Source organism: Metabacillus lacus, from assembly GCF_009674805.1.
GTDB classification, from domain to species: domain Bacteria; phylum Bacillota; class Bacilli; order Bacillales; family Bacillaceae; genus Metabacillus_C; species Metabacillus_C lacus.
In genome coordinates this window covers 1-43,630 of record NZ_WKKI01000034.1, presented here as the reverse complement: position 1 = coordinate 43,630, position 43,630 = coordinate 1, and the positions used below count along the sequence as shown (strand labels likewise).

The 43,630-nt window shown below is 41.4% G+C and carries 41 protein-coding genes, 4 tRNA genes and 3 riboswitches; of the genes, 9 read left to right on the top strand and 36 right to left on the bottom strand.

Annotated elements, in window-relative coordinates:
• Positions 1-918 precede the first annotated feature (918 nt).
• Entirely contained in the window at positions 919-2,364 is a 1,446-nt protein-coding gene (locus GJU40_RS15050; protein WP_154308889.1) for a DEAD/DEAH box helicase, read from the top strand.
• Between the two features lie 239 nt (positions 2,365-2,603).
• On the opposite strand, the gene GJU40_RS15045 is transcribed toward GJU40_RS15050, so the two are convergent.
• The gene (locus GJU40_RS15045) at positions 2,604-3,287 is read right to left on the bottom strand and encodes a VanZ family protein (RefSeq protein WP_170289426.1); all 684 of its coding nucleotides are present in this window, start codon (positions 3,285-3,287) and stop codon (positions 2,604-2,606) included.
• Between the two features lie 435 nt (positions 3,288-3,722).
• Positions 3,723-4,370, bottom strand: a complete 648-nt coding sequence (locus tag GJU40_RS15040) for an RNA polymerase sigma factor (RefSeq protein WP_154308887.1) — start codon at positions 4,368-4,370, stop codon at positions 3,723-3,725.
• Between the two features lie 98 nt (positions 4,371-4,468).
• On the opposite strand from GJU40_RS15040, the gene GJU40_RS15035 reads away from it, so the two are divergent.
• The 5 genes from GJU40_RS15035 to GJU40_RS15015 all read left to right on the top strand — a co-directional run bounded on the left by GJU40_RS15035 (position 4,469) and on the right by GJU40_RS15015 (position 9,849).
• A complete protein-coding gene (locus GJU40_RS15035; RefSeq protein ID WP_154308886.1) occupies positions 4,469-4,897 on the top strand; it encodes a VOC family protein in 429 nt (142 codons plus the stop codon).
• A gap of 297 nt (positions 4,898-5,194) precedes the next feature.
• Positions 5,195-6,223 (top strand): zinc-binding alcohol dehydrogenase family protein, encoded by a 1,029-nt coding sequence (locus tag GJU40_RS15030; RefSeq protein ID WP_170289425.1) that lies wholly within the window; start codon positions 5,195-5,197, stop codon positions 6,221-6,223.
• Positions 6,224-6,890: 667 nt separating this feature from the next.
• Entirely contained in the window at positions 6,891-8,675 is a 1,785-nt protein-coding gene (locus GJU40_RS15025; protein WP_154308884.1) for a hypothetical protein, read from the top strand.
• 12 nt (positions 8,676-8,687) lie between these two features.
• Positions 8,688-9,401 (top strand): ATP-binding cassette domain-containing protein, encoded by a 714-nt coding sequence (locus GJU40_RS15020; RefSeq protein WP_343031573.1) that lies wholly within the window; start codon positions 8,688-8,690, stop codon positions 9,399-9,401.
• A 208-nt stretch (positions 9,402-9,609) separates the two neighbouring features.
• Positions 9,610-9,849 carry a DUF5348 domain-containing protein gene (locus GJU40_RS15015; protein WP_154308883.1) on the top strand — a complete coding sequence of 80 codons (240 nt, stop codon included), beginning with the start codon at positions 9,610-9,612 and terminating at the stop codon, positions 9,847-9,849.
• Between the two features lie 384 nt (positions 9,850-10,233).
• On the opposite strand, the gene GJU40_RS15010 is transcribed toward GJU40_RS15015, so the two are convergent.
• The 7 genes from GJU40_RS15010 to GJU40_RS14980 all read right to left on the bottom strand — a co-directional run bounded on the left by GJU40_RS15010 (position 10,234) and on the right by GJU40_RS14980 (position 17,412).
• Complete coding sequence (locus tag GJU40_RS15010) at positions 10,234-10,671, bottom strand: CBS domain-containing protein (RefSeq protein WP_154308882.1); 438 nt, start codon at positions 10,669-10,671, stop codon at positions 10,234-10,236.
• Positions 10,672-10,688: 17 nt separating this feature from the next.
• The gene (gene kdpDN / locus GJU40_RS15005; RefSeq protein ID WP_425481228.1) at positions 10,689-11,843 is read right to left on the bottom strand and encodes a KdpD-like non-kinase potassium sensor; all 1,155 of its coding nucleotides are present in this window, start codon (positions 11,841-11,843) and stop codon (positions 10,689-10,691) included.
• Positions 11,844-12,326: 483 nt separating this feature from the next.
• Entirely contained in the window at positions 12,327-12,905 is a 579-nt protein-coding gene (gene kdpC / locus GJU40_RS15000; protein ID WP_154308880.1) for a potassium-transporting ATPase subunit KdpC, read from the bottom strand.
• Between the two features lie 39 nt (positions 12,906-12,944).
• Positions 12,945-14,957, bottom strand: a complete 2,013-nt coding sequence (gene kdpB, locus GJU40_RS14995) for a potassium-transporting ATPase subunit KdpB (RefSeq protein WP_246188383.1) — start codon at positions 14,955-14,957, stop codon at positions 12,945-12,947.
• 150 nt (positions 14,958-15,107) lie between these two features.
• Positions 15,108-16,781, bottom strand: coding sequence for a potassium-transporting ATPase subunit KdpA (gene kdpA, locus GJU40_RS14990; protein WP_343031572.1), 1,674 nt, complete (start codon positions 16,779-16,781; stop codon positions 15,108-15,110).
• An 18-nt stretch (positions 16,782-16,799) separates the two neighbouring features.
• Positions 16,800-16,877 carry a potassium-transporting ATPase subunit F gene (locus tag GJU40_RS21565; RefSeq protein WP_425481229.1) on the bottom strand — a complete coding sequence of 26 codons (78 nt, stop codon included), beginning with the start codon at positions 16,875-16,877 and terminating at the stop codon, positions 16,800-16,802.
• Between the two features lie 136 nt (positions 16,878-17,013).
• The gene (locus GJU40_RS14980) at positions 17,014-17,412 is read right to left on the bottom strand and encodes a hypothetical protein (protein WP_154308878.1); all 399 of its coding nucleotides are present in this window, start codon (positions 17,410-17,412) and stop codon (positions 17,014-17,016) included.
• A gap of 480 nt (positions 17,413-17,892) precedes the next feature.
• Positions 17,893-18,033: riboswitch (cyclic di-AMP (ydaO/yuaA leader) on the bottom strand.
• A 225-nt stretch (positions 18,034-18,258) separates the two neighbouring features.
• On the opposite strand from GJU40_RS14980, the gene GJU40_RS14975 reads away from it, so the two are divergent.
• A complete protein-coding gene (locus GJU40_RS14975; RefSeq protein ID WP_154308877.1) occupies positions 18,259-18,633 on the top strand; it encodes a Na-translocating system protein MpsC family protein in 375 nt (124 codons plus the stop codon).
• Between the two features lie 136 nt (positions 18,634-18,769).
• Positions 18,770-18,912: riboswitch (cyclic di-AMP (ydaO/yuaA leader) on the top strand.
• Between the two features lie 42 nt (positions 18,913-18,954).
• A riboswitch (cyclic di-AMP (ydaO/yuaA leader) is annotated at positions 18,955-19,094 on the top strand.
• A gap of 131 nt (positions 19,095-19,225) precedes the next feature.
• A complete protein-coding gene (gene glnA, locus GJU40_RS14970; RefSeq protein ID WP_154308876.1) occupies positions 19,226-20,569 on the top strand; it encodes a type I glutamate--ammonia ligase in 1,344 nt (447 codons plus the stop codon).
• 103 nt (positions 20,570-20,672) lie between these two features.
• On the opposite strand, the gene GJU40_RS21275 is transcribed toward glnA, so the two are convergent.
• From GJU40_RS21275 to GJU40_RS14855, 24 genes are all read right to left on the bottom strand, one after another.
• Positions 20,673-20,801, bottom strand: a complete 129-nt coding sequence (locus GJU40_RS21275) for a hypothetical protein (protein WP_281350720.1) — start codon at positions 20,799-20,801, stop codon at positions 20,673-20,675.
• A 257-nt stretch (positions 20,802-21,058) separates the two neighbouring features.
• Positions 21,059-21,538 carry a 23S rRNA (pseudouridine(1915)-N(3))-methyltransferase RlmH gene (gene rlmH / locus GJU40_RS14965; RefSeq protein WP_343031571.1) on the bottom strand — a complete coding sequence of 160 codons (480 nt, stop codon included), beginning with the start codon at positions 21,536-21,538 and terminating at the stop codon, positions 21,059-21,061.
• A gap of 81 nt (positions 21,539-21,619) precedes the next feature.
• Positions 21,620-21,775: a CxxH/CxxC protein gene (locus GJU40_RS14960; RefSeq protein ID WP_154308874.1), complete on the bottom strand. Its 156-nt coding sequence runs from the start codon at positions 21,773-21,775 to the stop codon at positions 21,620-21,622.
• Positions 21,776-21,876: 101 nt separating this feature from the next.
• A complete protein-coding gene (locus GJU40_RS14955; protein WP_154308892.1) occupies positions 21,877-23,097 on the bottom strand; it encodes a S1C family serine protease in 1,221 nt (406 codons plus the stop codon).
• Between the two features lie 102 nt (positions 23,098-23,199).
• Positions 23,200-23,994: an MBL fold metallo-hydrolase gene (locus tag GJU40_RS14950; RefSeq protein WP_154308873.1), complete on the bottom strand. Its 795-nt coding sequence runs from the start codon at positions 23,992-23,994 to the stop codon at positions 23,200-23,202.
• 31 nt (positions 23,995-24,025) lie between these two features.
• Positions 24,026-24,814 carry a two-component system regulatory protein YycI gene (locus tag GJU40_RS14945; protein WP_170289424.1) on the bottom strand — a complete coding sequence of 263 codons (789 nt, stop codon included), beginning with the start codon at positions 24,812-24,814 and terminating at the stop codon, positions 24,026-24,028.
• On the bottom strand, positions 24,801-26,153 hold the full coding sequence (locus tag GJU40_RS14940) for a YycH family regulatory protein (protein WP_154308871.1): 1,353 nt from the start codon (positions 26,151-26,153) through the stop codon (positions 24,801-24,803). Before GJU40_RS14940 ends, GJU40_RS14945 begins: the two co-directional genes overlap by 14 nt.
• Complete coding sequence (walK, locus tag GJU40_RS14935; protein ID WP_154308870.1) at positions 26,150-27,988, bottom strand: cell wall metabolism sensor histidine kinase WalK; 1,839 nt, start codon at positions 27,986-27,988, stop codon at positions 26,150-26,152. The genes GJU40_RS14940 and walK overlap by 4 nt, the downstream gene beginning before the upstream one ends.
• An 8-nt stretch (positions 27,989-27,996) precedes the next feature.
• Positions 27,997-28,707, bottom strand: a complete 711-nt coding sequence (yycF, locus tag GJU40_RS14930) for a response regulator YycF (RefSeq protein WP_154308869.1) — start codon at positions 28,705-28,707, stop codon at positions 27,997-27,999.
• 299 nt (positions 28,708-29,006) lie between these two features.
• Positions 29,007-29,079: transfer RNA gene (locus tag GJU40_RS14925), tRNA-Phe, on the bottom strand.
• 78 nt (positions 29,080-29,157) lie between these two features.
• Positions 29,158-29,233, bottom strand: a tRNA-Asp gene (locus GJU40_RS14920).
• A 40-nt stretch (positions 29,234-29,273) separates the two neighbouring features.
• Positions 29,274-29,345 (bottom strand) — tRNA-Glu (locus GJU40_RS14915).
• A 13-nt stretch (positions 29,346-29,358) separates the two neighbouring features.
• A tRNA-Lys gene (locus GJU40_RS14910) sits at positions 29,359-29,431 on the bottom strand.
• 352 nt (positions 29,432-29,783) lie between these two features.
• Entirely contained in the window at positions 29,784-31,070 is a 1,287-nt protein-coding gene (locus GJU40_RS14905; protein WP_154308868.1) for an adenylosuccinate synthase, read from the bottom strand.
• A 223-nt stretch (positions 31,071-31,293) separates the two neighbouring features.
• Complete coding sequence (gene dnaB, locus GJU40_RS14900; RefSeq protein ID WP_154308867.1) at positions 31,294-32,658, bottom strand: replicative DNA helicase; 1,365 nt, start codon at positions 32,656-32,658, stop codon at positions 31,294-31,296.
• Between the two features lie 110 nt (positions 32,659-32,768).
• A complete protein-coding gene (gene rplI, locus GJU40_RS14895; protein ID WP_154308866.1) occupies positions 32,769-33,215 on the bottom strand; it encodes a 50S ribosomal protein L9 in 447 nt (148 codons plus the stop codon).
• Positions 33,212-35,194 carry a DHH family phosphoesterase gene (locus GJU40_RS14890; protein WP_154308865.1) on the bottom strand — a complete coding sequence of 661 codons (1,983 nt, stop codon included), beginning with the start codon at positions 35,192-35,194 and terminating at the stop codon, positions 33,212-33,214. Before GJU40_RS14890 ends, rplI begins: the two co-directional genes overlap by 4 nt.
• 42 nt (positions 35,195-35,236) lie before the next feature.
• Positions 35,237-36,154 carry a YybS family protein gene (locus GJU40_RS14885; RefSeq protein WP_154308864.1) on the bottom strand — a complete coding sequence of 306 codons (918 nt, stop codon included), beginning with the start codon at positions 36,152-36,154 and terminating at the stop codon, positions 35,237-35,239.
• Positions 36,155-36,433: 279 nt separating this feature from the next.
• Positions 36,434-36,670, bottom strand: coding sequence for a 30S ribosomal protein S18 (gene rpsR / locus GJU40_RS14880; RefSeq protein ID WP_154308863.1), 237 nt, complete (start codon positions 36,668-36,670; stop codon positions 36,434-36,436).
• 44 nt (positions 36,671-36,714) lie between these two features.
• On the bottom strand, positions 36,715-37,248 hold the full coding sequence (gene ssb / locus GJU40_RS14875; RefSeq protein ID WP_154308891.1) for a single-stranded DNA-binding protein: 534 nt from the start codon (positions 37,246-37,248) through the stop codon (positions 36,715-36,717).
• 79 nt (positions 37,249-37,327) lie between these two features.
• Positions 37,328-37,618, bottom strand: a complete 291-nt coding sequence (rpsF, locus tag GJU40_RS14870) for a 30S ribosomal protein S6 (protein WP_154308890.1) — start codon at positions 37,616-37,618, stop codon at positions 37,328-37,330.
• A 160-nt stretch (positions 37,619-37,778) separates the two neighbouring features.
• Positions 37,779-38,879, bottom strand: a complete 1,101-nt coding sequence (gene ychF / locus GJU40_RS14865) for a redox-regulated ATPase YchF (protein ID WP_154308862.1) — start codon at positions 38,877-38,879, stop codon at positions 37,779-37,781.
• Positions 38,880-39,038: 159 nt separating this feature from the next.
• A complete protein-coding gene (locus tag GJU40_RS14860; protein ID WP_154308861.1) occupies positions 39,039-39,245 on the bottom strand; it encodes a DUF951 domain-containing protein in 207 nt (68 codons plus the stop codon).
• A 5-nt stretch (positions 39,246-39,250) separates the two neighbouring features.
• Positions 39,251-40,123 carry a mechanosensitive ion channel family protein gene (locus tag GJU40_RS14855; RefSeq protein WP_154308860.1) on the bottom strand — a complete coding sequence of 291 codons (873 nt, stop codon included), beginning with the start codon at positions 40,121-40,123 and terminating at the stop codon, positions 39,251-39,253.
• A gap of 225 nt (positions 40,124-40,348) precedes the next feature.
• Between GJU40_RS14855 and yyaC the strand changes: the two genes are divergently transcribed.
• Positions 40,349-40,999: a spore protease YyaC gene (gene yyaC / locus GJU40_RS14850; protein ID WP_154308859.1), complete on the top strand. Its 651-nt coding sequence runs from the start codon at positions 40,349-40,351 to the stop codon at positions 40,997-40,999.
• Here the strand turns inward: yyaC and GJU40_RS14845 are convergent.
• Genes GJU40_RS14845 through GJU40_RS14835 form a run of 3 tightly spaced genes read right to left on the bottom strand, consistent with a single transcriptional unit; the run spans position 40,962 to position 43,340 of the window.
• Positions 40,962-41,672, bottom strand: a complete 711-nt coding sequence (locus GJU40_RS14845) for a DUF554 domain-containing protein (protein ID WP_343031570.1) — start codon at positions 41,670-41,672, stop codon at positions 40,962-40,964. The two genes, yyaC and GJU40_RS14845, sit on opposite strands and share 38 nt — an antisense overlap.
• Before the next feature lie 56 nt (positions 41,673-41,728).
• Complete coding sequence (locus GJU40_RS14840) at positions 41,729-42,586, bottom strand: ParB/RepB/Spo0J family partition protein (RefSeq protein WP_154308858.1); 858 nt, start codon at positions 42,584-42,586, stop codon at positions 41,729-41,731.
• The gene (locus GJU40_RS14835) at positions 42,579-43,340 is read right to left on the bottom strand and encodes a ParA family protein (protein ID WP_154308857.1); all 762 of its coding nucleotides are present in this window, start codon (positions 43,338-43,340) and stop codon (positions 42,579-42,581) included. The genes GJU40_RS14840 and GJU40_RS14835 overlap by 8 nt, the downstream gene beginning before the upstream one ends.
• Positions 43,341-43,630 lie beyond the last annotated feature (290 nt).

Below are 43,630 nucleotides of genomic sequence, written 5' to 3'. Positions count from 1 at the left end.
TGTTTCACCCAGTTTTGTCCTTCATCACCCCTATGAAGGACATTTTGACTGCTGTTTCACCCAGTTTTGTCCTTCATCACCCCTATGAAGGACATTTCGCTTGCTCTTTCACCCGGTTTTGTCCTTCATCAACCTCATGAAGGACATTTCGACTGCTGTTCCGCCGAGTTTTGTCCTTCATCAACCTTATGAAGGACATTTCGACTGCTGTTCCGCCGAGTTTTGTCCTTCATCACCCTTATGAAGGACATTTCAATTGCTGTTTCACCCAGTTTTGTCCTTCATCACCCCTATGAAGGACATTTTGACTGCTGTTTCACCCAGTTTTGTCCTTCATCACCCCTATGAAGGACATTTCGCTTGCTCTTTCACCCGGTTTTGTCCTTCATCAACCTCATGAAGGACATTTCTACTGCTGTTCCACTCGTTTTTGTCCTTCATCACCCCTATGAAGGACATTTCGACTGCTGTTTAATTGCGATTTGTCCTTCATCACCCCTATGAAGGACATTTCGCTTGCTCTTTCACCCGGTTTTGTCCCTCATCAACCTCATGAAGGACATTTCGACTGCTGTTCAATTGCGATTTGTCCTTCATCACCCCTATGAAGGACATTTCGACTGCTGTTTAATTGCGATTTGTCCTTCATCACCCCTATGAAGGACATTTCGACTGCTGTTTCACTCGTTTTTGTCCTTCATCGCTACTATGAAGGACATTTCGACTGCTGTTCCGCCGAGTTTTGTCCTTCATCACCTTTAATAAGAGCTAATATCACTACAGGAATTATAATGTTGGGTTAAAAGCTCGTTTATCACGCATTTTCAAGTATAATAAACCTTATTACGATCATGCATATAATGATTCTTGGTGTGAATTCTATTTATATGACGAAAAAACAAAAAACGAGGTAAAAAAATGAGTAAAAGAAGTTTTGCGGACTATCATGTAAGCGAAGAAATAAAAAGGGCACTAGCTGTGTTAAAATACGAAACTCCAACAGAAGTTCAAAGAAAAGTCATACCATTAGCAATGGAACATCAAGACCTTGTCGTAAAAGCCCAAACAGGAAGTGGAAAGACTGCCTCCTTTGGTATTCCTGTTACTGATATGATTCTATGGGAAGAAAAAAAACCCCAGGCCTTAATTCTTACGCCAACCAGGGAGCTTGCAGTTCAAGTGCGCGAAGATATTACGAATATCGGAAGGTTTAAACGCATTAAAGCAGCGGCCGTTTATGGGAAAGAACCTTTTTCGAAACAAAAGGATGAATTGAAACAAAAAACTCATGTAGTCGTTGGTACCCCTGGAAGGGTCATGGACCATATTGAGCGAGAAACCTTAGTTTTGGATCAAATCAAGTACCTTATCATAGATGAGGCTGATGAGATGCTTAACAGAGGGTTCATAGATCAAGTGGAAGCAATCATCAAAGAGCTGCCTTCAGACCGGGTAACAATGGTTTTTTCCGCGACTCTGCCAAAAGACGTTGAAAACCTTTGCCATAAATATATGAAGAATCCTACTCAGATTGTGATAGAATCGACCAGCGTGACAGCCGATACCATTGAACATTCTTTAATTGAAGTAAGAGAGGCAGAAAAAATGTCACTCCTGAAAGACGTCACGGTTGTAGAAAACCCAGATAGCTGCCTGATTTTCTGCAAAACGAAAGAACACGTTGATACTGTGTATAGCGAACTAGATAGAGCTGGATATTCCTGTGAAAGACTTCATGGGGGACTAGAACAAGAAGACCGGTTCTCTGTTATGGATGGTTTTAAAATGGGGAACTTTCGCTACCTCATTGCCACTGATGTAGCTGCAAGAGGGATTGATATTGATAATGTCACACTTGTCATCAACTATGACGTTCCCTTGGAAAAAGAGAGCTATGTACACCGAACTGGAAGAACAGGCCGTGCTGGAAATAAAGGAAAGGCCATCACGTTTTCGACACCTTTTGAAGGAAAATTCATCAAAGCCATAGAAAGATACATCGGCTTTGAGATACCTGTTATAGAAGCACCCAGCCATCTGGAAGTGGCTGATGGAAAGTCTGCTTTTGAAGAAAAACTTAGCGGCAGGCGGGTTGTAAGAAACAATAAAACAGCCCGAATCAATCAAGATATCATGAAACTCCATTTCAACGGTGGTAAAAAGAAGAAAATTCGTGCTGTAGACTTTGTTGGAACGATCGCAAAAATTCCTGGAGTCACAGCAGAGGATATCGGCATTATCACCATCCATGATTCAATGTCCTTTGTTGATATTTTGAATGGCAAGGGCTCACTAGTTCTCCAAGCTATGGAACATGCAACGATCAAAGGAAAGAAATTAAAAGTGAGTAAAGCCATAAAATAAAAAAGGCACTGCTCCCCGCTTAGCGGCATAGGAACTGTCCGGCCCCGCTCGAGATAAGAAATCACGAAGATGATGGACTTATTGCAAGGAGGGTATGGGCAGTGCGCGGCCGCTGGGGTGCTGGAGCTGGATTCAAAACCCGTTAGGATTTAGGTAAACAGAATCCTCGTAACCCTATTTTTGAGTTTTAAATAAACCTCAACTACCTCTGGTACGATTTTCCGCAAAATAAATATAAGTTAATTAGATGCGACGTCCTTTTTGTTTACAGTATTATTTGAAATTGTTTTATTATATAGGATGAACACCAAAACCCCAATTAAACCACCAAGTGTATTTAATAATATATCGTCAATATCAATGGCACGATGTCCTCCTTCAGAATACAAATATCCCGAAACGCTGAAGTTTTGGATAAATTGAAATATCTCTATAAACAATGTTGTAAGAATAATCGTGAAAATTACCTTATTCTTGTTAGTTAGAATTTTAAGAGATAATAATGCAAATGCCAAAGGTGCTAACAGAATTATATTTCCTATGGTTTGAATGACTGTTACAGGTGCAACTACTATCAATAAGTCATTATAAATTGTTTTAAAAGGAATTAAATTTATTCTTTCAATGTTTACAAATGGATTGCCGACATAATCTTGATTAAAATAGTAAGAAATATCAACATAAGTCACATAAGAATGTAGTATGAACAAATATAAAATAAATCCACACAAAATAATAAAATCTAGTGTATTTTCTATTACTGATTTGCTAATCAGCCAACTAGATATTAGTAAGATTGCTCCAAAGTTTGCCAATACGTTCAAATACTCCAGTAAACTTGCTCCCTCAAATATATGAGTATTATAAATATAAATAAAATAAATGAAGGAAACTAACAAACTATACCACTTATTTAGTTTCATACCCAAGCTCCTCTTTCTGTTTCCCATCATTTAAGATAAGCTCACCGTTATTTCCCTAAGTGCATCTTTTTTATATATTCTTTATAATAAAAGAAAAGACAATAATTTACAACTATGCCCATTTTGGAGTTACTTTTCTAAATCGTTTTGTGAGACCTTTTAACATCTTAATCGGTTTCTCGGCAATGCAGACAATTACAGTTCGCAGATTTTCTTTTAGTCAAATGGAAAGTATTATGTCTAGAAGGTTTTGAGGAGGTCGTCATCTGGGTCAATTTTAGCAAGCGACGGAAGTATGACGTTTACACTCTCTGTTTATCAACCTTTGCAAGCAGAATGGCTGAAATCTATTCTTCTGAGCTTCGTTATTGGTGTGAATTCTTAGAACATAGCGTCAATAAAACTCTCATTTATTTTATGTTATGTTTTAAGTTACTAAGAAATAATTTCTAGAATATTCCCATCTGGATCTATAACATGGAATACAGAGTTTACAGAACTTCTTCTTACCTGAAAATTTTGCGATTCTAATAGTCGATAAAAATAAAATATTGGCATCGGCTTAGATTCCCGTATTGCTTTTGAGAGTTCTATAATCATTTCGTGATTAGAGGTTAGGGTTTTGATATCTATATTATTATTTTTAAATTTCAGTTTCTTTCTAGAGCGATGAAGTGCTGTTTTAATGGACTCATTACTTACTCTTAACATGGATGCTATTTCTTTTGAAGTGTATCCAAATACATCCTTCAAGGTAATTAGCATAGACTGTTTCAATGGCAAAGTGCTTAGTAAGATTTCTACTAGACCATAGTAATCTACAGAATCATACTCTTCTCCAAATAAGTCTTCACTAAAACAAATAATTTCTTTATATTTCCTTTTCTCATCGATAAAATGATTTCTAGCCACAGTACATAAATATGAAAATGTAAACTCCTTTTTTGGTTGGGAATTTTTAATTTTATAAACCTTTAGCAGCGTTTCTTGTACTAGATCCTCGGCTGTCCAAGGTGACCCTGACAACTTTAAGCAATATTTATAAAGTTTAGTAATCTCGAACTCCAAATCTTCTAAAATCATGTTTGTTTTAACACCTTCTTATTTAAATTAAATGTAAGTGTAACTTTTACACTATTATTTTCGTTATAAGTAAGAATTTCATTTCAAGGAGGAAAATTATGTTTAAAGTAGGTAGTATATTTATTCCAGTAACTGACATCGAAAAATCCACAGAATGGTATGTAAAGTTTCTTGGTGCAAAAGTAATTGACAATTGGGGAGATGGGATTGGATTTTATTTACCATCTGGGTCAACACAATTAGCCTTGGTAAAAGTTGAATCCCCTCAGCCCACTGAGTTTATTACCAAGGGGGATCAAAAAAATGGCTATTTTAATTTTGTTGTTGATGATATTGAGGCGGCCCATCAACATTTTAAAAGCAATGCTATAGTTACTAGCGAGATTGATGATTTTGGTGGAATGAAATTTTTTGACTTCTTTGACTTGGACGGAAATCCATTTAGTGTAGTTAATGAAGTTGATGCTTCTCCTTACCACTCGGATCATGTTAGAAAAATGCAAGAAAGAGATAAAAAGAATAAATAAGTATTTATAAAAAAGAATTACCGTTCTGATGAATTGGTAATTCTTTGTATCCGCTTACTTAGCCTAGGTTCAATTACTTTGTATCTTTTTGTAGAGGAACCGGGATTATCAATCTCTGTAATTAGTCCCCTATGATTCACCTGTTTTTGTTTTTGCAATTGTCCCAACCTATTAACACTCATTTACATCTATATTAACACTAAATTTCACTTACGCTTACAGACTAGAGGCTAATAGTAATCATTTTAAGCTGTTACTCATAACGGGTATACTAATGAGGAAAGGATGTGGTTCATCATGAATACTATGAGGGCGGTAGGCTTAACTTCTTACCTTCCAATTGACAATCCCCAAAGCCTGGTGGACTTAGTTGTAGAAAAACCAACAGCAACGGGTCGTGACATTTTGGTCAAAGTAGCGGCCATATCGGTCAACCCTGTTGATACAAAGGTAAGAGCTCCTAAGGAAAGAGTTGAGGAAGCCCCTAAAATTTTAGGTTGGGATGTAGCAGGAGTTGTCGAAGAGACAGGACCGGACTGTTCATTGTTTCGTCCGGGAGATGAAGTTTTTTATGCTGGCAGTATTGCACGACAAGGCGGAAACAGTGAATACCATTTGGTCGATGAACGAATCGTGGGGCACAAACCTGTTTCCTTAAGTTTTGCGGAAGCTGCAGCTCTTCCCTTAACCTCCATTACAGCTTGGGAAGCATTATTTACCCGAATGTCTATTTCCCAAGATTCGGGTCCTAACAAAGGAAAGGCTCTGCTGATCATTGGTGCGGCCGGGGGTGTAGGTTCCATTGCCACTCAGCTTGCAAAACAAGCAGGGCTTACTGTAATCGGTACTGCTTCCCGATCAGAAACTGTTAGCTGGGTTAAATCAATGGGCGCGGACTATACCATTAATCATCATGACCCGCTCCTTCCACAACTTCAAGCAATTGGATTTACAAACGTTCCGTATATTTTCTGCCTGAATGCTTTGGAAGAACACTGGACCGGTATTAGCGAAGCTATTTCTCCTCAGGGAGTTGTGTGCGCAATTGATGATCCAACCTCTCCGCTGGACCTCAAATTGCTTAAGCAAAAAAGCATCACCTTCGTGTGGGAATTCATGTTCACTCGCCCTGTATACGAAACAGATGATATGATTGAGCAGCATCTATTGCTTAATCGCATTGCTGATGCTGTGGACCATCAAAAATTAAAAACAACACTGACCGAAGTCCTTGGACCGATCTCAGCAGAAAATCTCCGTCAAGCACACAAGCTTTTGGAGAGCAATAGGACGATCGGTAAGATAGTACTGGAAGGTTTTGTTTAAAAATCTGTCCTCAGAGAGTGTAAGACACAATGAGGCACCCTGATATAAAATTAAAGCCGACTGCTGATCGCAGCCGGCTTTATATACACAAAGAAACTTTCTTTAACTTATGATAAGACTCACCGTTCGTCATTCACTGGGAAAATATCATCTAAAAAAATGGGTGGTGGAGAAGGGGTATCGTCGTCCCCTTCTTCAAACCACAGTGTAATTGAATTGATGGATTTCCTATCTTTACTTAATTCACTCTTTTTAATAATTGAACGTAGCAGTACCTTTCGAGTTTTATAATCGGCTATTTCATATATCTTTTGAGAATTTATTCATGACGACTCTTCAAGAACATGCAGTAAAAACCTTGATTTTAAGAGTTTAGGGTCTATTACCCCCTAAGTTTATAATTTACAAATATTTGTCTGAAACTATTCTACCAACAATAGAAATAGAAAGGAACCTAAATTTGAACATTCTACAATATCTTAACAATCTTATTGCAATGATTTATTTATGGGTTTGTATTAAGAAAATTCATTTTAGGAACGTAATAAACACATTTTTACCCTTCTTACGCACGAGACATAGAATTATATTCAGGAATGCTATAAGTTAAAAGGATCTTTTTCATTAATGTATCTTGTAATGCAAGATACCGTGAAAGGATGGAAATATGGTACAAACTTGGATTAAGTGGAAACTTGTTATGCGTTGGAAAAACCAGTGGAATTACCTAAAGTTTCTCAAATATATTCCTTCTGGGAATAAATTATGGATAATAGCTTTTGGTATAAGCCTATTTAATTTCGGAGCAATCTTTTTTAGTACCTATTTTTTGTTTAAAGTTAGCTTGTTCAATAAAAACTTTTTAGACAGTGAGTTTAACGGAATCATATTGAATCTAATCGGTAAGATGCTACTGTATGCAAGCAGTAACTATTCCATACTATGGTCGTTAACCTTTTGTATCATACTTATCTTTTCCTTTGTTACAGGAATTAGTTCATCGAAATGGCAACTACATTCAATCGATAAAGAATGGCTGTTAACAAATTTAAAAATCAGTCCAGCCAAAGCAAAGGTTTATTTGTATTTAGAATCTACAGTATGGTATTCAAAGGATTTTTTATTAAGCTATGTCCCAGTTCTATTGGCTCTCGGTCTACTAACAGAAATTTATTGGCTTCAAATGGTCTTAGTTATAACGCTAACCTTCGTTCTTTTTATCTTTACCAGCCTGGCAACATCAGTTTTTCACAACCGTTATTGGACCCTTCAAAAGCATAAACATAATTTTCTGTTTAGAGTGATGTTTGCATTGTCAATTAGATTAACAGTCGGTTTTCTATCCTTTGGTTGTGGAAAAACGTTATCTTCCTGGATGAGTGATTTTCCAATCACTTCTAACGATTTAGACTTGGTTGTCTACCAAAATTGGATAAATGATGGAACAAACGCCTTAATGAATTTGTTATCACCTGTTGGCATTTTCTTAGAGAATCCTTATTTGCCCCACAACCTATTGGCCATGCTCGTATCTGGCAATATAAAGCCTTTGGCAATCCTTTCAATCTCAGGTACGTTTCTTGCATTCCTCTTAGCAGCATATTTCCTATCAAAGTATGAATCAGATGCTAATAAGCAGAAATACTATCCTTTTATACTAGTAGAAAAAGGATTGACTGTTTTGACAAAGCCTCTAGGCAAGCATTATTCCAACGTTTTGTTTTATCATCATATTCGCACAGATTACTTTTTTCACAGATTTCCTGTTTTATTAGGGTCTTTGCCTTTTTGGCTTCAATTGGGTTTATTTTCTGGATTGTTAAGTGATATTTCACCAAAGGAAAACATCTTTTTTCTTATATTATCCTTTTATTTAATGTTTTTCGTTTTTTTCTATGTAGATTCAGTTTATACCAATTTACAGGGGGTTTTTTCGTTAGACAGCGAAGGAAAAAAGATCTTAATTCACTTCATGGCAAAGAAAAATTTATGGGATGTATTTAAGTATAAGTTCAGGTTTTTCATCATTCTGACTTTTCCATTGATGCTACTGGGTGACGTTATATTTATTAGCTTTAATCAAATGGATATAAGGATAGGAATCTTGACCATTCTCATGCATGCTGTAGCTTATCTCCTATTTTCATTACTGGTCTTTTTACCTTCAGTAGTGAGCCCGCATTTTAACTTTATAAATATTGAGCAACTGGATGAATACCCTGACAAAAAAACACTACAGGATATGGTGAAATTTATTATACTCGGCTGTGTTATACCGTGCTCTATGCTGCCTACTGCTTTATTGATTACCGATATGATCTCATTTACATCGTTTATTTTTTTTCAGTGGATGGGTGTTTCATTAATGTTTTTACTTACTGTAATGAGCATTATTTTGTGGATAAGAAAAAAACTAATAAAAATATCCGGTATTGACAGTATTTATCTATGAGGAGGAGAACATGTGTCGTCATTAATGAAGTTTGAGGAAGTGTGTAAGAATTTTGAACAGAAAAGAATATTGAATAAAATATCCTTTGAGATACCTAAGGGTAAAATAGTCGCTTTCCTTGGCCAAAATGGGGCTGGAAAGACCACCACATTAAAAATTGCTTCAGGGTTGATAACTGCAGATTCTGGAAGGATAACAATCGATAACGTTCCTCTTGTTTCATCAAAGGAGAATGTAACCTTTATACCTGATTATCCATTTCTGTATGAGGAACTAACAGGGCTTGAATACATAACATTCACCCTGGATATCTTCAATTTAACCTACAGTAAAGAACAGATAGTAGAATTAATTGAAAAGTATGATTTGAAGTCTGAAATAGGAAAGAAAATCAGTAGCTTATCACTAGGCAATAAAAAAAAGCTTTCTCTTTTGACTACTTTGCTAAATAGCCCTAAGTTGCTGCTTCTAGATGAATTCATATCCGGAATAGATCCGATTAATATGATAAAGGTAAAAACCATATTAAAAGAGTATGTAAGACAAGGTAATTCCATCCTTTTATCTACTCATCAGCTTGAGGTTGCACAAGCGTTCTGTGACTCGATCATATTAATTAACAATGGAGAAATAATGAGAAAAGACATTGAGGTATCATCTATTCTTGAAGCATCGAATTTAGAAGAATACTTTATACTGACATTAACAGGAGGTGATGATAAATAGTGAGTAGAAAATTGTTCTTTTCAGTATCATTAATTTTCACTTTATTTGTAATACCTCCTTTTATTATTTCCATACTCAATAATAACTACAAAGATACATTTATTATCTCAATTATTTTCTTACTAGTTTTTTCAGTAACATTTTTTGAATACAGTAAACAAAAGAAAAATAATCATCAATAACAGAAGGTGATTGAAGGAGAACTTGCATGAAGAGTAGCCGTTGGAAGAGTATGTACTTTGATGAGAAACTTGATTGTTGGATTGTTGATTGGGGAAATCAAAGAGATTACAAACTGGGGTGTGGAGAATGTTTCAATCTAAACCTTGGTTATGGCAAGGTGCTGTCATGCCGCCTTGAGCTTGGTAGAGACTGGTACATAATCACCGGCAGTCATGAAGTCCAATTTTATTTGAAGCAAAATGAAACCTATGAAGTAGATTTATAGATGTTTTGGGGAGGACTGAAAAGCCTCCCTTCTTACCTTTAAGCGGCAATAAATCCGTCAAGTTTAGGACAAAATGAGCCGTCAGTTTTAGGACATTATAGAGCGTCATTAACACAATAGATAATATACAAATAACAGCAGCAAAAAATGAAGGGTGCAAATCATTCCAATGTAATAACTTAATTTCAGATCTGTTTACATGATTTAGGTACAAGAAAATCCTCGAAAAAAAACATGCCTAGAAACAAACCGACTGCACTTTGCGGAGCTATCTCCCTAAACCTCATCAATATTCCTCCTACTAACCATAATAAACAGAGTTATTTTAACCGGCTCTGATTCCAAGAAGGTGCTATCCATCCAAGCTTAGGGAAAGAGCAGTTCTTATTTGCTCTTCCTCTTTTTATTTTTGAGAGAGAGATGAATGATATGCTCAGCACAATATTCGATAATCTCTCTTCTTCTGATGATACCTATAAAAACAGAATTGTCATCAACTACAGGGACAAAGTTCTGTTCCATTGCAACTGAGATGATGTCTTCCATTTCTGCACTTACAGAAATTGATTCATAGCTTCTCCGGAGAGGGACATCCTTAAGCTGGACCCTAGATGTATCTTGAAAACTAAGATTGGGTGTGTTTTTCATCTTCCATAAAAGGTCCCCTTCGGTCAAGGTGCCTGCATATTTCCCTTCTCTTGTAAGAAGGGGGACCGCAGTGTAGTGGTGGTATTCCATCTTCTCCAGTGCCTGACGCATGGTTGATTCTTTTTGGATAAATGCTACTTCCTTTTTTGGAATCAGAAAAAATGCGATATTCAATTTTTGTTCTTCCCTTTCTACCTGCCATCTGCAACGATGTGGATATCAATGTTGGAGGTGTCCCTCATAATCATATTTACAATTGAACCCTTGCGAATTTCATCCCATCGGGTTCTTGCCGACTGCCCTAACAAAATTTGTGTAATATTATATCTTTTTGCTACTTCAACAATCACAGTTGCAGGTTTTCTGTGCTTTTTTTCTTCTATTATAAACGTTGCATTAAATTGTTCCGCAAGTTTTGTCCATTCCTTCATTTTTTGTTCTTTCTGCGGATCGTTCTTACCTGCCTCATCAACGACCGTCAAAATATACATATTTGCCTTCAAGCGGTTGGCCATGCGCCATCCCCTCCTTATCAGCTTCTCAGCCGTTGGGCCATAGTGGATGCAAACAAGAATTTTCTCATTTACACCAATTGGCCCATTTACTACTTCCCTGCTGATTTGCTCTATCCTTTCATCTACATCATCAGCTACCTCCCTTAATGCTAACTCCCGTAAAGCGGAAAGATTGGCTGTGGTGAAAAAATGGGTTAGGCTTCGTTCGATTTTATCACGAGTATAAATTTTCCCCTCTGACAGCCTTTTTCTTAAAGTCTCGGGTGTCACATCAATCAGCTGGATTTCATTGGCTTTTGAAAGAAAGGTATCTGGAATGCGTTCCCGGACCTTTACTCCCGTGATTTGCTGGACAATATCATTCACGCTTTCCAAATGCTGAATATTGACCGCAGACAGGACATTTATGCCGGCCTGGAGAATTTCTTCTACATCCATATACCTTTTTAAGTGTTTGGAGCCAGTAATATTGCTATGTGCCAATTCATCAATGACAATGAATTCAGGATTCCTTTCTATGATTGCTTTTACATTCACTTCATAAAAGGTCCTGTCTTTATAGGAAATCGGCAGTAAAGGAACAAACTCCAGATCTTTTATTTGCTCTTCGGTATCTTTTCTTCCATGTGTTTCAATAAGACCGATGACAATATCTTTGCCTTCCTTTCGCAAGTCAAGAGCATCCTGCAGCATTTTATATGTTTTCCCGACTCCTGGTGCCGCTCCGACATACAGCTTAAGTTTTCCCCGATTGGACAAAGCAATTTCATCTAAAAGTTCCTCAGGGGTCTTTCTCTTGAAATAAGGATGGCTTTCCTTCAAAGAGATCACCTCATCTTCACGATTTGGGCTTTTATCATTATAGGGTATCGCTTAATCACAACCCGGGAATCGGAAAAGGCGATACAAACTCTTATCACAAAATTACGGTTTTCAACGTCTGGCAACTTTCCATTCGAAATTGCCAGAACAAAAGGCAGGACTTCAATATTACCCGATGTGCTTGGATGGGAACACAAAACAGATCTTCGTCTTAACAATTCCTTTCGATAGCTCCTGTTCTTGATGATGATCAATTCGATATCGTAACCCCCCTTATTTTGCAGTCGAGCTCTCTGCCTGAAACCTCCACATGCCCGGTTATAATATCTGACGGTGTATAGACAGGTTGGTTTACATGCAATTGAATTTTGGGTGACCGTAATTTAAGTTTTTTTAGATAAGACCTAAACATGTTGTACCCCCCATCTTCTTATTTAACGTCAATTGGCACTCGCAAATGAAAAACTTTGCGAGTGCCGTGTCATTCAACTGTTATAGTTGTTTTTTTAGATCTAAATTCAATTTAAGGACATTGACTCGTTTCTCGCCAAACAGCCCTAGTTCCCTGCCTTGTGTATTTTCCTCAATTAGTTCCTTTAATTTTTCCTGGTTAATGCCTGTTTGTTCGGAAACCCGATTGACTTGTGCAAGGGCTGCTTCAGGGCTGATGTGCGGGTCGAGACCGGAACCAGAGTTGGTGATCAAATCAATCGGCACTTCACTAACAGGAGTGTTCGGATTGTCTTTTCTCCATAGTTCGACAGCCTGTTTCGTCCGCTCAATCATATCGGCATTTGATGGTGCAAAGTTGTTGGATCCTGAACCGGCAGCATCATATTCAATACTTGAGGTCCGGCCATGGAAAAATCCTGGGTCTGTAAAGGACTGGCCGATTAATTCAGAGCCTATTACTTTATTGTTCTCGTCATATATTAGGCTTCCATCTGCTTTATCCTTCATTACAGCCTGGGCAATACCTGTTGAGACTAATGGATAGCCCAATCCGCAAAGAAGCATGATGACAAAACTCATCCTGATGATTGGGCCGAACATACCCTGGGTTTCTTTCATTTTAAAATCCCTGCTTTCTTCAATAAAGTTTTGACGTGCTTATATGAACAGTGAGATCGCGATATCAATCAATTTGATGCCGATGAATGGAACAAGAACGCCACCGAGTCCATAAATAGTCAAGTTCCTCTTCAATAGCGCATTGGAACTCATCGGCTTATAGGAAACACCCTTCATCGCCAATGGTATCAGGAGCGGTATGATGACCGCGTTAAAAATCAGCGCCGATAGTATGGCTGACATAGGTGAATCAAGCCTCATGACATTCAATGCATCCATTTCCGGAATGGCAAGCAAGAACATCGCCGGGATAATCGCAAAATACTTTGCTACATCATTTGCGATACTGAAGGTTGTCAAGGCACCGCGGGTCATCAGCAGCTGTTTTCCAATGGAAACGACTTCGATGATCTTAGTCGGGTTTGAATCCAGGTCGACCATGTTGGCTGCTTCTTTTGCAGCCGTTGTCCCGCTATTCATAGCCAGGCCTACGTCGGCTTGGGCAAGTGCTGGAGCATCATTGGTGCCATCACCTGTCATCGCAACGAGTTTGCCCTGATTTTGTTCATATTTAATGACGTCAATTTTATCTTCAGGTTTGCACTCTGCAATGAATTCATCCACTCCGGCTTCTTTGGCAATGGTTGCAGCTGTTAGCGGATTGTCACCTGTACACATGACCGTCTTAATGCCCATTTTCCTAAGCTGGTCAAATCGTTCACGCATACCGGGCTTTACTGTATCCTTCAAATAAATCAACCCGTAGATTTGATTGTCAACTGCCACAGCAAGAGGCGTGCCTCCTTCTCTAGCTATCTCTTCTGTCTTCTGGTCCAAATCTTCCGGTATCCGGCCGCCCTGGGATTTCACCCAATTTTTCACGGCATCCACCGCTCCTTTTCTTACTTTCCGGCCATCTGGCAGATCAACACCGCTCATTCTTGTTTCGGCTTTGAATTCAATGATATTTCCGCCATTTACTGCAGATTTATCAATTCGAAACCCTTTCTGGTTCAGCAATTCGATAACCGACCGGCCTTCGGGAGTTTCATCCTGAAGTGAGCTTAGTGCTGTCCAATGTGACAACTTATCCTTTGTAACTTCTCCTGTTGTAATAAAATCACTGGCCATTCTGTTTCCAAAAGTGATCGTTCCGGTTTTATCCAAGATGATGGTATTAATGTCACCAGCTGCTTCCACTGCTTTACCAGACATCGCCAGAACGTTGAACTGGGTAACCCGGTCCATACCGGCAATACCAATAGCTGAAAGCAACCCGCCGATGGTCGTTGGAATCAAGCAGACGAGCAGTGCGATCAAGACCGGAATTTCAAGCTGGAACCCAAGATAATTGGTAAAGAACGGCATTGCCACAACAACAATCATGAAGATCAGGGTCAAACTAGTCAAAACGGTGTTCAAAGCAATTTCATTCGGTGTTTTTTGGCGTTCGGCCCCTTCAACGAGAGAAATCATCCGATCGAGGAAGGATTCTCCTGGATCGCTTGTGATGCGAACCTTAATCTGGTCACTGATCACCTTCGTTCCGCCTGTAACGGAGTTAAAGTCACCGCCTGCCTCTTTGATCACTGGTGCAGATTCACCTGTAATCGTTGATTCATCCACCGAAGCGAGCCCAGCAATTACCTCTCCGTCACCAGGAATCATTTCCCCCTGGGATACGATGACAATATCGCCTTTGCGAAGGGTCAGGGAAGCCACATTTTCAGTTTTGCCATTCGGCTTCAATTTGTTTGCCATAATATCCTGTTTCGATTTTTTTAAGGAATCTGCCTGAGCTTTTCCGCGGCCTTCTGCCAGTGCTTCGGCAAAATTGGCAAATAGCACAGTGAAGAGCAGGATCAGGGAAACAGTAATATTAAACCAGGGTTCAACCGCACTGCTTCCAAATAGATCGGGAGCAAACGAAAGGATCAGTGTGATAAAGAACCCAAATTCCACCACAAACATAATCGGATTTTTCACCATTTTTCTCGGATCCAGCTTTACAAAAGATTCTTTTATAGCCTGCATAATCAATTCTTTATCCATCGCTTTTTTATTTTCATCCCTTTTATATTCCGGATTGGGAGATCCAGGATTTGGCCTCTTGCCGGAATTCGATTCAATCCCCTGAACCGGGAATTTTGTCACAGTTGATTTTTCCTTGACTGCATAATTACCCATCGTGAATCCTCCAATCTACAATGTCAAATATTCGGCAACTGGTCCCAATACGATTGTTGGGAAGAATGTAAGTGCACCGACGATAAAAATGGTTCCAATTAAAATGACACCAAACAATGGAGTGTCAGTACGGAAGGTGCCAACTGTTTCCGGTACCAGTTTCTTTGAAGCAAGCGAGCCGGCAACAGCAAGCATCGTTACTAGTCCAAAGAATCTTCCGATATACATCACCAATCCGGTTGATATGTTCCAGAACGGAGTGTTATCCCCTAACCCCTCAAAGCCAGAACCGTTATTGGCTGCAGAGGATGTGTACTCATATACAACCTGGCTGATACCATGGAAACCTGGATTGGAAATCGCTTCAGCTCCAACTGTAGTAAACAAGGCAACAGCAGATGCTCCAAGAATCAGGAGCGGATGAATCAAAAGGGTTACGGCAATCAATTTCATTTCTCTGCCTTCAATCTTTTTCCCCAAGAACTCTGGAGTCCGGCCTACCATCAGGCCTGAAAGGAATACGGCGATCATCGCATACATGATCACATTGATGAAGCCAGCTCCTACTCCGCCAAAGATTGTATTTAATAACATCGCAGACAGAGGCATCAGTCCTCCGAGCGGGGTCATTGTATCGTGCATATTGTTGACTGCGCCTGTTTCAGAAGCTGTTGTTACTACAGCATACAAGGCTGAAAGGCCTGAACCAAAACGGACTTCCTTGCCTTCCAGGCTTCCCTGGGTGTGTTCTACACCAAGAGCATTCAGGACTGGATTTCCCTGGTACTCAGAAGTAACAGCAATTCCGACAAACAGAACAAACATCATTAGCATGGAAACAAACAGCACCCTGCCTTGCTTAGGATTGCCAACCATCCGGCCATAGGCAAAAGGAGTAGCTGTCGGCAACAGGAGCATCAATAAGATTTGTATGAAGTTGCTGATTGCATTTGGATTTTCAAAAGGATGGGCCGAGTTGACTCCGAAGAATCCTCCACCGTTATTCCCCAATTCTTTAATTGATAGGAAAGCCCCTACTGGACCGCGAGCAATATTCTGGTCGCCTCCTTCAACTGTCTGGGCTGTTATGGTCGGATCCAGAGTTTGCGGAACACCCAGTGCAACAAGAACCAAGCCGGATACAAAAGCAATTGGAAGCAAGACTCTTGTAATCGCTCTAATCAAGTCTGTATAAAAGTTGCCGATTTCCTTTCCAGCTAGACCTCTCATGAAGGCCATCACAACTGCCAGGGCTGTACCAGGAGCTGCAAACATCATGAACAGGATCCCGATCATCTGGGCCAAATAGGAAAGCCCGCTTTCCCCGCTATAGTGCTGAAGATTCGTATTGGTCATGAAGCTGATTGCTGTATTGAACGCTAGTGTCGGTTCCATTCCTACAATCTTGCTTGGATTAAGCGGCAGGACCCCTTGAAGGCGGAAAACCAGGTATACAAGGACAATCATGAATCCATTGGCTAGAACTAATGCCAATGCGTATTGTTTCCAGGTTTGATTTATTCTTTTAATGCCGCTGAGCTTGAACAGGAAGTTTTCAAACGGCCCATATAGTTTATTTAGGGCGGTATTTTCATCACTAAATGCTTTTGCCATATATACACCTGTCGGCTTAGCAAGCAAGATGACCGCCAGTATGGTTATTACAATAGAAAGAATGGTCGTGAACACGTTATTTACCTCCGTGAATTAAAATTTTTCAGGATTGAGTAAAACATAAAGCAAGTAGACTGACATCAACGCGACTGCCCCAAGCAGAACTGCCATCATGATTGATCATCTCCTTGAGTTACAACTGATGCAGACCATTTCGCAAGACCCACCATCAATAAGGGAAGGCCAAAAAATAAAACTGTCATTAGTGCGTCTAACATGGTAAAACCCCCACTTTCATATCGTTTAGTTAATGGATTAAAAATGTAATATCATTGCAATTGGTGTAGACAACATGCCTTGCTCCAAGGCATTCATAAAGTCTCTTCGGGTACTTTTTGTTTTTAGTCACCACAATCAGTGGAGCGATTATGCTGGCTTTTATCACTTCAGCAAGCGTACATGTATCAGCCAGGCTGTCTTCAAGAAAGACCACTTTATGAAAATGCTTGTCGAAGTGGATTACCTTTTGCCCCTTTTCTAAAAGGAAGATTTCTTTGCAGCCTTTTCCTTCTAGAACATGAAGGACGTCCTGGTCCTTCGTGAGATACACAAAGGAATCTTCCAAGTCCAACTGCTCACAGACATCCATAAGCGCTTTAATTGTTGGAATGCAGATAAGAATATTTCCTTCAGTGAACGATTCCACTGTTCTTCCCCCTTGTTTTAGTGGTAATTAAAACAGCCAACACCTCCAACATATATCGATCACCTAGAGGCCAACATTTTCATGCCTTTTGCTCAGGACGGAAGCGGAAAGCTGGCGAAAATTTATTTTCCCTCATGCCCTTTCTTTGTTCAAAGAGAAGAGATCAGGAATAAAAAATAGACCAATGTTTACTTTTTCCCCATGGCTGAAGACAAGGCAATGACCAGCTGTGCATCCTCCCATAGATAGAAAGAATGTACAGATCATGCTTGTTCAACAACTTTAATTGGAGAAAAAGTACCCATTGGTCTACTTAACGCCCAGCAAACAGCAAGAGCTGCTTCCTTTGCATTCTGTCTCCCATGCACTTTTTCTAATAAATAGGCACAATAAAAAGACCTACTTGATCAGTCAAGCTGCCTTTTTGCCACATGATTTTTTGTGCAACAAAAAAAGCCCCCTGAGTAAGGCGGTCTTTATGACCTCCTTCGCTTTAGCCGACGAAGTTAGCTGACGGGTAGGATGGCGAAAGAGAAAATCTCATCCCTCCTGCAAAAGCAGGATTAACCCCAAGTAATTGGGTCCTCCGTTCTCATTTAAGAGATTAGGCCGAAATATTAATTTTTGATTTCGAAGTCATTCTACTCCCACTTTTTGCATTTGTAAACTCTCAAAAACACCGAAAATCCAACCTGAAATTAGCATTTAACCTTAAAATCTTTAATTTTCATGGCATTTACTAACTATTTCTCTAGTTTTCTTGCTTTTACACTTTTTCTTTTTACAGATAGAATAGCTAAAATGTAAAAAAGTAATAAACTAACTTTCTATTGGAGGAAAAATTACATGAAATGTTCTAAACGGAAATTGGAAGCAGAGCTAAGTGAATCTTTTATCAAACTGCAGAGGGAACTCATGGGAAGGGGTCCCCAGGAAACGAAAACATATATCATCCAGGACATGGTGATCCTCAGGTTTAAAGGAGTGTTAACAGTAGAGGAGAAACACCTCGTCACAAATGAATCCGGCAGAAAGCTCGTTAAAAAACTGCGTCAGGTCCTTCGGGAAATGTATAGCAAAAATTTCGAGGAGATTGTAGAACAATGCACAGGGTGCAAGGTTCTCTCCAGTCACAGCGATATCAGCACTAAAATTGGCGAGCGGATTGAAGTATTCATTATGGATAAGGATCTGGAGAAAGCTCTTGAGCAAAAAGATTAAGTGTAAGATTTATGAAAAATTAAGAAATCCGTCAAAAATCAAAGGTTTTTATTGGTAAATAGCTGAAATTGAATGTTTTTTGACTATTTTCCGAGTTTACAAAGAAAAACCACGACAGTAATATAAAAATCAATTTTAACCACATACGCTGAATTCTATTGAAACGGGGGAACCACTTTTCGGAAAGCAGAAAGCTTCCTGGGGTGAATCCTTTTGGAAGGGCGACTCTTACCGCCCTAACCCGACAGCTAACCCCGTAAGCGTTGTAGGAGAAGGGAAGGTGGCCTTTATATAAATTAGCAAGTTAATATTAAAAATTTTTCCACTAAAACGCTGAATCTATCAAGAGCGGGGGAACCATTTTCGATAGCATTTGCTATCTTGGGGTGAATCCTTATGGTAGGGCGACTCTTACCGCCCGAATCCGACAGCTAACCTCGCAAGCGTTGATAAGAGAGTGATCTTTGCATAATAGGCATGGTGTATTTCCCCTGCCTTAAAAAGGCTGCGCAAAGGTTCTCTTTGCGCAGTCTTTTTTATTCGATTTTTTGCTGTTCATGACAAATTAACTTAATCAGGGAGTGACATCTGGATGGCCATTTCATTGGAAAATGAACAATTAGAAAATATAAAAAAGCAGATTGCCGAGAAGAAGGTTGAATTGCTCCATATGCAATTCGTAGATATAGAAGGAATATTGAAGCATGTCACCATTACAATTGATCAGCTGGAAAGCGCAGTTGAAGGAAAAATAATGTTTGATGGCTCTTCCATCAAAGGTTTCTGCCCTGTCAATAATTCAGATTTGTACTTAAGGTCAGATTTAAATACCTTCTCCATTCTTCCATGGTCAATAGAAGACGGATATGCGGAGGCAAGGTTGCTTTGCAGTGTCTATAATCCAGACAATACTCCATACGAAGGGGATCCACGTCATGTTTTGAAACGGACCATCGAAAAGGCCGGCAGGCTGGGCTACACAATCAGCATAGGCCCTGAATTGGAATTCTTTTTATTTCAAATGGATGATAAGGGAGTGCCGACAACGACTCCACATGATCAGGGTGGGTATTTTGAACCCTCCCATGACCTTGGTGAAAAGGTAAGACTGGAAATCTATCGCACTTTGAAAGCCATGGGCTTTAAAATTGAAGCATCCCATCACGAGGTTGCAATGGGCCAACACGAAATCAACTTTGAATTCAAAGATGCCTTAACTTCAGCAGACAACGCAACGACCTATAAATGGGTCGTAAAGAATGTCGCAAAGCAGTTCAACCTGCACGCTTCATTCATGCCAAAGCCTGTCCAGGAAATCAATGGCTCGGGAATGCACATCAATATATCATTGCTACAGGACGGCCAAAATATCTTTCTTGATTCAGAAGATGAGTTAAAACTCTCAAAAAATGCTTATTACTTTATTAACGGATTGATGCTATATACTGACCAGCTTTCGGCAATCACCAACCCGATCGTCAACTCTTATAAAAGGCTGGTGCCAGGTTACGAGGCTCCCTGCTATATTGCCTGGTCGACCTCCAATCGCTCTACCCTTATCCGCATACCAGCAAAAAGAGGCAATGCGACACGAGTAGAAGTGAGACATCCCGATCCAAGTGCCAATCCATATCTTGCATATGCCGCCATCGCAGAAGCCGGTTTGAAAGGGATGGAGTTAAGGGAGTTACCTGTTGATTTAATTGACAAGGATATTTTTAGCATGGAGGTTGACGAAAGAAATGCTGCGGGCTTAAGGCATCTTCCAGATAGCCTTGAGGCTGCACTGGTCCTAATGGATAAAAGTGAAATTGCCAAAGAAATATTGGGCACGCATGTCTACAATACCTTCATTGCTTTGAAGAGAGAGGAATGGGCACAGTACAGAACAACTGTCCACAAGTGGGAGCTAGAAAATTATCACAGCAAGTTCTAAAGTAAAATACCCACTGTCATGTTGTTGACAGTGGGTAACCTTTCTTTCCCCAAACAAGGAATAAACATGTAGAAATTCCTGGCTACTACGCAAACCTTTTTACTCACCCTGTAAGAATATCCTCCCTCGGATACTTAACTCTTGCTTCTGCTGCGTTAGCAAGGGAAAAAGCCATAGTCAAAGGGCCTAACTTCCCTGCAAACATGACAAAAAGAAAAATACCTTGAAGCATTCCAACAGTCCTCCAGGGAAAAGAAAAAGCAAATTTTTCAACTATTAATAAAAATAGTGACAGTAAAGCAATCTGATTCTCGTTCTCGTACCGTAAATAAAATTGAACTAGATTTCGACTTTTCCGAAGTTAATCTGTCCAAGACTTTCACACTTATCCACTCACTTTATCTTGAACCAGGTGATACAGAGGAAACTCCCTCTTTTTTTCTTGATTCAAACGACAAAATGCCTCTTTATCTTCAAAGTTTTTTGCCTCTATTTATGGTACGGTTCCCCCCGATTAATCCGAAACGCCCGATAAATCTGCTCCAATAAGATAAGCTTCATCATCTGATGGGGGAAGGTCATTTTGGAGAAGGAGAGGGTGTCGTTTGCCCGCTTCATGACGGTCTGGCTGAGGCCGAGGGATCCGCCGATGATAAAGGCAATTTTGCTTTTGCCGTAGGTGGCAAGCTTGTCGAGATCTTCGGCAAGCTGCTCTGAAGATTTCATTTTTCCGTTGATTGCCAGAGCAATCACATGGGTGTCTTCCGAGATTTTTGCGAGCAGCCTTTCTCCTTCTTTTTCCTTTACTTGTTCCATTTCCTGCTGACTGAGGTTTTCAGGGGCTTTTTCATCTGATACCTCAATTATTTCTATTTTTGCATAGGGAGAAAGTCTCTTTTGAAATTCATCTATTCCCATTTTTAAGTACTTTTCTTTTAGCTTCCCAACTGTACAGATTTGTATATTCACATTGACTTCCTCTCTTCGATATGTTTTCCACAGAACTTATCCACATTTGTGTATTTCCTATCCACATTTGGTATAAGAATATTAGTTCCCCACTATATATACCGCGGGTTCACCGCATATCTCGCATACTGTGGATAACTTCTCGTTTTCTTCAATTTTTATTATTTCCGGAGCGATTTCGTGGTCATCTACATACATATCTATCACTGTTTCTATGTGTTCATTGCAAGATTTCAACTAGTTTTCCTCCTTATCCACATGTGGATATATTTATTGCTGATGAGTAGGACTGTAGAACGATAGCATTCTTTTTTTGCTCCGCAAAAAAGGGAAGCTGTTTAGCTTCCCTGCGATCTTTGTGTTCCAAGCTTGACTTCCACCGTCTGCCTTTCTCCCCCTCGGTAAAACACTGCCGAAATTGTATCACCCGGCCGATGATTGTAGAGGACTTTCCGCAAATCAATCACATCTGTTACTTCATCTCCGCCCAGCTCGACAATGACATCATATTGCTGAATGCCAGCCTCGCCTGCTGGTGATGTTTGAGTAACGTCCAGCACAACAACACCCTGTGTTACTTCTTCCGGAAGCTTTAACGTTTGCTGCTGATGGTAGCTTGATACTTCACCAAACGACCTCATGCTCACACCGAGAAATGGCCTGCGGACTTCTCCAAAGGTTTCCAGATCTTCAATGATCGGTCTGGCCAGATTCGTTGGAATGGACAATCCAATGCCTTCTACAGCAGATTGTGCAATTTTCATTGAATTGATGCCAATAACCTGTCCCTCGATGTTAATCAGGGCACCGCCGCTGTTTCCAGGGTTGATGGCAGCATCTGTCTGCATGACTTCCGCATTCCAGTCCACCTGGCCGTCTCCGTTAGAATCAACCGGAATGGCCCTTTCCGTACCGGAAATAATGCCCTGCGTGACGGAGCCTGAGAATTGCAGCCCCAGCGGATTACCGATTGCGACAACAGGCTCGCCGGGACGGACAGTGTCGGAATCGCCAAACTCAGCAATACGTTCAATGTTCTCTCCTGCAACCTGCAGCACTGCAAGATCTGTCAGTACATCTGAACCAAGCACTTCAGCAGGAATTCTTTTCCCGTTGCTCAGGCTGATTTCAATCTGTGTTGCTCCCTCGATGACATGGTGGTTTGTCACGACAAAGGCTGTGTTTCCATCCTTTTTATAAATAACGCCAGAGCCTGTCCCTGCTTCTCCGCGTTCATTCCAAAAGCCGGCCTGCTGGATGTTGACCACACCGACTACTGCATCAGACACTCTGTCCACAACATCCGTTACAGCTGTGTTCACCTCTACTGATACATTTCTGGCAGGACCTGCAGGCTGTTCAGTTCCCGTACCGCCGTCAGGATTGTTTCCAATCCTCATGTCATACGGCAGCAAATTCAGGTTAGCCATTGCAGGAAGGGCAAAAACAATTAACAGACCTCCGAGTACGGCGCCGGTTAAGCCCGCCAGAAAATAGCCGCCCCTGTTTCCTTTTTGCTTTCTATTATAGCGCTCAGAGCCTTCATCATAATATCCCATTGCGAAAACATCCCATCCTTTCACGCTTGTCCCGTCACTTGAATAGTTTGCTTTTCTTACCAATATTATAACCATGATAAAGTGAAAAAATCTATTTTGAACCTACACAGCAAGAAGAGGAGTTGGTTTTTTCGGATCTGTATCATACAATTCAAACTGCTCGCCGACATAAAAACCCTTGCTCGCCAGCGTTTGTTCCACTGACATGCGGGCGAGATCCTTCATATTGTTGTCCAGGCTTAAATGTGCCAGGTAAATTCGCTTTGTGGAATCCCCGATTACATCTGTCATCGCCAAAGCAGCATCTTCATTGGACACATGGCCTACATCGCTTAAAATGCGACGTTTGATACTCCAGGGATAATGTCCCATTCTCAGCATTGAAACGTCATGATTGCTTTCAAACACATAAGAGTCGGCATTGCCGATAATCCCTTTCATCCTGTCGCTCACATAGCCCGTATCCGTTATCACTGCCAGCTTTTTTTCCCCATGATGAAAAACATAAAACATTGGTTCAGCTGCATCATGGCTGACACCGAAGGATTCGATATCAAGGCCTCCGAAGGTTTTGACCGACTCTGTAGCAAATTCAAATTTCTGGCCGTTATCCACTTCGCCGATCAGCCCTTCCATCGCTTTCCACGTGTTGGCATTGGCATAAATCGGCAGCTTGTACTTTCTTGCCACAACACCGAGACCTTTAATATGATCGCTGTGCTCGTGGGACACAAGAATGCCTGTCAGGTTTTCAAGCTTCCTCCCGATCTGCTGTATCAGCCCATCCAGCTGTTTGCCGCTCAAGCCGGCGTCTATTAAAAAGGACTGCCCGTCCGCTTCAACAAATATTGCATTCCCCGTACTCCCGCTCGCCAGGACACTAAATTGCAAGCTCATTTTTGTTCACTCCATTATCTATATCTAATTCTCAGGGCCTGATGATTTCTCCGACAAGTGCATTGACAAAGTAATCATCTTTGCCGTCTACTTCAATATGCCAGGTGGGAAGGAGGATCTGGGTGGTAGATAGCGGGTATCTTGTGTAATAGCCGAGCTCCACCTTCGTCACCGTACTGTTTGTCCTGATATCTCTTTTGTCATAAAGCGCTTCAATCGCTTTAATAGGGGCGAGAATATCCTGCTGCTCATCCACTTCCTGAATACTATCCATATAAGTCTGCTCATAGCTGACAATCTGGTTGTCACTGTCAATGTTCAAAATAAGAAGACCTATCCCAATATCGTTGCTGGCAGGATTTTGAAAGATAATTTTCCCCTTGTATTCCTGATAGTAATAAATTTGGTTTTTTTCTTTATCTCTTTTCCAGTACACATACTCACTGCCAAAAATAATACTGTCTCTCACAAATGTATTCAGCCTTGTTGACCAATTGCTTTCAGGCAGGCGGAGGGGCTCTTCCAGTTCCGCCCTGATTGAGTCATTCTGCACCGTTGTGGCTTCCTGATTGGTAAGCTCCTTTAAGTCTTCTTCACTGAAAACCTTTCTCTCGCCTTTAATATAACTGCCCTTTTGATTTGCGTTTGAAAGATCATTTGGAAACTTAATATTTTCAGCTGCCAGCCGTTCCTCAATGGGAATCGTTTTTGACAGCTCATAATTGCTGCTGTTTTTTTTATCAAAAAACTGCAGTGCCAAAAAGATATCGAGTACCAGGAAGCTAATGATAAAGATGGTTTTTGTTTTACTCCAATCCACTTGTATTACCTCCAAGCTTTTCAGGCAAATCATTGACGATTTTCAGTGATCCTGCTCTGTCTTCAATACTCCAGACAGGGTTCAGCTCTACAATCATGTTTTCGGCTGAAGAAGACAGCTCGTATACCGGCATGATTCTCACCACACTTGAGAGGTCAATGGAGCCATCCCTGGTAATTCGCGCCAGCAGCTCATCTCCCGATTCAATAGACGAATTTTCCCCGTCGGACAGGTTGGTTCTTAACCGGTAGCTTGGACGCGTATAGGACGCAATTTCGTTGTTTCCCCATACCTGTGTGATTTCAGTCGGCATTGAACTTTTGCCATCTGGAAGCACAAACAGATTGTTGATAAACAGCTGAAAGGAAACCTCCTGCACTTCGTGGCGCTTCAGGTTCATCCGGAAAAAGCGGTACGTATCCGTCCAGCCCCCATGATTGTTCAAGTAATTTATGCTTTGCTGAATAGCTTTGGCTTCAATAAAAATCGGCTGATCCACGGTCGGATCAATATATTTCACCAATCCTGTGTAAGGAGAGATTTCCATCACACGTGTGCCGTCTGTGAAATATCTTTCACCATCCGGTCTGGTATCCTGATTTACAATGCTGGGATTGCTGAACAGCGCCTGCTTAAACACATCTCCCTTGATTGTTTCCGTCACAATCTGGATGCTTTGAAAATTCAGCCTTTCCTTGGGAAGCAGAAGCACTTTTTCAGGGCTGACAGAGTGGGCAAAGAATTCAGGGTGTGCGCTCACATCCTGAAACATCCCGCTCACAATATTTTTCGCCTCCGCTGCATTTGCAGTTAACTGAAAGATCTTTTGCTCTTCATATGAAACGAGGTAAATCTGCTGATCCTGCTGATCAGTGACAGGGAGGACCATTCGGTCAAAGGAGACATACCCCGAACTTTCAAAACCCCAATTCAGCAGGCTTTGAAACGTTTCTATCGGCAGATTGTCGCTGAACAGCACCTCCAGCTTTGTTTCCTGATCCTCTCCATGAACCCAGCTGATAAACTCTTCTTTAGAAAAATTAGCGGAAACATCTCTTGTATCCGTGATTTCCCACTTGCCGATGCTGGTCCACAATTTATTGATTTCAGCTTCGCTGTAGGTTCCAAAATGCTGCCCCCCCTGATGCATAAACATCTGATAAGGTTTGACAACCTCAATCGTGCTTCTTTGTTCCGAATTAATCGGCTCATTAGGAAGAAGCTCAGGATTTTGGGCAAAGTCATAGTTCGGCTGATATGTCCAAATGTTCCAAGTGAAAAACAGACTGGCAGCAATTAAAACAATTAACAAAAACGATTTTACTTGTTCATGCTTCATGTCCAATCATCCTCTTGATCTTCTTCATAAGGGAGCGTAAAGAAGATGGTTGTCCCCATTCCATCGGTGCTTTTCGCCCAGATGTCACCATCATGCGCATTGATCATTTCCTTCGCAATCGCAAGGCCCAGGCCTGTTCCCCCAAGCTTTCTCGATCTGGCTTTATCCACCCTGTAGAAACGGTCAAATATTTTATCAACACTGTCTTTTGGAATTCCGACTCCCTGATCTCTTACGCTGATCACCAGATACTTATCCTGAATTTCCACTCTGAACGTAATTTCTCCGCCTTCAGGTGAATACTTCAGGGCATTGGAAATGATATTGTCCAGTACCTGAGTAATTTTGTCAGTATCTATTTCCACATACAGGCTTTCATCAGGCAGCAGCCTGTTAAAAGTAATATGCTGTTCCTTTGTCATCTCAAAACGGTCGATAATTCTGTTAAAAAACGCTGTAAAGTTGATCCAGTCTCTATTGAATCTATAGTCTTTGCTGTCGAGCTTCGACAGCTGAAGAAGATCATTTACAAGCCGGATCATCCGCTCCGTTTCTGTTTGGGTAACATTCAGGAATTGAGGCGCAATTTGCTCATCCTTCCATGCACCCTCTGCCAGCGCTTCAAGATAGCTCCTCATGGTAGTGAGAGGCGTTCTTAATTCATGAGACACATTGGCAACGAATTCGCGGCGTTCTTCATCAATTAATTCCTGTTCCGTGATGTCATGTATGACCGCAATTAAACCTTCCACGCGATCTTTTTTCTTTTGAATAACAGAAAAGTTTACTCTTAAAATATAAGGGCGATCCTGCGTGCTAATATCTAGAATGAGAGAATCCTGTTCCTTAATCAGATGATTAAAAGAAAATTCATCTTCTATCGCCAGCAAATGGGTAATTGGCATTTGCAGGGCTGTTTCACGTGAAACATTCAATTTTTGAAGGGCAGGGTCATTGATCAGGATGACGTGCCCGTTTCTGTCTGTTGCAATTACCCCGTTGGTCATATGCGCAATCACGGAGCTTAATTTTTTCCGTTCATCCTCTGTCTGCGAATGGGCTTCCTCCAGCTCATCGGTCAGGTGATTAAAGGTATGAGCAAGCTGGCCGATTTCATCATGGCCGTACACTCTTACCTTTCTTGAGAAATTTCCTTTAGCGAGCTCAATTGCCTGCCTTCTCATGTCAGAGAGGGGGCGGGTAATCGTTCTTGCAAGCAAAATACCCAGTATCCCGGTAATGCCAAGTGAAATAGCAGTACCGGACGCCAAAATTCCGTTTATTACACGCATCTGCGAGAAGATTTCCTCCATCGATGCTTCTACATAAATCGCTCCGATAATATCCTGATTTTGAGGTGACCGGAAAATTGGGGTGGAGGATTTCTGAATTCTTTCTCCGTTATCAATCATAACGGTTTCCTCTACCTGTCCCAGCAGCAATGACCTCTTAATCATGCCGTCTGGCGTTCTTTTTCCAATCATATCAAACTTATTAGGATCTGATATTCCCCTGACCCGGCTGTCTGTATCAATTACGCGCACTTCAAGCTTGTCATCGCCTGTCGCCACATCGGACAGAACAGCATTAATGTCTTCTTCAAGAGTGGGGTCTTCCTCTTTCCGATCTTTTACAATCTCCTGTTCAATGCTGTAGGAAAGAAGCTTTACCCTTTGATTGACAGAGTCTTCAAAGTTCTCCCTGAGCGATGATTCAAGCTTTCCTACGAAATAGACTCCAATAATCTGCATTGCAATAATAATCAATAATATATAGATAACCGTAAACTTAAAATGAATAGATCGAAAAAAGCTTACCTTGCCTACTTTATTCATTTGATAGACTACTCCTGTTCAGGGTTGCGCAAATAATAACCTACTCCACGTCTTGTTACAATCCAAGTTGGATGGCTAGGGTTATCTTCAATTTTTTCACGAAGTCTTCTCACAGTTACATCCACTGTCCGCACATCTCCAAAATAATCATAGCCCCACACAGTCTGCAGCAAATGCTCCCGTGTCATAACTTGGCCGATATGCTTGGCAAGATAATGAAGAAGCTCAAATTCCCGGTGAGTCAGTTCAATCGTCTCCCCGCGCTTTGCAACCACATAGGCATCGGGATGAATCACCAGCGAGCCGATTTCAATTTCATTTGTCGCGCCTTCTTCTTCAACTGCGCCCGGAGATTGATGGCGGCGCAAATTTGCTTTTACCCGCGCGAGCAATTCTCTTGTGCTGAATGGCTTTGTCACATAGTCATCTGCTCCTAGTTCCAGGCCCAGCACCTTATCAATCTCAGAATCCTTCGCTGTCAGCATAATAATCGGTGTTTCGTATTTTTTCCGAACTTCCCTGCATACTTCCATGCCGTCTCTGCTGGGCAGCATAATGTCGAGCAGAATCAAATCAGGCTTGATTTCTTCTACCATTTCAACAGCTTCATTGCCGTCATAGGCACAATGAACTTCATAGCCTTCTTTTTTTAAGTTAAACTCCAATATATCTGCAATGGGTTTTTCATCATCTATAACAAGAATTTTTTTCTCTAGCATATGTCTCTCCCCTTATTCGTAAGGATAACTTACTGATTTAAATGTACCATGTTTATATCTATCTATCATCATATCAAAATAAAACAATTGCCGATAAGTTCACTCCTGTACGGGTTACAAAGAAAACCTCTAGCAATTGCTAGAGGTGCGTATGATTGAAGTATATGGGAAAAGCACAAACTGAACTCTTTGCCCAATACATTCATTATAGCATTTTTTCAGCTGAAATACATCCTGCCTTGCGGGTTCAATGTATACAAAAAGGACATAATTGATCAAAATCAACTATGTCCTGAAGATGGCTCGGGACGGAATCGAACCGCCGACACATGGATTTTCAGTCCATTGCTCTACCGACTGAGCTACCGAGCCGCATTATGTATTATAACCAGCTTTCTAAGTATAAGGGCTGGCGGGAAAATAAACAAGCTTTTTCTAACATCAGTGATATGGCGGTCCCGACGGGAATCGAACCCGCGATCTCCTGCGTGACAGGCAGGCGTGATAACCGCTACACTACGGGACCGGGCCTTACATAGTCTCTATTAAAAATAGAATGGAAAAAATGACCCGTACGGGATTCGAACCCGTGTTACCGCCGTGAAAGGGCGGTGTCTTAACCGCTTGACCAACGGGCCATACTTACAAAAGTGAGCCATGAAGGACTCGAACCTTCGACCCTCTGATTAAAAGTCAGATGCTCTACCAACTGAGCTAATGGCTCATATATGAAAACACTATACAGCAGCATTTTGGATGAATGTTACCGAAGCGACGCTTTTTATATTAACATAATATTTAAATCCAACACAAGAATTATTTTCATATTTTCAGAGTTTTTTTTATAACTGACTGAAAAACTTTGAAGGGATGCTGAAGATGCTGAATACTTTCTTTGTCTGAAGGGTTTGAATATGCTAAGAACTCTGCAGCTTTCTCGCAGCAGGCAGGGACGGTGTACCTGTGTCCCAGAACAAAAAAAGAGACAGCATCAGCTATCCCTTTGTATTGAGAGTTTCAGTCAGATAAGTTTGCTTTGCTCAACAGGGACAATGTACCCGTCCCCTTGTCCCGCATCATCTGTAGACACTGCGGATCACGTTTGTTTGCGAACGGTCCGGCCCCACCGAGAAGATCGAGAGAGGTATTCCGGTCAGTTGTGATACACGTTCCAGGTAGTGCCTTGCGTTGTCCGGGAGGTCTTCCAGCGTTTTGGCTCCTGTGATGTCTTCTTCCCAGCCTGGAAGCTCTTCGTATACAGGTTCACATTCTGCCAGCACCTTTAAGCTTGCCGGAAATTCTTGAATAATTTCACCTTTATAGCGGTAGGCAGTACAGATTTTCAGAGCTTTGATGCCTGTTAACACATCAATGGAGTTTAAAGATAAATCTGTAATTCCGCTGACTCGGCGCGCATGGCGGACAACAACGCTGTCAAACCAGCCTACACGGCGCGGGCGGCCTGTTGTGGTACCGTATTCCCGGCCAATCTCACGAATCTTATCGCCAATTTCATTATTGAGCTCAGTAGGAAAAGGACCGTCTCCGACACGGGTAGTATACGCTTTGGATACGCCTACTACATGATCTATTTTTGACGGGCCGACACCGGATCCGATGGTCACTCCTCCTGCAACAGGATTCGAGGATGTTACGAACGGGTAAGTACCCTGATCAATATCAAGCATCACACCTTGAGCACCTTCAAACAGAACTCTGCGGCCTTCATCCAGCGCATCGTTGAGCACAACCGACGTATCTGTTACATAGTGCTGAATCTGTTGTCCATACTCATAGTACTCGTCAAGAATATCAGAAATCTGAAAGCCCTCTACCTCATACATTTTTTCAAACAGCCTGTTTTTTTCTTCCAGGTTCCGTGCAAGCTTTTCTTCAAATACTTCCCGGTCAAGAAGGTCGGCAATACGAATTCCCACTCGCGCAGCTTTATCCATATAAGCAGGGCCGATTCCCTTTTTCGTTGTCCCTATTTTATTGGCGCCTTTTCTTTCTTCTTCGACAATGTCCAATTTCAAATGATAAGGAAGAATCACATGCGCACGGTTGCTGATTTTCAGGTTATCTGTACTTACATTATGGTCATGCAGATATTTCAATTCTGCTACCAGCGCTTTAGGATCAACCACCATTCCATTTCCGATTACACAGGTTTTATTTTCATAAAATATACCTGAAGGAATTAAATGCAGCTTATATGTTACACCGTTGAATTTAATTGTATGTCCAGCATTGTTTCCACCTTGATAACGTGCAATGACTTCGGCGTTTTCAGAAAGGAAGTCTGTAATCTTTCCTTTTCCTTCATCACCCCATTGTGTTCCCACAACTACTACTGAAGACATTTATGTACACCTCCGTGATTTCATCGCTTTTTCCATTAAAACCAAATTCATTCTAACAGCCTTACCCTTTAAAGTCAAACAAAACACGAACATTTATTTCTTTACCTTGAATATTTGTTCGTAAAAGTCTCTAATTGTTGCTTTTCTATGGAGATCTCGATGACTATGGAAAGTAATTCTTCCTTACCTAAAGAAAAAAGGAGCCGCCGCAGCTGCTCCTTTTTTATGCGCCAGTCGGAACACCGGCATCATCAAATCGCCGTTCCAAATTGACAAATTTATTATATTCCTTCACAAACGCAAGCGCAACAGTTCCTACCGGTCCGTTACGTTGTTTGGCAATAATGATTTCTATAATATTCTTATTCTCTGATTCTTTGTCATAATAATCATCACGGTATAAGAATGCAACAATATCAGCATCCTGCTCAATACTCCCGGATTCACGGATATCAGACATCATCGGCCTTTTGTCCTGACGCTGCTCCACTCCACGGGAGAGCTGTGACAGGGCAATGACCGGCACCTTGAGTTCACGCGCAAGCTCCTTAAGGGATCTTGAGATTTCAGAAACCTCCTGCTGCCTGTTTTCACCGCTGCGCCCATTTCCCTGAATTAGCTGAAGATAGTCAATCAGTATCATCCCCAGGCCGCTTTCCTGCTTTAAGCGCCTGCATTTGGCTCTAATATCGCCCACCCGGATGCCGGGGGTATCATCTATATAAATGCCTGCGTTAGATAAGCTTCCCATAGCCATGGTCAGCTTTCCCCATTCCTCTGCAGATAAATTTCCCGTTCTCAGGCTTTGTGCATTGATATTGCCTTCCGCACAAAGCATACGCATGACAAGCTGATCTGCTCCCATCTCAAGACTGAAAATCGCTACATTTTCATCTGTCTTGGTCGCAACGTTTTGTGCAATATTCAAGGCGAATGCTGTTTTCCCTACAGAAGGACGGGCAGCCACAATGATCAAATCATTGCGCTGAAATCCTGCAGTCATTCTATCCAGCTCCGCAAAGCCCGTTGGTATCCCGGTCACATCGCCTTTTCGGTTATGAAGCAGTTCAATATTGTCATAAGTTTGAACCAGTACATCTTTAATATTTTGAAAGGCACCCGCATTTTTGCGCTGTGCAACCTCCATAATGCTTTTTTCGGCATCACTGAGAAGATTTTCAACTTCATCCTCTCTTGTATAGCCGTCCTGTGCAATGCCGCTTGCAGTACGGATCAGCCTGCGGAGAATTGATTTTTCCTCTACAATTTTTGCATAATATTCAATATTTGCTGCTGTCGGAACTGATCCCGCCAGATCGCTCAAATAGGATATGCCGCCGATTTCCTCCAAGAGATTTACATCAGCAAGCTCAGTTGTCACTGTTACCAAATCCACAGGCTCGCCTTTATCAGCGAGACCAATCATTGCATTATATATTTTTTGGTGGGCCGCCCGGTAAAAATCCTCAGGTATCAGCAGTTCAGTTGCGAGAGTTAAAGAATTGGGCTCCAGAAAAATTGCACCCAGCACAGCCTGTTCTGCTTCAATATTTTGAGGCGGCAGTCGATCACCCATTAACTCATTCATGCTGATCACCTTCCTTTTTAACAAAAACCCCTTATTCATTTATATGAAAAAAGTGATCAAGCTTCAAGTAGTTTTGTACACTTTCCACTAAATCACAGTTTCACCAGTAATTATTCTTCGGTTACGTGAACCTTAATTGTTGCAGTAACTTCCGGATGCAGCTTAACAGGTACATTCGTGTAACCCATGGAGCGAATCGCGTCAGGAAGGTCGATTTTCCTCTTATCCAGCTTAAATTTATGAGTTTTCTGAAGCTCATCAGCAATCTGTTTGCTTGTAACAGAGCCGAATAATCTTCCGCCCTCGCCGGACTTTGCTTTTAATTCAACAGTCAGTTTTTCTAGGCTCTCTTTCAGCTGCTTTGCTTTCTCATGTTCTTGGACAGCCTCTTTTTTCTCTTTGTTTTTTTGAGCTTCCAATGAAGAAACATTAGCATTGCTCGCTTCTACAGCAAGACCTTGTTTGATCAGAAAGTTTTGTGCATAGCCGTCAGCTACGTTTTTTACTTCACCTTTTTTCCCTTTGCCTTTTACATCTTTAAGAAAAATTACTCTCATTCTTTTGTTCCTCCTCCAAGATATTCTTCTATGGCAATCTTTAAACTTTTCTCTGCTTCCTCCATAGACACATTTTCAAGCTGTGTGGCTGCATTTGACAGATGGCCCCCGCCATCCATTGCTTCCATAATTACCTGAACATTCACCTCGCCAAGCGATCTTGCACTGATGGCAACTGTATCCTCGTCTCTTCTTGCAAGAACAAAGGATGCTGCAACACCGCTCATGGAGAGGAGAGTATCCGCAGTTTGAGCAATAGTGACCTGTTCAAAAAACTCCTCTTTGCCTGCATCAGGCTTGGCGATTGCAATTCCGCCCGGGAGAATCTCTGTATTCTGTATAAGCTTCGCACGCTTAACGTAATTGCCGATGTCCTCTTTCATAAACTTCTGCACAAGGACGGTATCAGCACCTTTGCCTCTCAAATAGGATGCTGCATCAAAGGTTCTCGATCCTGTTCTGAGCGTAAAGCTCTTCGTGTCGACAATAATTCCGGCGAGCAGTGCAGTTGCTTCAATCATATTCATTTTCAGCCGCTTCGGCTGATACTCCAGAAGCTCCGTGACCAGCTCTGCTGTTGAGGAGGCATAAGGCTCCATATAAACCAGGAGCGGATCTTTGATAAATTCCTCACCTCTTCGGTGATGGTCTATGACAACTACCTGATCAGCTCTCGCCAGGAGCCTTTCATCAATCACAAGAGCAGGCTTATGGGTATCCACTACCACAAGAAGGGTTTCTGATGATAATAGATCAGCAGCATCATCAACAGATATAAACTTAGACCATAATTCAGGATGCTGTCTGACTTCTGCAAGCAGACGCTGAATGCTGGAGTCCATTTCATCTTCATTAATTACGATGTAAGCATCCTTTTCATTGACCTGCGCGATTTTTAATATGCCGATTGCTGAACCGATTGCGTCCATATCAGGGAACTTATGACCCATAATCAGTACTTTTTCGCTGTCAATGATAATCTCCTTTAATGCATGGGAAATGACACGTGCTCGTACGCGGGTGCGTTTTTCCGTAGGATTTGTTTTTCCGCCGTAAAACTTCACCTTCCCGTTCGGCTGCTTGATCGCCACCTGATCTCCGCCTCTTCCAAGGGCCAGATCAAGACTGGATTGCGCAAAGTCGCCAAGTTCGGGAAGATGCTGAACATTGGCTCCTATGCCAATGCTGAGCGTCAGGGAAATATTGTGCATCGGTGTTTTTTCGCGGACTTCGTCCAGTATAGAAAACTTGGACTTCTCCAGGCTTGAGAGGATATTTTCGTTCAATATGCCGATATACCGGTCTGACGAAATTCTTTTCAGCAGGATGCCGTAATCTGTTGCCCATTTATTGAGCAATGAGGTTACTTCGCTGTTGATGCTGCTTCTTGTCTGATCATCCATGCCCTGAGTCACTTCATCGTAATTGTCAAGGAGGATAAAGGCAAGAACGGTTCGTTCATCTTCATACTGACGCTCAATATCTATCTGTTCGGTTACATCAAAGAAATACAGCAGCCGCTCTTCCTGTTTGTTGATGACTCTGAATTTGCGGTCATGAAGGACAATTGTTTCTTCATCTGCGTTCTGCTTGATGAAAGGGACAAGTTCATCCGCAGCCATATCATACAGGGAACGGCCGACAAGGGTGTCCTCATCAAAGCATGATGCCATATAGGGATTGGTCCATTCAATATGAAAAGAATCATTATAAAGCATAATTCCAATCGGCATCTCCATCAGGGCTTCTTCACCAACTTTTTTAAGCCTGTAGGAAAGCGTTGAAATGTATTCTTCCATTTCCTCTTTAATGTAAGAGTCGGCCTGCTTAATCATAAACAGAATGATTCCCAGCAGCAATGCGCCGGCTGCCCCTATGATCCAATTATAGAAAAAGAGTACAAATATGGCAGTCACTGTTACGCCAATTAATGCATAAATAGGATACCTGAAAATGGGCTTATGATAAAAACTTGGCATTTTTTCAACTCCTCGCAACAGTGAAACATGTTCAAAATAATGCTACTTTTTTTTAATTCGTTTGCGCAACTGAAATCCTAAATCAATTATACCTAAGATTCTAATGAGATAAAGCAAAATTGGAACAATTAAGGAAGAAATCAGGATGAGAACAGGAATCGCTTTTGATAGCTTTTTCTGATGAAAATAGAAAAAGATAAACGAGAAGCCCTGAACCGCCAACAGTATTTGCAAGACATAGTAAATATTGATGACTGCAATATAAACAAAGCCTCCTTCATCAAGGTTAACCATGAGAAGGATGGTTGCAATCAGAAAATACCAAATCAAGCTGATGGGCAGCATCCATTCCCTAAACGGCTTCAGCCGGGGAATTTCCATCCTGAGTCTTTTCAGGACAGGAATCGCAATAATATGGGAGATAAACGCCATAACCGCACCCATTATTAACAAAAAAGCAGGGATGATGTTTTGAAAAAGATCCATCATGGCTCTGGCCTGTTCAATTTGCGCTTCACTCGTCTGTCCGAATGACTCTAATATGGAAACAGACTGGTTCAAGGACTCTTCTGCCAGCTCAGCAATATTAACACCCAGAAGGCTGACTATGATGATATAGGAAATTAAAAGCCCGCCTGTATAACCGATTGTTCCTGCTGCTATGGCAGGACCTGTCTGTGACTTGCGATAGAAATAGCCCATCGCAATACCGCCTGCGCCTGTAATCAGTACAAGGGGCAGTGCAGGTGCTGCTCCTATTATGAAAACAACAGCCAGTGCTGCAACAAACATAATTGCGGCGCTTTTCAGACCATGCCTCATGCCATACACGATAAACGGGAGAGGAAGAAAGAACACTGCGATTCCGCCTATAATCGGTATGTAGAGCGCTATAAATATAAAAATAGCAAAAAGAGCAAGAAGAACTGCTCCTTCTGTAATTGCGTTTGTACGTTTCAAATTGTCACCTCATTTAGACTCCATATCTTATTGTAAGGAAATAGACTTTGGAAGGCAAATTTCCCGAAGCTGTTCACCAAATGTACAAGATCGCCTGACAGCAGTCCAGGCCTGCTGTGGAGAGGGGGAAAGGGATGTTATCGATCTTATCATTTCCTTAAAGTGGAATTTATAGTCTGGTACAGGAGCTTGCTGAAGGTTTAAACAGTCATAGAAGTTTGCGGCGAATAAAAAAAGCAGCAAGGAGACCTCACTGCTTTTTTCAATCTATTAGATATATTACTCGCCTGAAACGTATGGAAGCAATGCCATTTGGCGTGAACGCTTAATAGCAACAGTCAATTTACGTTGATATTTAGCGCTTGTTCCAGTTACACGGCGTGGCAAAATTTTGCCGCGCTCAGAAACGAATTTTTTAAGAAGATCTACATCTTTATAGTCGATATGCGTAATGCCGTGAGATGTGAAGTAACATACCTTACGACGTTTCGCACGTCCGCCTTTACGTCCTGCCATGGGAGTTATCCCCCTTTCCTGTATAATAATTGTTTAGAAATAACTTAGAACGGCAAGTCATCATCAGAAATATCGATTGGGCGACCATCATTTGCAAATGGATCGTCATCGAAGCTGGTACGACCTTGGTTGTTGTTGTTATTTCGCTGTGGCTGATTCTGGTCTGAACCGTACGGATTTTGACCGCCCTGCTGCTGTCCCTGCTGGCCGCCACCATAGTAGCTGTTGTTGTTATTATTATTATTATTGCCGCCGCTGCCTTTAGGCTCAAGGAACTGTACGCTTTCTGCAACAACTTCGGTCACATATACACGTTTTCCTGTCTGATCCTCATAGCTGCGGGATTGTACTCGCCCATCAACGCCTGCAAGACTGCCTTTTTTCAAAAAGTTAGCCACGTTCTCAGCTGGACGGCGCCAAACCACACAGTTAATAAAGTCTGCCTCACGTTCACCCTGCTGATTCGTAAAAGCACGATTAACAGCTAAAGTGAATGTAGCAACAGCTGCGCCACTTGGTGTATAACGCAATTCAGGATCTTTCGTAAGTCTGCCGACTAACACAACCCGATTCATCATCAGAATCACTCCTAAAAGAATGTTCTTAATAACTCGATGGATATCCACCAAAGTCATTTTTTATTATCATTAATGGAAATTAAGCTTCTTTTTTAGTAACCATGTGGCGAATGATATCTTCGCTGATTTTTGCTAAACGGTCGAACTCGTTAACAGCGTCAGCATTTTCAGCAGAAGCATTCAAAAGCATGTAGTAGCCATCACGGAAATCATTGATTTCATAAGCAAGGCGACGTTTGCCCCACTCTTTAGCTTCATTCAACTCTGCACCATTATCAGTAAGGATGCTGTTGAAACGCTCAACTAGAGCTTTTTTAGCTTCATCTTCAATGTTTGGACGGATGATATACATAATTTCGTATTGTCTCATCATCTTACACCTCCTTTTGGTCTAAACGGCCCTTATTGGGCAAGGAGCAATAATTAAATTACTCACAAGTTGAAATTATATCAAACTTTTTATGATATTGCAACAAATAGAAAGAAGCTGTCCTGAGATATCGGACAGCACTCTTTTTTATAGAGATATATTACACATTGAAACGGAAATGAATAACATCTCCATCCTGTACAAGATATTCTTTTCCTTCAAGACGGACTTTTCCCGCTTCTCTTGCAGCACCCATGGAAGAGGCAGCAAGAAGGTCATCATAGGAAACTGTTTCTGCACGGATAAATCCTTTTTCAAAGTCGGTATGAATGATTCCTGCACATTGAGGAGCCTTCATACCTTTTCTGAATGTCCAAGCCCGTACTTCCTGCTCACCCGCAGTAAAATACGTAGCAAGGCCAAGCAGGTGGTAGGAAGCTTTAATCAGCTGATCGAGCCCGGATTCTTCAATTCCAAGCTCTTCAAGGAACATGTCCTTTTCTTCTCCTTCAAGCTCGGCAATCTCAGATTCAATTTTTGCACACACAACGATTACTTCAGCATTCTCATTTGCGGCATACTCTGAAACCTGCTTTACATATTCATTATCGGAAGGATCAGCCACTTCGTCCTCGCTCACATTCGCCACATACAATATCGGCTTGATGGTGAGAAGGTGAAGATGCTTCGCCCATTTCAGCTGCTCTTCTGTAAACTCTACAGAACGTGCAGGGCGCTCCTGCTCAAAAGCATCTCTCAACTTTGCAAGAACTTCAAACTCGTAAACTGCATCTTTATCCTTCTGTTTCGCAAGCTTTTCGACACGGCCAATTCTTTTTTCAACAGACTCCAGATCAGCAAGAATCAATTCCAGATTAATTGTCTCAATATCTGAAATAGGATCTACTTTTCCTGACACATGAGTGATGTTGTCATCAGCAAAGCATCTTACAACATGGCAGATTGCATCTACCTGGCGGATATGGGACAAAAATTTGTTGCCCAGCCCCTCTCCTTTGCTCGCTCCTTTTACAATGCCTGCAATATCCGTAAACTCAAAAGCAGTTGGAATTGTTTTTTTCGGATTTACAAGAGCTGTCAGTTTTTGCAGCCTTTCGTCCGGCACCTCTACGATACCCACATTCGGATCTATTGTACAGAAAGGGTAGTTCGCCGATTCAGCCCCTGCTTGTGTAATTGCATTAAATAAGGTCGATTTCCCAACATTGGGAAGACCTACTATCCCAGCCGTCAATGCCATTATGATTTCACTCCTTCTATCTATATAACAAGACGATCAAACAGTCTCAATTTCCATCAATCTTCAACAATTATAGTTTTTATAGCAGGAAATGACAAGCCAATCACGCGGCAGCACCATCTCTGCAGTTTTTAGACGCAGGAAAAGCACAGGCTGAACCTATGCCTCTTCTGCAATATGCTTGATGAGTATTTTTTTTACTTTTCTCGTAAATTCCCGGCGCGGCATCATCAGGCTGTGAGAGCATCCCTCGCACTTTATGCGGATATCCATACCCATTCGGATAATTTTCCAGCGGTTTGCACCGCATGGATGCGGCTTTTTCATTTCCACAACATCATTTAACCCAAAATCCTTATCCTGCATGCCTATCACCCTTTCATTTCTTCATCCCGGTTATACATCACAATGCGCGGGAAGGGAATTTCAATGTTATGAGCATCAAGTGCATCTTTGATTTCCTTCCTCAGCTGTCTTGCTATATACCAGTGCCGCATTGGCAATACTTCAGAAACAACCCTTAGAACAACGTCTGATTTGCCCAGCGCCTGCACGCCAAGAAGTTCCGGCGGTGCTACCATATCTTCATACTTATCCGGCAAAGCAGCAAGAAGATCTATCAGCACGCGTTCTGCGGTTTCTATATTTTCTTCATAAGCGATACTTACATCCACAAACGCAACACTGTTATGAAGGGAAAAATTCGTTACTTCATTGATGTTTCCGTTAGGAAGAATATGAAGCTCGCCTGTCCAGCTTTTGATTTTGGTTGTTCTTAAACCGATTTCCTCTACAGTTCCTTCAAAGGTGCCAACCCGAATGTGATCACCAACTGAAAATTGATCTTCAAAAATAATGAAAAAGCCTGAAATCACATCTCTTACAAGGTTTTGAGCTCCAAAGCCAACAGCAAGCCCGACAATTCCTGCTCCGGCCAGCAGGGCACGCACATCAAGGGTTAACGTTTCCAGCACCATCATTAAAGTAACAAAATAAACCGTATAAGTCAGCACATTTTCTAAAAGCCTGGACAGCGTATTTTCCCGGCGTTCCGAAATCCGAAGCGGTGACTTTGTACGAAAGGAAAATACTTTTCTGATTGTTAATTTGCCGATTCTAATAATCACAGAAGAAAGCACAAGGATGGTTATGATTTTAATGAACCCTTCTCCAAGCGCAAACCAGAGATTTTCATTCGTGATATGAACAGCAGCCCTATCCCATATATCGTTTAGTCTCTTCAAAGTAATCACCTTTTTTAAAACTTAATGGACCTATTTTATCAATTTTTCAGGCTGATTCATAGCTGTAGCATATTACATGAAAGTTTTCAATAAAAAAATGATGTGTTTACTGCCATTTTTGGGTATCAAAATCAATAAGAAGATAATTCAATTTTCCAGCACGTTATGTATATTAATGGAAAAAAATCCGTATACTATTACTACTTAAAGAAAGGGAGGGATTTCATGAGTCTGAAGCCAGGATTTTTATCTCCGAAAGAACCAGACCGCATCTCATATGAAAACCAGCTGGCTGTTCCATTGCTGACGGAAAGCATTACAGCATTGCTTCCGAAGCTTGGATATAAGCCGATTGTAATCCTCTGCATCGGAACTGACCGTTCCACGGGAGACAGTCTCGGGCCTTTAGTGGGCGCCAAGCTGAACCGGCAGCTATCCCAATTTCCTGTTTACGGCACGTTAAAGGATCCAGTTCATGCTGTTAATCTTGAAGATACGATAGAATATATTAATAAAAAACATAAATTCCCTTATATCATTGCCATTGATGCATGCTTGGGAAAATTAAACAGCGTTGGAACATTCCTTGCCAGTCCGGGACCTTTGAGACCAGGAGCAGGCGTGAATAAAATTCTCCCTGAAGTCGGCAGCATGCACATAACAGGCATTGTGAATGTCAGCGGTTTTATGGAATATTTTGTTCTGCAAAACACAAGGCTTCATTTAGTCATGGCTATGGCAGATATTATTGCTGAAAGTATTAAAGAAGCTGAGAGCATTTATATAGCAAGAAGAGCTTCCCAAAAGAAAAAGTGGCTGAGTGAAATCAGCATTGTTACTAGAAGTACAGATATTGAGCAATCACAATCAACATAATCATCAAAAGGCTTGGCAGCAAATTAGCAACCCTGATTGAGATAATACCCAGCATGTTCAAGCCAATTGCCCCTATCAATACTCCGCCTGTTGCTGTTAGTTCTGAAATCAGCCCCTGCAGCAGGGAGTCAGCGATAGACTGCTGAATCACATTGGACAGCAGGGCAATAGAACCTTCATACAAGAATACTGGTACAGCAGAGAACATGACACCTATTCCCAATGTGCTTGCCAGTATAATACTTGTAAAACCATCTATCATCGATTTTGTAAGAAGCACTGAATGATCTCCGCGCAACCCGCTATCCATTGCACCAATAATCGCCATCGCTCCAATTACAAAAATGAGCGTGGCAGTAACAAACCCTTGAGATATGCTGCTATTCTCCGAGCCTTTTTTTCCAAATTTAAATTCGAGCCATTTTCCGACAGCATACAGTTTTCCTTCAAGGTTCAGGAGCTCGCCAATTACTGCACCAATGACAAGGCTGATGATGACATAAAAGAAATCTCTGCTTTGCAGCGCCATATCGATTCCTAACACAATAATAGATAATCCAATTCCAACCATAACAGTTTGTTTCATCTGTTCAGGAATTCTTCGAAGCAGAAGGCCGATAATCGTTCCCGCTATGATTCCTAAAGCATTGATGATACTACCTAATAAGACCACAAGACGTACCCCCTAAGCATGTAAAAAAACCACCTGATAAGATGGCTCATTCTATTCTATATATCTCTCTTTTCTCCAAGAAGCTGAAGAATTCGCTCAAGATCTTCTTCTGAGAGAAACTCAATCTCAATTTTTCCTTTTTTCTTGCTGCGGGAAATCGATACAGATGTCCCAAAATATTCTCGTAAAGAAGACTCTTTTTCTTTTATAAGAGGAGACTTTTCCAACTGCTTTCGTTTTTCTGTTTCACGTGGAACATGTTCATTCATTTGCTGAACGAGCTGCTCCACCTGCCGGACATTCAGCTGTTCCCGGACAACCTTTTCCACTAAGAGAGGAAGCTTGTCTTTTTTCTTCAAGCCCAGCAAGGTTCTGCCATGGCCCATTGACAGTTTTCCCTGAGCCAGCAGATTCTGTACAGACTCCGGCAAAGTCAGCAGCCTCAAATAGTTTGCGACGTGAGGACGGCTTTTACCCAGTCTTTTTGCCAGCTCTTCCTGGGTAATGTTCAGTGAGTCCAGCAAGGATTGATAAGCCTGCGCTTCCTCCAGAGGAGACAAATCCTCTCTTTGAAGATTTTCGAGGAGTGCGATTTCCCTCATCTGCTGTTCAGAAAGTTCTCGTACAACTGCAGGGATGGTCTTGAAGCTGGCAGCTTTAGCTGCCCGGAAACGCCTTTCCCCGGCCACAATCTCATATCCTTTAATGCTTTTCCTTACGATGATTGGCTGAAGTATGCCATGAACCAGAATGGACTCTTTCAATTCCTGAATAGCTTCCTCCTGGAAGACTTTACGAGGCTGATATGGGTTTGGACGAAGCAGTTTCAGCTCTATTTCCTGGACGAGCTCTTCTTTGGAGGCCTCCATATTGGAAAAAAGTGCGTTAATTCCCTTTCCTAATCCTTTAGCCATTTCCAACCACTTCCTTTGCCAAATCTAAATACACTTCTGCTCCTCTTGAGCGAGGATCATAGAGAATAATAGGCTGACCATGACTGGGTGCTTCACTTAACCTGACTGTTCTGGGAATAATCGTTTTATATACTTTATCCCTGAAGTATTTCTTTACTTCCTCAATGACCTGAATGCCAAGGTTTGTCCTTGCATCGAGCATGGTCAGAAGGACACCTTCTATCATCAGCTCTGTATTTAAATGCTTTTGGACAAGCCGCACAGTATTCAAAAGCTGGCTGAGTCCTTCCAAAGCGTAATATTCACACTGTACAGGAATAATGACAGAGTCGGAGGCCGTCAGGGCATTCAGAGTCAAGAGTCCTAAAGAGGGAGGGCAGTCGATAATAATATAATCGTAGTTCTGCTTAATTCCCTCCAGAGCGCGCTTCAGCCTAACCTCTCTGGAGATAGTGGGAACAAGCTCAATCTCTGCTCCTGCAAGCTGTATAGTAGCGGGAATCACATCAAGATTTTCCACTGCACTGGGCTTGACCGCCTTTTTCACATCAATATCATCAACTAAAATATCGTATATGCATTGGTCAACATCCGCCTTTTCGATGCCTATTCCGCTTGTCGCATTTCCCTGAGGATCTATATCGACCAGCAAAACCCTTTTTCCTATGTATGCGAGACAAGCTCCCAGATTCACAGAAGTCGTGGTTTTGCCTACGCCTCCTTTTTGGTTTGCAATTGCGATTATCTTACCCAAGATGCCACCCACTTTCAAATCGACAAGTATTCTATCATTCTCTCTATTTTAACAAAAAACAAAAGGTTGGTTGAATCTTTTTGGAAAATTTTATTTTTTGAAGTATAACTCTTGTTTGCTGCGGCCTTTTACCAATCCTGCCTTGTTACAAGATGGAGTATCTTTCATTTGAACTACCCGCCACTTAACTGCTCTTGCGAGCTGTTTGAAGTGGGGGATTCCTAAGAACACCAGCGTAACCGCTAGTTATGGATTAGGCTATCCCGTTGCACCGACGGTTAGAAGCCTTA

Excerpts from the sequence above, each read along its gene's own strand:
- GJU40_RS15025 (WP_154308884.1), top strand. The coding sequence starts at position 6,891 with ATGGTACAAACTTGGATTAAGTGGAAACTTGTTATGCGTTGGAAAAAC.
- yycF (WP_154308869.1), bottom strand. The coding sequence starts at position 28,707 with ATGCTAGAGAAAAAAATTCTTGTTATAGATGATGAAAAACCCATTGCA.
- GJU40_RS15035 (WP_154308886.1), top strand. The coding sequence starts at position 4,469 with ATGTTTAAAGTAGGTAGTATATTTATTCCAGTAACTGACATCGAAAAA.
- ssb (WP_154308891.1), bottom strand. The coding sequence starts at position 37,248 with ATGATGAATCGGGTTGTGTTAGTCGGCAGACTTACGAAAGATCCTGAA.
- kdpB (WP_246188383.1), bottom strand. The coding sequence starts at position 14,957 with ATGGATAAAGAATTGATTATGCAGGCTATAAAAGAATCTTTTGTAAAG.
- GJU40_RS15045 (WP_170289426.1), bottom strand. The coding sequence starts at position 3,287 with ATGAAACTAAATAAGTGGTATAGTTTGTTAGTTTCCTTCATTTATTTT.
- rpsR (WP_154308863.1), bottom strand. The coding sequence starts at position 36,670 with ATGGCAGGACGTAAAGGCGGACGTGCGAAACGTCGTAAGGTATGTTAC.
- GJU40_RS21275 (WP_281350720.1), bottom strand. The coding sequence starts at position 20,801 with ATGCTTCAAGGTATTTTTCTTTTTGTCATGTTTGCAGGGAAGTTAGGC.
- rplI (WP_154308866.1), bottom strand. The coding sequence starts at position 33,215 with ATGAGAGTAATTTTTCTTAAAGATGTAAAAGGCAAAGGGAAAAAAGGT.
- ychF (WP_154308862.1), bottom strand. The coding sequence starts at position 38,879 with ATGGCATTGACGGCTGGGATAGTAGGTCTTCCCAATGTTGGGAAATCG.
- GJU40_RS14975 (WP_154308877.1), top strand. The coding sequence starts at position 18,259 with ATGAAATGTTCTAAACGGAAATTGGAAGCAGAGCTAAGTGAATCTTTT.
- GJU40_RS15015 (WP_154308883.1), top strand. The coding sequence starts at position 9,610 with ATGAAGAGTAGCCGTTGGAAGAGTATGTACTTTGATGAGAAACTTGAT.
- yyaC (WP_154308859.1), top strand. The coding sequence starts at position 40,349 with ATGAGTCTGAAGCCAGGATTTTTATCTCCGAAAGAACCAGACCGCATC.
- GJU40_RS14955 (WP_154308892.1), bottom strand. The coding sequence starts at position 23,097 with ATGGGATATTATGATGAAGGCTCTGAGCGCTATAATAGAAAGCAAAAA.
- rpsF (WP_154308890.1), bottom strand. The coding sequence starts at position 37,618 with ATGAGACAATACGAAATTATGTATATCATCCGTCCAAACATTGAAGAT.
- walK (WP_154308870.1), bottom strand. The coding sequence starts at position 27,988 with ATGAATAAAGTAGGCAAGGTAAGCTTTTTTCGATCTATTCATTTTAAG.
- GJU40_RS15040 (WP_154308887.1), bottom strand. The coding sequence starts at position 4,370 with ATGATTTTAGAAGATTTGGAGTTCGAGATTACTAAACTTTATAAATAT.
- GJU40_RS15030 (WP_170289425.1), top strand. The coding sequence starts at position 5,195 with ATGAATACTATGAGGGCGGTAGGCTTAACTTCTTACCTTCCAATTGAC.
- GJU40_RS14890 (WP_154308865.1), bottom strand. The coding sequence starts at position 35,194 with ATGCCAAGTTTTTATCATAAGCCCATTTTCAGGTATCCTATTTATGCA.
- glnA (WP_154308876.1), top strand. The coding sequence starts at position 19,226 with ATGGCCATTTCATTGGAAAATGAACAATTAGAAAATATAAAAAAGCAG.
- dnaB (WP_154308867.1), bottom strand. The coding sequence starts at position 32,658 with ATGAATGAGTTAATGGGTGATCGACTGCCGCCTCAAAATATTGAAGCA.
- GJU40_RS15050 (WP_154308889.1), top strand. The coding sequence starts at position 919 with ATGAGTAAAAGAAGTTTTGCGGACTATCATGTAAGCGAAGAAATAAAA.
- GJU40_RS14940 (WP_154308871.1), bottom strand. The coding sequence starts at position 26,153 with ATGAAGCATGAACAAGTAAAATCGTTTTTGTTAATTGTTTTAATTGCT.
- GJU40_RS21565 (WP_425481229.1), bottom strand. The coding sequence starts at position 16,877 with ATGGCAGTTCTGCTTGGGGCAGTCGCGTTGATGTCAGTCTACTTGCTT.
- GJU40_RS14840 (WP_154308858.1), bottom strand. The coding sequence starts at position 42,586 with ATGGCTAAAGGATTAGGAAAGGGAATTAACGCACTTTTTTCCAATATG.
- kdpC (WP_154308880.1), bottom strand. The coding sequence starts at position 12,905 with ATGAAAGAAACCCAGGGTATGTTCGGCCCAATCATCAGGATGAGTTTT.
- GJU40_RS14860 (WP_154308861.1), bottom strand. The coding sequence starts at position 39,245 with ATGCAGGATAAGGATTTTGGGTTAAATGATGTTGTGGAAATGAAAAAG.
- GJU40_RS14905 (WP_154308868.1), bottom strand. The coding sequence starts at position 31,070 with ATGTCTTCAGTAGTAGTTGTGGGAACACAATGGGGTGATGAAGGAAAA.
- GJU40_RS14950 (WP_154308873.1), bottom strand. The coding sequence starts at position 23,994 with ATGAGCTTGCAATTTAGTGTCCTGGCGAGCGGGAGTACGGGGAATGCA.